Origin of the sequence: Paenibacillus sp. USHLN196, from assembly GCF_037144955.1 — a bacterium.
Taxonomy (GTDB): domain Bacteria; phylum Bacillota; class Bacilli; order Paenibacillales; family Paenibacillaceae; genus Paenibacillus; species Paenibacillus xylanexedens_C.
This window is the reverse complement of record NZ_JBBCYH010000008.1, coordinates 288,358-335,316: the sequence shown is the minus strand read 5'-3', so window position 1 is coordinate 335,316 and position 46,959 is coordinate 288,358. Positions and strand designations below refer to the sequence as shown.

Here is a 46,959-nt window from a genome sequence, read left to right as displayed (position 1 = left end):
GACCAGTCGCCCCTGTCTCACCAGTTACACCGGTTGTTCCTGTACTTCCGGTTACGCTGATTCCGGTAGCTCCCGTAACTCCAGTTGCCCCAGTCAAGCCCGTTACACCTGTCGCTCCTGTTTCTCCAGTTACACCAGTTGATCCCGTACTTCCAGTTACGCTGATTCCGGTAGCTCCTGTAACGCCAGTTGCCCCAGTCAGACCTGCAAGACCAGTCGCCCCTGTCTCACCAGTTACACCGGTTGTTCCTGTACTTCCGGTTACGCTGATTCCGGTAGCTCCCGTAACTCCAGTTGCCCCAGTCAAGCCCGTTACACCTGACGCTCCTGTTTCACCAGTGCTTCCTGTCACTCCTACTCCAGTTGCACCCGTGACACCTGTGGCTCCTGCTCCAGCAATTAACGTATAATCTGGAGATGTGCCCGGCGTCCCCGTTGGCGATGCTACATTAGCAATATACGTACTACCATTGAATGTAACGACCTGACCCGCTGGATACGTTGGAGCTACTGCGGGGTCAAATGGTACGATTCCACTCAAACCTACGCCTGTCGCTCCCGTTACACCAGATGAACCTGTACTTCCTGTCACGCCAACTCCTGTTGCCCCTGTGACTCCCGTGGTTCCCGCACCAGCAATTAATGTATAATCTGGCGATGTGCCCGGCGTCCCCGTTGGCGATGCTACATTAGCAATATACGTACTACCGTTGAATGTCACGACCTGACCTGCCGGATACGTTGGCGCTACCGCTGGATCGAAAGTTACAATTCCACTCAAACCTACGCCTGTTGCTCCTGTTACGCCAGATACACCTGTAACCCCTGTACTTCCCGTCGCTCCTACACCAGCAATTAACGTATAATCTGGCGATGTGCCCGGCGTCCCCGTTGGCGATGCTACATTGGCAATATACGTACTGCCATTGAACGTCACAACCTGACCCGCTGGATACGTTGGCGCTACCGCTGGATCGAAAGTTACAATTCCCGTCAGACCCGCACCCGTTACCCCCGTGGCTCCTGTTATGCCTGAAGCCCCTGTAACCCCAGTTTCTCCTGTTATTCCAACTCCGGTTACCCCTGTGACTCCCGTGGCTCCTGCACCAGCAAGCAATGTATAATCCGGCGATGTGCCCGGCGTTCCCGTTGGCGATGCTACATTAGCCACATAAGTACTGCCGTTAAACGTCACAACTTGACCGACTGGATACGTTGGGGATACTGCGGGGTCAAATGGTACAATTCCACTTAAACCTACGCCTGTCGCTCCCGTTACACCAGATGAACCTGTACTTCCTGTCACGCCAACTCCTGTTGCCCCTGTGACTCCCGTGGTTCCCGCACCAGCAATCAACGTGTAATCTGGCGATGTACCCGGCGTTCCCGTTGGCGATGCTATGTTCGCAATATACGTACTGCCGTTAAACGTTACGACCTGACCCGCTGGATACGTTGGAGCTACTGCGGGGTCAAATGGTACAATTCCACTCAAACCTGCGCCTGTCGCTCCTGTTACGCCAGATACACCTGTAACCCCTGTACTTCCCGTCGCTCCTACACCAGCAATTAACGTATAATCTGGAGATGTGCCCGGCGTCCCCGTTGGCGATGCTACATTGGCAATATACGTACTGCCATTGAACGTCACAACCTGACCCGCTGGATACGTTGGCGCTACCGCTGGATCGAAAGTTACAATTCCTGTCAGACCTGCACCCGTTACCCCCGTGGCTCCTGTTATGCCTGAAGCCCCTGTAACCCCAGTTTCTCCTGTTACTCCAACTCCGGTTGCCCCTGTGACCCCCGTCGCTCCTGCACCAGCAAGCAATGTATAATCCGGCGATGTGCCCGGCGTTCCCGTTGGCGATGCTACATTGGCGATATACGTACTACCATTAAATGTAACGACCTGACCCGCTGGATACGTTGGAGCTACTGCGGGGTCAAATGGTACAATTCCACTCAAACCTACGCCTGTTGCTCCTGTTACGCCAGATGCACCTGTAACACCTGTACTTCCCGTTACTCCGACGCCTGTCGTACCAGTAACACCAGTGGCTCCTGCACCGGCAAGCAGCGTAAAATCTGGTGACGTGCCTGGTGTTCCTGTCGGCGATGCTACATTCACAATATACGTACTACCATTAAACGTCACAACCTGACCAGCTGGATACGTTGGGGCTACTGCGGGGTCAAATGGTACAATTCCACTTAAACCTACGCCTGTCGCTCCTGTGACGCCAGATGCGCCTGTGATTCCTGTCACTCCTACTCCAGTTGCACCCGTGACACCTGTGGCTCCTACTCCAGCAATTAACGTATAATCTGGCGATGTGCCCGGCGTTCCTGTTGGTGATGCTACATTAGCCACATAAGTACTGCCGTTAAACGTCACAACTTGACCGACTGGATACGTTGGGGATACTGCGGGGTCAAATGGTACAATTCCACTTAAACCTACGCCTGTCGCTCCTGTTACTCCAGATACACCTGTAACACCTGTACTTCCTGTTACTCCAACTCCGGTTGCCCCTGTAACTCCCGTGGTTCCCGCACCAGCAATCAACGTGTAATCCGGCGATGTGCCTGGCGTTCCTGTTGGTGATGCTACATTTGTAATGTAGGTACTGCCTCCAAACGTGACGATCTGTCCAGCGGGATATGTTGGTGCCAATGCTGGATCGAACGGAACGATGCCACTTAAACCCACCCCTGTGGCTCCGGTCGCTCCAGTCGTTCCTGCGCCTGTCGCTCCTGCAGCAGCAATTAATGTATAATCCGAAGAAGTCCCCGGTGTTCCTATTGGACCAGCTACACTTGTAATGTAAGTGCTACCGTTATACGTAATTACTTGCCCTGCGGGATAACTCGGCGCGAGCGCTGGATCAAATGCTAAGGCTCCAGTCAAACCAATTCCGGTTGCCCCCGTTGCTCCATTCGTGCCACCAGACAATAAAAGAGTGTAACCTGGTGAGCTTCCGGGTGTGCCCATTGGGCCATTTACATTAACAACATAAAGACTTCCGTTAAAACTGACGACCTGACCTTGAGCATATGTCGACCCAAGCGCAGGGTCAAACGCCGTAATATTGTTCAAACCCACACCAGGTGCTCCTGCCGGACCTTGCGCTCCCTGTGGGCCAACTGGCCCCACTGGTCCTACCGGTCCAATTCCTCCTGCAGGTCCCGCAGGTCCTTTCACTCCAGGCACGCCTGGTACACCAGGTACTCCCGGAACCCCTGGTACCCCTGGAACTCCCGGTGGACCAGCCGGTCCGGTAATTCCTCCAGTTCCAAATGTCGTCGTTGCCCGACTTAAGGATACGGATATGGAACGTATTAATCCCACAAGGTTATCTTTAGCTGCAGGCGGAATTTCCAGAAGTAACGTTACACTTAATAAGTCATCCAGTAAGTTCTGCAAGTTACCTGCGAGATTAATGAGAGGGACAGGCACAATCTCTGAGCCTGCAATCGTCAATTCTAATACGGCTTGCAATTCTGCTTTTACACCGGCACGAAATCCGGAATTATTTACAAAAGTAAGCAACTGACGCAACCCGTTTTGTAACGCTAGTATATTGGATGAAGTTGGCTGACTGATCGCAGCAGGCACAGTCACAGCCAGAGAATCAAGAATAGAGTCGAACTGCTCCAGTTCACTTGATGTTATTGGAATAAACGGAGAACCTGCTCTGAAAGACCCGCCTTCCAGAAATGCTTTAATACTGACCCTTTTTCGATCATCGGACATGCTTAACTCAATCCTCCTCTAATCTGCTTGTTTTTCAAGCTTATGTAACATGAGAGGGGAATTTATCTTGGACACTCTTTATAGTCAAAATAAATACGATGATTCATGTTCCACGTTGAACAAGATTAAACGGTACTCTTCAACAAAAAAACACCCTCCACAAGAGGGTGTTTTCGCAATTTTTGTATGATATCAGGCTATTTCGATGAATCTACGGGAAATTGTAAAATAAACTCCGTACCTTCGCCTAATACACTATTCACATTAATGACGCCTTGGTGGGCGTCTACAATATTTTTCACAATGGCTAAACCGAGTCCAGTACCTCCACTTTCACCCCGAACACGCGCCTTGTCTGCTTTGTAGAATCGTTCGAAGATAAAAGGCAAGTCGGATGAAGGAATCCCTACACCCTGATCTTTCACAGATACTCTGACAAACGGAGCACGAAGATGCGTGACCAGCTCAGCAGAGATCATGACATCTTTGCCAGAAGGAGTATGCCTGAACGCATTGTCCAGCAAATTCGTGAATACTTGCTCCAGTCGATCCTCATCTGCCTGTTGAAGTTCAATAGTTGACTGTTTGCATTCAAACTGCAGTCGGATTCCCTGTTCTTTTGAACGCACCGAGAACTTCCGGTACATACGTTCCAACAGTTCTCCGAGGTCAACCTTCTTCATCACCATGTCCGTATGTCCAGCTTCCATTCGGGCAAGATCAAGCAAGTCTTTGACCAGTCGTCCCATCCGCAATGACTCATCATGAATGACCTGAATGAGTTCTTCATTCTCCTCGGGTGAGGTTGCCATACCGTCCAGAAGCGCTTCGCTGTAGCCTTGCATCATGGATAATGGGGTACGTATCTCATGAGATACGTTAGCCACGAAATCACGCCGCATCTTCTCCAGCCGCACTTCTTCTGTTACGTCTCTCAAGACGGCCACAGCACCTCTGACAACACTGTCAGCGTACAAAGGTGCCATCTGAACAGACCAGACACCTTGCTGTACATGAACATTGGAGTTCTGATCCCCACCTTGCTCCATCACCATTCTGAACAAAGGAAGGAGGGGCTCCGGTACATCACGTGAAGACTTGCCCGACTGCTCGGAATCTTGTCCTTCATCCATCTGTGCCCAATCCAGGTCATACCAAGCCTGCATAATCTTCTCTCCTGGCGGATTCGTCAGAATAACTTTACCTTCACCATCAAAAGTAACCACCGCATCAGTCATGCTTCGAAGCACACTCGCCAAATGCTCTTTCTCATGGTTAAGGTTTCGAATATTATCTTCAAGTTGTGCGGCCATATGATTAAACGTATTGGCAAGCTCACCAATCTCATCACTTGTTACCAGGGAGAGACGCGTTCCATAATTCCCTTTGCGAATCGCATTGGCTGCTTGAATCAACTGCTGCATAGGCTGCGTAATTTTGGTGAACAGAAACAATGCAAAGAACGTCGTTAAACTGAATCCAATGATACAGATGTAGGTGAACAGCCGCTTAATATCTCTGGATTCGGATTCTGCAAAGTTCGTATCAATGTAGGGCAGCAAAAAAAGACCCAGCGCTATAAGTACACAACCCACAAGGCAGATAATAGTGATCCATAACTTCCCGACCAGTGATCTCCAGAAACTAAAACTACTTCGGTACTTCCAGTTTATAACCCACACCCCACACCGTCGTAATCATGGCCGCCGATTCAGGCGATACCTTGTTAAGTTTCTCGCGAAGACGCTTCACGTGCGTATCCACGGTACGAAGATCGCCGAAGAATTCGTAATTCCATACATCTTTGAGCAATTCTTCTCTGGAGAAAACCTTGTCGGGAGATGTTGCCAGATAGTGCAGCAATTCATATTCTTTGGGCGTAAGACTGATTTCTTCGCCACCAGCCGTTACCCGGTGGGCATCATGCTCAATAACCAGGTGCGGGAATACAATGTTATTACTCGAATTGCTCTCCTTGGAGAGATAAGCTGTAGCGGAAGATCGACGCAAAATTGCTTTTACGCGATAAATCACTTCACGCGGGCTGAATGGTTTAACAACATAATCATCAGCGCCCACTTCGAAGCCCTGAACCCGGTTAATCTCTTCACCTTTTGCAGTGAGCATCAAAACCGGCGTTGATTTCACCTGACGAAGGCGGGTACACACTTCAACTCCATCCATACCCGGTAACATGACATCAAGCAAAATCAATCCGTAGTCCCCTGCTGTTGCTTTACGCAGCGCAGTTTCCCCATCCTCGGCCTCATCAATTTCATAACCTTCTTTTTCAAGATACATTTTCAAAAGTCTGCGGATTCTCTCTTCGTCATCCACAACCAGTATTCGATTCTCATGTTCAGCCATGTCTCTCCAGCCCCTTTGCAATAACTCCTCATCACTTCTATTATGTTCGATCTGGCGAACAATATTTGAATACCCTTCAATTAAAAGGTACGTTTGTGTTCCCGTTTCTAAACTCAACCTTTGCAATATGAGTCTACCCTAGTCCGCTCCAGCGTAAGAATGTAATCCCGCAATAACCAGATTCACCCCAACCAGCGTAAACATGACAACCAGGAAGCCAAGAACTGCAAGCCATGCAGACTTCTGACCTTGCCAACCTCTGGATAAACGCAAATGCAGATACACACTATAATATAGCCATGTAATCAATGCCCACACCTCTTTAGGGTCCCAACCCCAAAAGCGACTCCAGGCAATCTGAGCCCAGATCATGGCAAAAATTAATGCTCCCAGCGTAAATATCGGAAAACCAATGGCAATCGCGCGATAACTTATCTCATCCAGATCATCGGCATCGATTCCATCCATCATTGGCTGTAACGCTTGTCCAAGTGGTCTGCGCACAAGAAGTCGTACAACTCCATACAGGATCAGACCTACAATGAGTGACCAAACCACCGTATTCAGCTTGCGCCCGGCATTTACCCCGTTCATCCAGGAAGGCGTCTCAAGTAAAGGTTTTTTCATGCCAAGAAACGGTGTCATGCTCTCCACTTCGCTATTATATGGTGCAAAAATCGGAGGCATGCGATAAATCACTTTCTCTATTGTACTATTTTCCTGTACCTCTGTGTCAATGCTGACCGTTTTCTGTACAAAAACCGCCTCGTAACCAACTGTACGAAAGGCAAATACCGTTCCGATAAATCCGATGACTACAACGATCGTAACCAGTGTGAATTCAACCCATCCTCGTTGACGTCTTGAAGATTTGTCTTTACCACTGAAATCAACAGTACGGAGCAAGTACATGAACCCTGCGGCAAAACCCACGGCGAAGAATGCTTCACCAAGCGCGGCCAACGTCACGTGAATTTTCAGCCAGATGGACTGAAGTGCCGGGATTAATGGTTGTACCTCCTGAGGAAATACAGCGGCGTACGCCATAATAATAATGGTAAGTGGTAAGGCAAACAAACCCAGTAATGACTTGCGGTATATGGCATATACAACAATAAATGCAACCATGATCATCATGGACAGAAAAGACATGAACTCATACATGTTACTAACCGGGATATGACCTGCCCCAGCCCATCGGGTTACAAAAAATACGATATGCGCCGCCAAGGCGACAGTCGAAGCGATGAAAGCTCTTTTACCCCAGCGATTCATATGGTCCAGAGGATCACGATTACTCCATTTTTTGCCCATGACCGCGACAGCATATAACAAGAATGCAGCACAATAGAGAAAGAAAGATACGATAAATGCGTCGCTGCTGAAATCCAATAAACTCATGCTTGGTTCCCCCCGTTATCCAACGACTTCTCTTCCACTTCCAGATTCATCTGTTTCAAGACGGCCGCAACTTCACGCCTGAAGCCAAACCAGTTTTTGTTGGTATGTCCACCCAGCGTGAGCTGTTTATCATCAAAACGAATCCAGATACGGCGATGATGCCAATAAAAACCCATGATCAGACCCAACATAACAATGCCGGCTCCTACCCACACAAAAGGCATTGCCTTATCCACACGTATATTGAGATAACTTACGGACTGAATAATATCGACCTTGTCCATGCTGTCTACTTCCAGCTGTAAAGGAATATCTGTTCCAATCAGCTGTTGGTTAATTGCATCCTGTTGAAACCGTTGTTTATCAATCTGCTTCGCAAAATACAGATATTGTATCCCTTCTTGCGGCAGATCCGGACCTTTGATGAGAAAGAGAAAAGCAGGTGCATTAGGTGAAGGCGATTTTGATTTGGGCTCACCACTCTCATCCAATCCAAAGTCCATGAACTTTTCTTTAACAGTCAATTCATAAGGACCTGCTTCAAATGTTTTTTGGGTATCTACCATATCGATCTTAATTGCCCCGTATACTTCACCCGTCTTCGCATTGACCAGATCAGGCGTTACGGACCTAATAGTGGGTGTTAAATCATAGTCAAACTGATAGGCTTTCAGACCGTTATAATTCAATGGATGATTCACCCGCACATCATGTCTTGCCACTTCAGCCAATTGAGGTTTCTTTGAGAGATCCGAACAATCTGCTGTACATTCATACAAAACAACTTTCGTTTCGAACAGTTTCGGAACAGTTTTATTGAGGCTACGGAATTGCTCAGGTACTTCTTCCTCACTGTAGAATTCAACATTAAACTGTTCGTTCTGCAGATACATCGACGTATTCGGGATCTTTTTGATCTCACCTTCAGGAAAAGCGACATGCTCGTCCAGATTCAGACCAGGAAGTCCTCGTGCGAGCACCGCCAGCAGAAATATAATGAGTCCAATATGGATCACATATGGGCCCCATCGACTGAATCGCTGTTTCTCGGCGAGTAATGCATCACCCTGCGAGTGCACGCGGTATCCTTTCTTTTTCAACGGCGTAACCGCTTTCTTAATCCAGTCTTCTGGTGCCTCTTCGATGGAACCTTGGTACACCAGACGCTGTCTTGTCAAAAATTGCGTATGTTTACGTATTTTCTGTTTATTCAGTGCTTTGTAGAGCGGTAAGACGCGATCCAGACTGCATATCACCAATGATGCGCCAATCAGCACCAGCAGTAGAATAAACCACCAGGATTCGTATGTATGGGATAGACCCAACAGATAATAAATATGACCCAACTGGCCGTAGGTTTCTTTGTAATACACGGAAGGATCGATATTCAGAAACGTACTTTCTTGCGGATAGATCGTGCCAAGCATCGAGCCTACAAGCGTGAAGACAATCATATAGACGGCAATTTTGACGGATGAAAAAAAGTTCCATATGCGGTCAATGATATTGGGATTACTGCGCTGTGAACGGCGCGCCATGCCATCATAACGCATTTCCAGTACTTCATCCGATTTAGCTTCTGCCTCCAGCAACGGCTTGCCACATGCTTCACACAGCACAGTGCCGACTGGATTTTGGTGTCCGCACTCACATTTGGTATTTTGGAACACGAATAGACCTCCTGTCAGGGCTGCTTCGCCAGTTGCGAAATTTGAGCGTCAAGTGTGTCCAAATCAAGTTGCCCGATATGAATGGTAGAGATTTTGCCCGTGTCGGATACAAAAAATGTTGTTGGCATCGGAGAGATTCCGAAATCACGAACCGAGTTCTTCTCCCGGTCAAGCATAATTGGAAACGTAACCCCAACCTGCCGGACAAAATTATCCACGGTCATCTGGTCTTCCCCAACATTGATCCCGACAAATTGCACTCCTTGGTCCTTCCATTTGTCAGCTTGTGCCTGAAGTGCAGGCATTTCTTTAACACAAGGCTCACACCACGTGCCCCAGAAGTTGATCACCATTGCTTTTCCTTTGTACTCATCAGACGTATGAACTTGACCATCCAGGCCCAGCAGTTCAAAAGAAGGAGACTTGTCCCCTTCCTTTGGCTTGCCATTCGAGCCGGATACCGATGTGGTAATCGCATATCCGCCCAACACCAGGATCAATAACAAAATGACGATTTGCACCGTTCTTCTTGATTTCCCCATGTGCTGCTCCCCTTTTAAGTGACTGTAGCATTCGCATCTCATTGGTATAAGACAACTGTGAACATCCTATGAACAATTATAGCGAATTTCGTCACAAAACTGCGGCGGTTTTATGAAAATTATGTGTCCTCACATTACCTTTTTTTCATTTTTTTGGCTGGTTCTGATTGTGCGAGGGTAATCAGGTTGTTGACTTCCTCTTTGGTCAGATTGCGTGTCAAACCTCGTTTCAGGTTTTGTAGCAAAATCCCACCAAATGAAATCCGTTTCAGACGGGTTACCGGATGGTTGATTGCCTCGAACATACGTCTAACCTGACGGTTACGTCCTTCGTAGATCGTAATGGAAATGACCGACTCATTGGCCGCCGTATCCACATCTTTGTACTCCACCTCTGCAGGAGCAGTCATGCCGTCATCCAGCATAATGCCTGTCTTTAATTTCTCCAGAGCTGTACCATGCGGCACACCTTTAACCGTTGCATGATACGTTTTAGGTACGTGATGCTTCGGGTGCGTCAACAAGTGTGCAAACTCACCATCATTGGTCAGAATTAATAATCCCTCTGTGTCATAATCCAGACGACCCACAGGATATACGCGTTCTTTGACACCTTTCAGATAGTCGGATACAATTTTCCGACCTTCGGGGTCAGATGCACTTGTAATTACGCCTTTTGGCTTGTTCAACATCAAGTACACTTTTTTCTCACTGCGGATCGGTTTTCCATTAACCGTAATCATATCCTCTTCGGGGTTCGCTTTCGTACCCAGTTCGGTTACGACCTCCCCGTTAACTTCCACTTTGCCGGACAGGATCAGTTCCTCGCTCTTGCGGCGGGATGCAATGCCTGCCTGTGCGATAATTTTTTGTAATCTTTCCATGTTTGTCATGTCACCTCACACTAATGATACCCATCAAACAGGGAAATCACAAGGATAATCCAATGATTTTGTAAACTGGGGACACGAATATTCATTTTAGGGCATTTTCCTGCTCCAGATTAACGGAGAAAAAGCCTACCTGTACACAACCTGTTTCTCACAGATGGCGTAGAGATAAGCCTTTTCCTCAAATCATTTAATTGGAAACTTTACCAGCAACCGCAATCTGCTTTTTGGCAGGCGTGCTGCTGTCTTTAATGAAAGTCTGCAATGTTTTGGAAGTAATATAATAGGTGCGTCCACCGTACACAAATGTCATCATACCGATCACCCGGTTGTTCTGATCCAGAACGGGGCCACCTGAATTACCTTGTGCCATGGATTTCACAATACTGCCGATTCCCTTTTTGCCTGGAACATCCGTAGCCTGGGAGCTGAACACTCGGCTTTTGGCTATGGTGTTGTAGGTTGAAGGAAAATCCTCATCCAGGATGACAAGATCACCAGCGGGATTTTTGGGAAATCCAATCGTATAGACAACCTGATTATCCCTTGCATTCGTGAATGTGACCGGTTTGGCGTCTATTTCCTTGTCCAGCTTCAGCAGTGCCATGTCTGTCACTGGATCTGTCTTAATAATCTTCGCCTTTACAGGCTTACCCAAGGAGCCAGGACTCGCAACAGTCAGTGTACCTTCATCGCCATCAGACAATTCAGCATAACCCTGAACGACATGATAATTCGTGAGCACTTCATCCTTCGAGATCAGGATCGAGGTACCAACATCATAATATACCATATCCGGGTCATCCTGCTTGACCAACCGTACATTCACGACTGGAAAAGAATCCGCTGTGACTGCCATTTGTGCACGCAACTGTTTGTCGAAGTAACCTGTAAAATGTATCGTCTGAACGGCTTGAGCCGCCGCCATTCCCGTTGACCCTGCGAGCATTGCAATGGCAAGCACGCCTGACATTCCGAAACGGAGCATTCGTTTCCAACTCTTCTGCATGTCTCACTCTCCTCCGCTATCATTCTAGCATATCTAATATATCGGAAGGAGAGGAGATATCTTTTAACCGAAAACGAGTAAACAAATGGCTAGCGCAGCGATAAAACCAACGACATCGGAAAACAACCCCACTTTGAGTGCATATCGACCGTTACGAATACCCACAGCTCCAAAATAGACAGTCAACACGTATAACGTGGTATCCGTACTCCCCTGAATCGTTGATGCCATGCGTCCGATCATAGAATCAGGGCCATGGGTTTTGATCAGATCCGTCGTAAATGCAAGAGAGCCTGTCCCGGTCAACGGACGCAGAATCCCGAGTGGTAACACTTCTCCCGGCACACCCATCCATGACACAAGCGGTGCGAACAGGCTAATTACAAAATCCAATGCACCCGAGGCACGAAATACGCTGATTGCGACCATCATGCCCACGAGATGCGGAATAATGCTAATTGCAGTCGAGAATCCATCTTTGGCCCCATCAACAAAGGATTCGTATACCGGGACCTTTTTGGTAAACGCATATAATGGAACAAACGCGATAATAACCGGGATGGCCCAGACAGAGATCCAGTTGATGAAGGTTAACAAGGGTGCTCATCCTTTCATGCCGGGATTGCCACTTTTCTGTATACGCGGCGGTTTGTGTAATGCCCTGTTTCGATACCAGCGATCGGCGATTATAGCAGCAAGTGTAGCGATAATGGTAGCCATCAGTGTTGTGCCCACAATCTCTGTAGCATTTGCAGAATGATAGTTTAACCGGATGGCGATGAGAGTTGTAGGTATAATGGTAATGCTTGCCGTATTGAGAGCCAGTAAGGTGCACATGGCAGGAGAAGCTGTTTGTTTATCCGGATTAAGCTCCTGCAGCTGTTGCATGGCTTTGATTCCCATCGGCGTAGCCGCATTTCCAAGCCCCAGCAGATTGGCACTCATATTGGAGAGAATATAACCCATTGCCGGATGATTTTTGGGCACATCAGGGAACAGGAAACCAACAACCGGACCGAGCAGCTTGGCGATCCTCGCCAGAAGACCGGCATCTTCAGCCATTTTCATCATCCCCATCCAGAACACAAGCACACTAATCAGTCCAAAACAGACCGTGACTCCCGTTGCCGCTCCATCGAAAGCAGCTTGTGTGACCACTTCGATATTGCCGTTGACGGCTGCAAAAGCAAATCCGATTAAGATCATGAGCAGCCAAATTAGATTGATCATGGGTTATACCCTCCCCTCAATGTCAATTTAGCTAAGGTGATAACAGGTGACTTAATACAGCACGCCATGCTGCTGCCCAGGAAGAGAAATCGCCAATTCCGCCCAGCGTAGCATCTTCTGTCTTCGGTTCAGGAGGAATGTAACTACCTTTGCGGTACACCGGAATGGAGCCAACAAGTTTGCCATCAAGCTGCATATCAATCCGACCTGCCAATCCGAACGAAGGATCTGTTGATTGTTCATTGCCTTCCGTTTCAGACTGTCCTCGATTTTCGTGTAGGATCAACTTCTTGGTCAATGAGCCTTGTTCACTCTTAGCCAGTGGGTACCAAAATCCGCGGCCTGTAACGACATCTGTATTTTGAACAGGCTGTTCTTGCTTCGCGACCTCTACCAACGGGAAGTACTCAAACCCGAAATCAAGCATCCGAGCATGATCGTTCCAATCGTTTCCATCGTTCAACGTTACCGCGGCGAGCTGCTGACCATTACGTGTAGCGGAGCTGACCAAACATCTGAAAGCTTTCTTCGTGTAGCCGGTTTTCACTCCATCCGCACCTTCATACATCCGCAGCATTTTATTTTTGTTGTGCCAGGAGTATTCCCAGCTTTCATTGGGATTCGGCGCGGATTTGTCCTCCGTGGCTACGATACGTTTGAACACCGGGTTGTGTAGCGCATATGCCGTTAATCGGGCCAAATCATTAGCTGTAGAATAGTGACCTTCTGCATCCAGTCCATGAGGGTTCATAAAGTGGGAATGCGTCAGACCGATTTGCTCCGCCTTTTTGTTCATTAACAGGACAAAGCCTTCTTCCGAACCTCCCACATGTTCTGCGATCGCAGAGGCAGCGTCATTGCCTGAACGGAGCATTAGCCCGTACAACATGTTTTCAAGCGTCATCTCCTCACCTAACTTGAGATAGAGAGATGATCCTTCTTTGGCAAAAGCGGTGGGCGTCACTTTAACTTTTTCATCCAGCTTGCTGTGTTCAATCGCAACGATTGCCGTCATGATTTTGGTCAAACTGGCAATTCGCAGTTCCTTATCCCCATCTTTGCTGTATAAGATCCGGCCTGATGTGACATCAATGAGAGCAGCGCTTTGCGCATGTGTAGACGGACCTTGAATCGTCGCCTGGGCTTGAGTAACCCCAAATGAAGACAGCAAGAAGACAGGGATAAGCATGCATGCAATGACTTTCGTTATTTTTCGCATCAATTCATTCCTCCGGGTCACTTGGAATCTTGTACTATCTTATGTTCGGACAACTTGGAGTATGTCCCATAGGGGAAAACAACAAAAAATCCCTCTCGCATTGAGTGCGGAAGGGATCTTTGCGTATAGATCTTAGCTATAAGTTGATGGGTCTGGTGTAACGGGTACATCTGTTGTATTCGTTTGTGTTGTATTACGTTGGAACATGCCCTGGATTCGGTCAAGAACATAAGGCGTAGAGTCAATGAGCTTCTCAAACAAATGCGTGGAGTTATCGAGTGGTACAATGTGTACCCCTTGTTTGCCAACGACAAGAAATGCAATTGGGCGGATGGATACGCCACCACCACTACCTCCACCAAAAGGTGAAGATACAGAAGCATGCTCTGTTTTCGCTCCAGTCGTCGAACCCGTCTCCTTGTTCTTTTCATCATTTACACGAAAATCGCTACCACCTGCTGCAAATCCAAAACCCACTTTACTGATCGGCAGAATGACTGTACCATCAGGTGTTTCAACTGCATCGCCAACGATAGTATTGACATCCACCATGGCCTTGATATTTTCCATTGCAGTTTCCATTAAGCCTTGAATTGGATGATCTGACATCTGAATTCCCTCCAGTTTCAATGTAAGCTAGGTTTGATCTAACCATATGATCCCCAAACACCAGGGGACTTATGTAACAAATGCATTTTATCCATACCTGCGATTTCTCAGACTCATCTGGTAAAATGTGTATCGAGTGTCCTAGCATCACATGTATCCATCAGAAACCGCCATTCCAAATTGCGTAAACACGCACGAATAACACATCGCTGTCTTCAAAAGTTATGGCTTTGCCCCTTCGAGCTTTTGTTTCTCCTTGTGTTTACGACGCTGCTCCCGCAGAAGCTTGAACCACATCCGCCATCCGCCCTCGACTTGTAACACACGAGTTAATAACGTTATTCCCGCAAACAAAATGGCTGTAATCCGAATCTTCAATCGGAATTCAAGTTCCGTCCGAAACTCCATCTCATCTGACCATACCGGCATAACTTCAAGCATTGGCGTCTTTTCAAACTTAACCTGATAGGTCAGAAAACCAATGATAATCGACTTGATACCCCATACCCAGCCCGTAAGGACGGCCGTATACGCAGCATCACTTACCCCGATGTGAGTAGACCAGGATAATTGGGTCATATGTACACGAGTAAGGGTCTGCTTCAGCCAGAGCTTCAACGCATCGGTAGCCCTCAGCATGATTTTGACATCTTTAACCCACTTTTTAACTTTACGTTTGTTAACTCGCTCGCTTCCCTCGGTCCTCCCTCTGGAATGATTCATGGATTGTTCGGTCTTGACCAGAAAACCTTCCTTCATATTGCGAAAAACAATACTCGGGATCTCATAATTCATTCGAACAATCCCATAGAGAAAACGAACATTAATATTGGCGTAGTCATCACTTTTATGTTTGTTAAAAATAAAGTGAACATGAACATTCGAGATGAGGACTGCGGTAATCAGCAATGCGATCAACAACCCGATTCCTCCAAGCCAAATCCACACAGGCCTTACCTCCAAGCCCTCAATTCTTTTCTCGTCTAGTATGGCACTCTGGATAGGAAAAAATTCACGTTGGACCTAAAAATCCCATTTCGTATTTGTTTGGAACGGTCCGTTATACCTTTTATATACATGAATTGGACTACACTGGCACTCCGATGACAGAATAACCTTCCGATCGCTGTTATCTCCAGATTTTTTTGATTCCCTTCTCTAAAGGGTAAATCCGGGGATAAAGGCGAACACTCCGTTTCTTCAGCTTATTTCTGTCCTCTCCGTTTTGTGTAAATATTAAGTTCAATTCATCTAAAAATAATGCACAAAAAAACCGACTCCACTAACGGTGTCGGTTAATATGAACTTGCAAATTAAAGTGAAGAATCCGGATTATCATCTTCATTGTCGACATGAATTAGATCATCCGCCGAATCAGCACTGTCCGGTTCCAGTTGTTCCAAATCCAGTTTGTTGAATAACAATTGTGTCTCTTCCTCCAGGTTTTCCGAATCTTCGAACAAACCTGGTTCTGGCAGATCTTTAAGGGAAGCCAGTCCGAAGTAATCCAAAAATGACTTGGTCGTTCCATAGAGAATCGGTCGTCCAATCGCCTCGGCTCGTCCCACTTCTATAATCAGATCCTTATTCACAAGTGTATGAATAGCACGCTCCGATTTTACACCACGGATTTCCTCAATCTCAACCCGTGTAATCGGCTGCCGATATGCCACGATGGCCAGCGTCTCCAGAGCCGCCTGCGATAAGGAGGTACGAGCTGGAGAGTATGCAAGTTTCTCGAAATACACTGCATGCTCAGGCAAGGTGCCCAGCTGGACTACGCCAGCGATTTTGAGAATCTGTACACCTCGTCCCTGCTGTGTAAATTCACTGATCATCTCCTCAATCGCGTCCGTTACCAGCTCAACTCGCTGATCGACGATCTCGGCAATTTGTTTGATACTCAGACCTTCTTCTCCGGACAAAAACAGCAGGCCTTCAATAATCGATTTCAATTTCGGAAAATCCATGATTCTTTGTTTCCCCTCTCCACTCCATAACGATATCCTCAAACATCCTTTCCTGATAACAGACAATCTGCTTCATCTTCATCAGTTCCAGCACCGCCAGAAAAGTCACGACAATCTCATGGCGATAGATATGCTCATCCATTAACTTGGAGAATAAAAGTCTGCCTCCCGGCCCCATACTTTCCAAAGCGCCGATGACATCCCGTATCCGGTCCTTAACCGAAATTTCATCCCGTTTGATCCGGGTTACAGTTGTACGCTTCTCAGCCTTGCGTAGCGCCTTCTGAAATGCAGCAATCAGATCAGAGGTATGCAAACCCTCTACCGGGTTCGAAGGGGCTTCTACAGGCATATACGGGCGCAGATCCTCGGGCTCTTTGGAAAAAATAAGGCTCCGTTCCCACTCGCGTTCATGAAGATGACGCGCAATGCCCTTGTACTTGCGATATTCTATCAGACGTGCAATCAGCTCTGCACGTGGATCATAATCTTCTTCTTCCATATAATCATAATCCTCGAAATCCTCAATTACCGGTGGTTTGGGCAATAAAAGTTTGCTCTTGATCGACAGCAGTGTTGCTGCCATGACCAGAAATTCACTCGTAATATCCAGTTCCAGTTCCTGCATCGAATGCAGATACGCCATGTATTGATCGGTAATATCGCTGATGGGAATATCCTGGATATGAATTTCAGCCTTATCAATCAGATGAAGCAGCAGATCCAAAGGCCCTTCAAAAGTCTCCAGTTTGTATGTAACTACCGTCACTAGACGAATCCTCCCGCCAGAAAAATACAAAACCCTGCTAAGCCGTCCGAATCCGGTCTCCCGTTTTCGTCTGCGCAAAGCAGGGCACTACTATTAAATAAGCACTATTTTAGCTGTTTCGTCAAGTTTGCCATCTCAATTGCCGCCGTAGCTGCATCCCAACCTTTGTTACCAGCCTTGGTTCCGGCACGTTCAATCGCTTGTTCAATATTTTCTGTTGTAACCAGACCGAAGATTGTAGGCACGCCTGTTTTCAGGTTAATTGCCGCTACCCCTTTAGCCATCTCGTTACATACATAATCGTAATGTGTCGTTGATCCACGAATGACAGTTCCCAGCGTAATCACCGCATCATACTTGCCACTCTCCGCCATTTTCTGCGCTATTAAAGGGATTTCGAACGCACCTGGGACCCAGGCTACATCCACTTCCTCATCCTTCACGCCGTGACGTTTGAATGCATCGAGCGCTGCGCTAAGCAATTTGCTCGTGATGAATTCGTTGAAACGTCCAACAACAACTCCATATCTTAATCCTTCTGATACTAAATGTCCTTCAAAAAATTGTGGCATTCAAGTCATCTCCCTAACGGTATAATATAATGTAAGCACCGGATGTCTCTTAGTAACGACTTCCATAAATTACATATCAAAAGTTATTCATTTAAAATACATTTACTCTTCGTTCTGCTCGATATCATCGAACTTGAGCATATGACCCAATTTGGCTTGTTTCGTATGAAGATAGACGGTATTGTCCTCGTTCTCTTGCATCTGAATCGCAACCCGCTCCACCACTTCAAGTCCATATCCTTCCAGACCTTTGATCTTGCGAGGATTGTTGGTCAGCAGTCTGATCTGACGAACCCCAAGGTCTTTCAGAATTTGAGCGCCAATCCCGTAATCACGCAAGTCGGCAGCAAAGCCCAGCTTCAGGTTTGCATCCACGGTGTCCAGACCTTCTTCTTGGAGCTTGTAAGCTTTGAGTTTGTTGATCAGGCCAATTCCTCGACCTTCCTGTCTCATATAGAGCAGTACGCCATTGCCTTCCTCATGAATCTGTTTGAGTGCCGCATCAAACTGGGGACCACAATCACAACGATGAGAATGGAATACATCGCCTGTCAAACATTCAGAGTGCACACGCACCAGGACAGGTTTCGAACCATCAATCTCACCTTTGACCAGAGCCACATGCTCCTTGTTGTCTACAGCGTTCGTATAAGCCACCGCTTGAAACTCGCCAAAATCTGTTGGCATACGCACAGCCACTTCACGTTGAACCAGCTGCTCTTTTTCGTTACGGTAACGAATCATGTCTTGAATACTGATCAGCTTCAGTTCATGCTTGCGGGCAATCTCCTGCAGATCCGGAAGTCTGGCCATCGTACCATCTTCCTTGATTACTTCACAGATTACGCCCGCAGGGTAGGAACCGCACATGATAGCGAGATCTACAGCCGCTTCCGTATGTCCGGCACGGCGCAGTACACCACCATCTTTTGCAATCAATGGGAACATGTGACCAGGCTTGCGGAAGTCCCCAGCTTTCGCTTCAGGATCAATCAGACCCTTCACGGTGATGGAACGTTCATGTGCCGAGATACCCGTTGTAGTATCTTTGTGGTCCACAGAGACGGTGAAGGCCGTTCCATGGAAATCTGTATTTTGTTGAACCATGGGTTTCAGGTTGAGTTCGTCCGCACGTTGTTGTGTAATGGGAACACAGACCAGACCTCTGCCTTCAGTGATCATGAAATTAATCACTTCAGGTGTTGCCTTTTCGGCCAAAGCGATAAAATCGCCTTCGTTCTCCCGATCTTCATCATCCACAACAATGACGGGTTTGCCACGCATGAGATCGTATATGGCTTCTTCTACCGTGTCCAGAATGGATTGTTCTGACATTGGTCCACCTCCAGTATATTTCTGTTCTCTATGTTCTTGTATAGATATTATGCAAATCCGTGATTGGCGAGAAAATCTTCACTGATACTGCGCGGCTTGCCAGCACCTGTCTCCTGATGTCCTCTTCCATACTGAAGCAGATGATCCACATATTTGCCTAAAATATCGCATTCGATATTAATGGTATCCCCTGTCTTTTTCACATTTAGTACAGTCTCACCAATGGTGTGCGGGATAATGGAAACGGTGAATGCACTCTGTGACGTATGAACAACAGTCAAGCTAATACCGTCCAATGTAACGGACCCCTTAGGAATCAGGTATTTGAACAACTGGTGATCATCAGGTTTGATTTCAAACACAATCGCATTCTGATCACGTGTTATACTGCCAATCACTCCAGTACCATCCACATGGCCTTGAACGATATGTCCGCCAAAACGGCCACCTGATTGCATGGCTCGCTCCAGATTAACTTTACTGCCAGATTGCAACTGACTGAGATTGGTATGCCGAAACGTTTCAGGCATTACATCAGCGGTAAAACCTCCACCTTCCAGCGTTGTCGCAGTTAAGCACACTCCGTTCACTGCTACACTATCGCCAATCTTCAGATCGTCCATGATGGCGGAAGCTCCGATATTCAGGACCATCGCTTCGCCTTTCCGACCAATACGCCGAATCTGACCGACTTCTTCCACCAAACCGGTAAACATGCTGCCGCCTCCCTCGATCATTTCTAAGGACCCTAACTTACTACTTTAAGATCCATTTATTTATTCAGGCCATACCGGAATACCGCCAATGCTGATATTATCCCCAACTTGTTTGATTTCCAGCTGATTCAATTGAATCGCCTGATTCATGCGTTCCACACCCTCGAAGCGGAAACTTCCAGGTGTATCATAACCGCCTACAATCTTTGGGGCGATGAACATAAGTAGTCGATCGACCAATCTTGCCTCCAGCATGGCTCCATTCAGGGTGCCTCCACCTTCAAGCAAAATTGAACCAATCTCACGCTCACCCAGCTTGCTAAGTCCGCTTAACAGATCCACACGTGGCCCAGGACCACAGCGTATAATTTCGACACCATAGGCTTCCAAACGCTCAGCAGCTTCAGGACTGGCTTCGTCTGTTGTCAGTACCCATGTTGGGGCTAGACCATCTTTAACCATTTTGGCACCTAAAGGAAGACGTAACTTGGAATCCACCACAATGCGTACCGGACTGATGCCTTCCACTTGCAAACGGGTTGTAAGCTCCGGATTATCGGCAATCACTGTGTCTACGCCAACCATAATTCCCTGGTGACGATGACGAAGGGCGTGCACAATCTCACGAGCGGGCTCATTAGAAATCCACTTGCTGTCTCCGCTGCGAGTGGCAATCTTGCCATCCAACGTAGTAGCTGTCTTCAGCGTCACAAAAGGTAGGCCCGTTGTAATAAATTTAATGAATTTTTCATTCATCCGTCTTCCACGCTCACGCAATACGCCAACTTCAACTTCAATGCCTTGTTGACGGAGCATGCTAATGCCCCTGCCGGATACTTGCGGATTTGGATCTTCACAACATACCACGACACGTTTAACCTTTTCGTGAATCAGGCGTTCACTGCAAGGTGGCGTCTTGCCGTAATGACTACAGGGCTCAAGTGTAACGTATACCGTACTGCCTTCTGCGTCGCTGCCTGCCATGTTCAATGCATGTACCTCTGCATGACCGGTTCCACGTTTCAGATGACTTCCCAGGCCTACAATACGCCCTTCTTTCACAACTACACATCCAACGACCGGATTAATTCCCGTTTGTCCTTGTGCTCGTTCTGCCATATCAAGTGCCAGTGCCATATAAAATTCATCATTGATCATTTCCAAATCCGTTCACCCCGCGGTTTAAAGTCTTGATTATGAAAAAAATCCCCGTCGAACAATCAGTTCGATGGGGATGATGAGAGACAAATGTCAACAGCAGGAGTGAAATGGATACAGCACGCCAACACTTTGCCCAAAACTTCATTTCGGGCAAGTGAAAATAGACACATACCTTAATGAACATCAATCACAGGTAAAGAGCTTCTATAGTGTGGCACATGTATGGAACTGTCCGGCGTAACCGGATCTTCCCCGCACAGTGAATACATCACGAATAGTGACTGTGCAGCAATACTCCTGCTGAGTACAAACCTGTTAGGTCTGCACCTCTCCTTCTCCCATCCAGACTATACTGTCGGTTCTGGAATTACACCAGATCAGCCATCTGCCACAGGCAGACAGGTCACGGACTTTGCATCAAGTGCTGGACATGTGTCCTTACACTTCCTGCATCACCGCCGGTAGGGAATCGCACCCTGCCCTGAAGGATTGCTTTCGTTATTAATTGGATGTTAGCACTTTAATGCCAAAAAATCAATTGTTTTTTGTTCCTTTTTGTCACATACTAACTTTTAATAAGCTAAGAAACAACAAAAAACCGCTTCCTCCCATGGAGGTACGGTTTTTCTTTGAAAGCATTTCATATTCATCGTCTCATTCTACAATTCGGGAAAACACCAACTCGCCATATGCTTTAATTCTTTGGCATTATGAAATGGAATGCGGTCAGGTTCTTGCAAGGGCGAAGTCGGAAGCGGGAACTCTCTTGCCACCCTTCTGACCCAACTTGTGGAATCGATCGCTATAGCCGAGCATTTCCAGCGTCCATTCGTTCTCGGTCGAAATGTCTCATGCAAATCTGCTTTTCCCGGCATCTCTGGAAACACACCATCCAGATATTCGACGATGACGCGTTTGTCTCTGACTTCATGACAATACACCGTCACCCATACACCTTCCCTGACCCGAACAGCATACACATCTCCAGGCTGTACCTCCCCGGTACCTGCATCAGGAGATGCTTTTGGTACTTTCCCCCGGACACTTCTCTTCTTCTCCAATGCTCCTAAGATCGTGTCCTTTACAGGTGGGCTCTCTTCAGGCTTCTCTTCATGAGATGTACTACTCAGATCAAAACCATGGAATATCTTGTTCAGGTTGTTCTCATTAATTCCAATAGATGAGTCCCACCACGCCAAAGGCGCCTGTACTTCAACCCGTACATTGGGACGCTCGTCACGCTGTATGTAAGAAGTAAATTGAGTTATCATTCCGGGATGTTCCGGCGTATCCAGTATGCCAATCAGAGCTAACGTCTCGAGCAGGTCACGATAGGCATATTCCTTTTGTGTAGGCAAAAGCCGTTCCTTCTTGAGCGCTATTGCTGCCTTGCTGTAGCGTGTTTTGGGAGGTAATTCGCGAAGCACCGTTAACACCGCACGGAATGTCCAGCGGTCGTATTCATTTGGTATTGGAAGCTCCTGTGCGGCAGCCAGCTCTCGAAGTGCTAGCATTTGTCCAAAGGGATCACCGTCCAAAGGGGTTCCATTGGTCATCCTCCAATACCATTGCAACGTCGTGTCGGTTGCTTGATCTACGCTTAACCCGCAGATTTTACACGTACTCGAAGATGGATACGGCGTATGTTCATGGTCTGGCATACGACTTGCAATAAGCTTGCCCGTAAGCAACGAGCGCCAGATCATGGGTGCTGACCACAAAGAAGAGACAAAGGCCTGCGCTGCATCCTCTATCGTCCATTGATTCGCAAGTTTTTTCAGTTCAGTGATCGTTTCATCATGTTGCGGACGTACAAATTGATTCGGTTCATGCCCGGCTGCCTCAAGCGCTTCTCGATGCTGTACGGATATACTATTCGGAACGAGATGTCGCGATGCCTGCAGTTCTTCATCCCACAACGTACGCTCACTATACATTTGTTTTAACAAGCTTAGCTGAGTAACCATATCCAAGGTTCATTCATCCTTTCCAATCATCGATTTCGAATACGTGACATATGAAAAATAAAAAAAGTGCTTCTATAAAAGAAGCACTTCATGTTTGGATCCAGTTAAGCTGAAGGAATTAAGCTTCTACAACTTCAACAGTTTCCATTTTGTCTTTACCTTCTAAAGCGTCTACGAACTCCATACCTTTAGTTACTTTACCAAATACAGTATGTTGTCCATCCAAATGTGGTTGCGGTTGGTAGCAGATGTAGAACTGGCTTCCACCTGTGTTACGGCCAGCATGTGCCATAGCGAGTGTTCCGCGCTCATGTTTATTCGGGTTGATTTCACAGTTGATTGTGTAACCTGGGCCACCTGCACCGGAACCGTTAGGGCATCCGCCTTGAGCTACGAAGCCCGGGATAACGCGGTGGAATGTAAGACCATTGTAGAAACCGGAGTTCGCCAGTTTCTCAAAGTTTGCTACTGTGTTTGGAGCTTCTTGATCGAACAGATCGATCAAAACTTCTCCGCCGTTTGCCAATTTAATTTTCGCTTGTTTCGCCATATGTAAATGACTCCTTTCGTATTGACCATCGTTAATGGTGCCAGAACGCATGACCCTGGGCCAAGCATTACAGCACTTTTCTTAGTGTACACCGAAAATGTCTGGATCGCAAAAAAAACGGCAATTTTTTTCATAATTTAGTCTCAATACACAAAAAGCAGACGAAAAGGAAGTTCCCTTTTCATCTGCTTCAACTGTAAAACCCATATATCCTGAATAATGCAGAAACGCATTATCTTTGACGAATTAGCGAGTAACTGGCTGTTTGCCAATACGCGCAGGTACCAGGTCATTCTGGATGATATCCTGATACGTCTCACGACGTACCACTACATCTCCTTGACCGTCTTTGACAAATACTACTGCCGGACGACGAATCCGGTTGTAGTTGCTTGCCATGGAGTAGTTATATGCACCTGTACAAGCTACAGCGAGCAGATCGCCGCTTTCCACTTTTGGCAAGTCGAGATCCCAGATCAGCATATCACCACTCTCGCAGCATTTACCCGCAACAGACACCGTTTCCTGGGCTGCCTCATTCGCACGATTCGCAAGCACAGCTTCATACTTGGACTCATACAAAGCTGGACGCGGGTTATCGGTCATCCCCCCATCAACAGCAACATATTTACGCACACCTGGGATGTCTTTGCTCGTTCCAACGGTATACAGTGTTGTTCCCGCTTCACCTACGATGCTGCGGCCTGGTTCAACCCAGATCTCAGGCACGGCATAGCCGATTTGAGCAAAATGATTTTTAACGGCATCTGTAATAGCCTTCACGTATTGTGCAACTTCAAGTGGCGTATCTCCATCGATATAACGAATTCCGAATCCACCACCAAGGTTAACTACTTTGAAAGCAACGTTAAGACGCTCATATACGCTTGCTGCAAATTCAGCAACACGTTGAACAGCCATCTGGAATCCTTCAACTTCGAAGATCTGGGAACCGATGTGGGAATGAACACCCAACAGAACCAGGTTGGACTGCTTGGAAGCCAGTTCAATCGCTTCAAATGCAGTACCATTACCAATATCGAATCCGAATTTCGAATCCGTCTGACCTGTCGAAATATATTCATGCGTATGTGCCTCAACACCAGGCGTCACACGAAGCAAAATGTTTACTTTACGATTTTTGTCTGCTGCTACAGCCTGCAACAGATGCAATTCATTGAAGTTATCGACAACAAAGCATCCGATCTCTGCATCAAGAGCCATTTCGATTTCTTCCAGCGTTTTGTTGTTACCGTGGAAGTGGATGCGCTCAGCAGGGAATCCTGCTTGAAGTGCTGTGAATAGTTCACCATCAGATACGACATCCAGGGAAAGTCCTTCTTCTGCTGCAAGGGCACACATCGCCATTACACAGAAAGCTTTACTCGCGTAAGCAACCTGGAAGCCCAGTCCGGAAGCACGGAATGCTTCCATGTACTCTCTGCAACGCTCGCGAACCAGTTGCTCGTCCACAACGTACAGGGGAGTTCCAAATTGTTCTTTCAGATCAGTTGCATCGACTCCGCCAATCTCCAGATGTCCTTGCGCATTTATTTTACTTGTACCATGTAAATACATAATCTGCATTCCTCACTTTTTATATACTGGAACAGTTGCTATTCCAATGATTTTACACCAGTATACCAAATTAGGCAGCGAGATGAATGGATTTTTCGGCAGATCATTTGTGTTTTTTACTTTTTCGCAGTTCGCCGTCCGGATCATCGGACATTTTGGTGTTGTCACGTGTTTTGTTGAATGATGGACGTTTTTTATTTTCCAGCAACGGAAGCCGGAATAAAAAGTTGCCCAAGGCCTTTGCATTAAACGGTATAAAAGGCCAGAGATACGAAGAATTGTACGACCGGTGAACGGTGAGCGCCAATATGAGCAGAGTACTGCCCACGACCAATCCCGGAACCTTAAATATCGCTACAGCGATTAGCAGGACCAGCCTGACCAACCTGTTGGCGAGTCCCAGCTCGTAACTCGGCGTGGCAAACATACCGATGGCTGCGATGGCCATATAAAGTACAACCTCATTGACAAAGTATCCGGTTTTCACCGCGATATCCCCGACTAGTATGGCTGCGATTAAGCCCATTGCCGATGCCAGAGGTGTAGGCGTATGAACCGCTGCCATCCGTAATAAATCGACGCCAAGCTCGATCAGAAGAAACTGTAGGATTAGCGGAAGCTTTACATTTTCCTGTGGACCAATGAAGTCGAGTCCCATCGGTTTAATCGAAGGGTCAATGACCATAAGAAGCCACAGCGGTAGCAAAAACAGCGATATGAGAATCCCTGCAAAACGCACCCAACGTAAGTACGTTCCCATCAAAGCTGTCTGTCTGTTCTCCTCCGCATGCTCACACAGGTCGAAAAAGGTCGTCGGCAGAATCATCACACTGGGAGAAGTGTCTACGAAAATGACAACTCGTCCTTCAAGCAAATGGGAAGCCGTAACATCCGGTCGTTCCGAGTAACGAACGAGTGGAAACGGATTCCAACCCTTGTTGATAATCGCTTCCTCCAACTGTTTATCGGCGGCGGGAATACCATCGATATCCACTCGCTGTATTTTCTCACGGACCGAATCCACCTGCACTTTATCCACAATATCATCAATGTACACCACGCAGACATCGGTTTGTGTTCTCCGGCCCACCTGCATGATCTCGAACTTCAGTCCTGGGTCGCGTATTCTGCGGCGCACCAAGGTTACGTTGGTCAGGAGTGTTTCGGTAAAGCCGTCTCTGGAACCCCGGACGACCCTTTCCAATGAAGGCTCTTCGGGTGAACGTACCGGATAACTCCGGGTATCCATAATTAGGACCGAACGATCCCCTTCAACGAACATCGCACTCATGCCGGTAAGAACCTTGTTGATGACGGCACTCATCTTGTCCACTCTTTCTACCTGAATATGGGGAATGTAACATTCAAAATAGGATTTGAGTGCATGTCCTGACACTTCATCAGGCGTGAGATAGGTCAGTCTTTTTAATACTTCAAGCAATATCTCATCTTTCGCGAAGCCGGTGATCATCAGCAAGCCAACGTGTTTGCCACCCAGAACCATTTCCCTCAAATTAACATCAAAGGATTCTCCGAGCCCGAGCACCTGTTGCAGTGTATATTTATTCTCACTCATGCGTGGGGAAATATCATCGTTTTCCTGCCAATACTGCACCGATTCCTCAATGCTGTCGGACATTTCATTTTGTTTCTTCTTATTGTACGCTCTCTTCTCTTCTTCCTTTTGAATCTCATAAGCAGACTTGTGTAACATCTCTTCCGTTATACCTTCCCTATTTTCCTGGCCTCTATGATCCGAACGTTCATCCATTTTCCATCCTCCTATGGCCACGATCTACCTCTGATAAATAAAAAAATCAAACAGAGAACCTGTCATTTTGCCTAATATCATGGCGAGCAGTAACCCAAACAAATAAGGTTTCATGCCCAGCCGTTTGGCTAGCACGGGCAATACATTTAGCACCTCAGTGAGTGCCGCGGCCAGTAGACCGATGAACACGCCACAGAATAGACCAATGATCGGGCTTAGCAGCAGTACCCCATGCATCTTCCAGTGCCAAAAGTCCGCCACAGTCCCGAGCAGTGAACCCCCAATTAGCGCCCCTTCGTACCAGTGGGTTTTATCATACGAGTGCGTAAGTTGAGCCAATCTGGGAATCATATCGAGCACCAGAATGAGCGCAATTACGCCGCTTCCAACGGCAATCCCCCCTGCGATACCCAGTACAATGCTGATTGCTCCATTAAGAACGCTCATCCGCATTCATCTCCCCGCGTTCCTGCTCATGCATCCGTTCACTTTCTTCAATCACCACATATTTATCCACATTTTGCTGGTATAGGAACATCTCTACTTCCAGCGGGGTAGGCTCCTCATTCCACTTCTTCTTGAATAAATGATTGAAGAATACGGCCATTCCGAATCCAATGCCAATGGAATACGCCACTTGGAACAGATAGGGATGTTCGTCCCGATGCCCTGTAAGCATCTCCACAATTCGAATCTGTACTTCCTGCATGTTCACATCCGCATGAAAATTCATGATCGTTAAGGCCGATCCGAAGAACAACAGCAGCCAAACCAATATGAACAGAGACTTGGAAGGTTGACCATTTCCCGCAATGACTTCAACAAGCGTATGGCCTGATCCAATCAGTTCCACGCTTACCTCAGGCAAGATGTTCCGAATTCGGGGAATAATCTGCAATATATCAATGAGGATCAGATTGCCGTCCTCCGGTCCAGGATGCAGCAGTTCAAGCTCCAGTAACCTGTCCTCCTGATCTTCAGCAGAGGTCAGCACATGTGCAATGTCTCTAAGTTTGACTGCTCTGCCCCTCTGGATGCGAATACGGCTGCGTAGACGAACGTAGACCATTGGAGTGGGTGTCTGGGACATCCATAGCACTCCTTTACTGCGTAATTTAGGTTAGTATTTGAAGAATGTGCAAATTTATTACAAACTGGTTGGAAAAGATCGTGAGGTGGGTGCGGGCGCTGCGGGATGGATCGGTCATTGGTCGCTGTTATCCCCGGATTTCTTGAACTCTCCTTTTCAAGGAGGAAATCCGGTGCTAAAGGCGAACGCTTCGCTCCTTTTGACCGATTCCATCCCTCCGCTACCCATCGTCCTCCCGTTTCCAAACGTTTATAATAAATATGCTGGGGTGTGGGCAGGGGATTTAAAAGATAAGTTTTTTTTGGGGGATTTTCGGTCGTTATATCGCTAAATTGACATTTCACCGTGGTAATCTTCTCGAACAACAAAAAATAACCTTCCTCGCCATAAAGCGCGATAGAAGGTTGTTAGTTGTCGTATGTTGGTGTATAACCGCCAATATTGATGTTCAATCCACGAAATTACTGCGCGATCTGGTCGCGGATGGATTGCAGTATTTTTTTCTCCAGACGTGATACCTGCACCTGAGATATTCCCAGCCTGCTGGCAACCTCGGACTGGGTCTGATCTCGGTAATACCGAAGATAAACGATTAATCGCTCCCGCTCGCTGAGACCACCGATGGCTTCGTTCAGCGCCAGTTTGTCAAACCAACGTTCTTGAGACTCATCGGCAATCTGATCCATTAATGTAATGGGATCGCCGTCATTCTCGAATACCGTCTCATGGATAGAGGTCGGTGGTTTGTTTGCTTCCTGGGCAAATACGACTTCCTCCGGGGTTACCCCCAGCTCCGCAGCTACTTCCTTGATCGTTGGCAAACGATCCAAATGCTTGGACAGTTCGTCCCTTTTCTTGCGGACTTTATTCGCCATCTCTTTCAGTGAACGACTGACCTTCAGGGTACCGTCATCCCGCAGGAATCGCTGGATTTCTCCGATGATCATCGGCACCGCATAGGTTGAGAACTTCACGTCATAACTGAGATCGAATTTGTCAACTGACTTGAGCAGACCGATACAACCAATCTGGAACAGATCTTCCGGATCATATCCCCTGTTCATAAAACGCTGTACGACGGACCAGACGAGTCTGATGTTGCAGTTCACCAGCGTATCCCGTGAGACATGGTCACCCGACTGACTGAGCGCAATCAGCCGTTTGACCTCGGCATCGTCCAAATAGGTCTGTGAAGATGGTTTCACTTCAGCATCCATAAGAACACCAACCCCTAATTATACAATGCTTTCTTGGATTCAATCCTTTTCTTCATCTTGATGGAGGTGCCTCTGCCGGGCTCACTGCTGACTTCGAATTCATCCATAAAGTTTTCCATAATGGTGAAGCCCATGCCCGACCGCTCAAGTTCGGGTTTGGACGTATATAGCGGCTGCTTCGCCAGTTCAAGATCTTCGATTCCTTCACCGCGGTCTTCCACAATAATCGTGATCATGTCTTCCCGAATCTCGGCCTGGATGGACACAACACCCTCGGAGTTATTGTTGTATCCGTGGATGATGCTGTTGGTCACGGCTTCCGAAATGACCGTCTTCAGGTCACTGAGCTCGTCCATCGTTGGATCAAGCTGGGAGATAAATGCAGCAACGGTTACCCGTGCAAACGATTCATTCTCTGACTTGGCCGCGAATTGCAGATTCATGAAATTTGTCCCTGTTCCTTCATTCATGAGACGACCTCCAGACCTGAGAGAGCAGTTCCCTCATTTTCGTATATCGGCATAATCTTGAACAACCCCGACATCTCCAGCAAACGGTACACCGGCGAATTGACGTCACAGACAACCATCTTGCCGCCTTTATTCTTAATAAGCTTGTATCTTCCCAAAATGACACCCAGACCCGAACTGTCCATAAATTGCAGATCTTTCAGGCTGAGTACCAGATGCTCGCTTTGTCTCCGCTGGATAGCTTCATCCATTTGCATCCGTACCATGTCAGCTGTATGGTGATCCAGCTCCCCGGATAATCGTACAATCAGAATCCCGCGATGGTGTTCCATTTCCACATGCAAGTTCACGTTTGCCCACTCTCCTCCCTGTCTTGAACAAGGATTTCTACGTTTCCGAAGGCTTTTCCTGCCCCCCGACAAAACTAGAAGAAAACCCCTATTTAACTACAAAATATGTTCGAAGGATGCGTGGAACTCGCGTAATTCGCCGTTTAATCAAACAGGTTGGACGTCGTCCGCTTAAACAGCTTCCACCAGCCAGCTTTATTCACGTCCTGTGGAGCCTGAATGTCGAATTCCTTAATGACGTCGTTGCCCTGGTAAACCACCAGTTTACCTATACTTTGCCCAGCCTTAATCGGAGCTTTCAATTCTTTGGCAACCAACAATTCATGCCGGATGTCATTGGATTTGGCTCCTTTGCGCATCAGCACACTATAATTTTGCGTGGCATTCAGAGGCAACTCGGCAACTTCACCTTTTTCAATTTTCAGACTACCCAGCAGATCCCCTGCCTTGTAGAGCGCCTTCATCGTATATTGACTAAAGGCATAGTCAAACATCGAAGACACTTCACTGTTCCGTGTTTTGGTATTCGGTTCACCGAGTACCACGGAAACGACACGCAGTCCGTCCTTGGACGCTGTAGCGGACAGGCAGAACTTCGCTTCGGACGTGTAACCTGTTTTCAAACCATCGGCCCCTTGATAAAAGCGAACCAGCTTGTTCGTGTTCACCAGCCAGAATGGCTTTTCTGAATCTTTGCGAAGGTAATCCTGATATGCACCGGTGTACTTCGTAATCCCGGAATGTTTCAGTAGTTCACGGCTCATGACGGCAATGTCATGGGCGGAAGAATAATGATTATCGACCGGAAGGCCGTTACAGTTGGCAAAATGAGTATCCTTCATGCCAAGCTCCTTCGCACGCTCATTCATCAGCTGCACAAAGGCTTCTTCCGAGCCAGCAATCTTCTCAGCCATCGCTACCGAGGCATCATTACCTGATGCCATGGCAATCCCTTTTAACATATCATCGACCGTCATTTCTTCCCCGGGCTCCAGAAAGATCTGCGAACCGCCCATGGATGCTGCGTATTCGCTCGTTCTTACCTTATCCGTCAGCTTCAACTTGCCCGAGTCGATCGCTTCGATCGTGAGCAACATCGTCATAATCTTCGTAATGCTTGCCGGAGGCAGCTGATCATGACTGTTTTTCTCATAAATAACGGTTCCTGTATCTGCATCCATTAAGATCGCAGAACGCGCCGACGGGGCTAAATCAGCGGCTCCCGCTGCCTTTGGTGTTTCTTCAGCCAATGCCGTTGATGCCATAAGGGACAGCAGGATACAAAGGGTCATGAACGATGCCATTATTCTTTTCTTCACTAGGTTACCTCCTCAAATGACTTGCTTACTGCATGTTCCATGCATGTACTGCTAATCATTGTCGGCGCGTTTGCAGTAAATTATTCCATCTTACCTATGATTTCCCGAACTTTTTGTGGAAAAGGGGCTCAAAGCAAAAAAACGCACTGCACTCCACTCATGAGCAACCGTACGTTCAACATAACAAGAAAAGGTTACCCCCGATGATTTCTCATTCGAAGAGGTAACCTTCTCTACTCAAATCTTGCTTACATTTGTGGAATAACTGCCACTACCAACGCCAGGAAAGACTCACGCACACGTTCAGTGGTTTCCATAACCTCATCGTGCGACAGCGGCTGGTCGAGAATTCCGGCTGCCATGTTGCTGATACAGGAAATGCCGAGCACTTCCAGACCTGCATGGCGTGCCACAATCACTTCAGATACAGTGGACATGCCCACTGCGTCTGCGCCTAATGTGCGCAGCATTTTGATCTCTGCTGGTGTCTCGTAGTTCGGACCAAGCATACCTGCGTATACCCCTTCACGTACGTTAAAACCTTGTGATGCGGCCGTATCCTTCGCAAGTGCACGCAAGCGGCGGCTATAAGCTTCCGACAGATCCGGGAAACGTACACCCAGTGCAGCGTCATTCGGTCCGATCAGTGGATTTTTGCCTGTAAGATTCAAGTGATCAGAGATCAACATCAAATCTCCAGCTTCGTACGACGTATTCACGCCACCCGCTGCATTCGTTACAAGCAGGCTACTTACACCCAGTTCTTTCATAACACGTACCGGGAAGGCTGTCAGTTCGGGGCCATATCCTTCGTACATGTGGAAGCGACCTTTCATCATCACGACCGGACGACCTTTGATGGTTCCGACCAATAGTTCACCTTCATGTCCTTCTACTGTGGACACCGGAAAATGCGGAATATCCTGATAAGCGATACTTACGCCATCTTCAATCAATTCTGCAAGTACGCCAAGACCCGAACCCAAAATCAAACCGACTTCCGGCTTGATGGAGCTTTTGCTTTGAATATAAGATGCTGCTTCCGAAATCATTTGTTGGTTTAATGCTGTCATACGATGTATGTTCCTCCTTGAGTTGAAACGATCCGTCTTTATGTATAACGGCGTTTAGATGTATTCAATTTATTTTATCCTAAATCGGCACCATGTTCCGCATTTATTTGTGAATGCCATGCGTCAAAATCTATCTTGCCCTCGGATGATGGGTTTCATAGATTTCTTTCATGGTTCTGCGACCATGATTGCCATACTGTTGTCCCGGCTGCTCGACATGGCCGAGCATGTCCTGAACGGCACGTGTGTCCGCCCCATTGGCAATCAGATGTGCTGCAAACGAATGACGCAGCGTATGCGGCGTAATTTCTTCCGAGATTCCCGCATCCACTGCCGCTTTTTTAAGCAGCTTCCAGAATCCCTGCCGGGTTAAACGTCTGCCAGACACATTCACGAATAGTGCCTGCACGTCCGAATCGGTTTTGAGCAACTGATTGCGGAATTCCCCCACATATACACTTGCCCAATGTGCGGCTGGCGCACCAATGGGAAGAATGCGTTCCTTGCCTGCCCCACCGCATCGTATAAAGCGCATGTCCGGCTGTACATCCTGAATGTCCAGCGCAATCAGTTCCGAGACGCGAATGCCTGTAGCATACAATAGCTCAAGCATCGCTCGGTCTCGCACACCCTGCGGTGAACGAATATCAGGCGCTGTCAGCAGCTGTTCGATCTCCGGGATGGTTAACACCTGTGGAGGCGTCTTATCCGCCTTGGGAGCTTCCACATCGAACGTAGGGTCCTGTATGATATCACCCCGCCGCATCAAAAAATGAAAGTAGGAGCGCAGAGATACGATGTTGCGGGCAATCGTTGCGTTGGCACGTCCTGCCTGTTTGAGCTGACCTGCAAACAGGACGACATGTGTGCGTCTGACCTGATCGGCTTCGCGTATGCCATATTCCTTATCTGCAAATTCAATGAACTTGTCCACGTCTCGGAGATACGATTCAAGTGTGCTGCTTGACATCCCTTTATCATCTTCCAAGTATAAGGCATAGGCGTGTATCGTCTGTTTCATGTACAACGCTCCTCAACTGACAGATCTGCCGCTCCGGCAGACTGCTCCCGTATTTGCATCCCTGGCTGTTCGAAGCTACTCCCCGTACCAATAGAACAAACGGAGACGCTCTGCCATCGTAGGACGTCCTTCTCCATTACCCGGCCAATCCGTTTCCTGAAATACTTTGATGGCATTTCCAGTCGGCATCTGATACTGATCCACAGGTGAGATCCAGCCATTAAACAGGTCCAGAACATGATAGAATAGATAAACTAATGCAGCAAAAACTATGATAAATCGAATAAAACGGAGCCCTCTCCGCACTGATATAATCATGGGTGTGTCCCCCTCCTGATTCGAATCCGGTTTTGTCCTTGAATCAGGGTATGTCCATAAACACAGGTTTATGCCACTTGAGGTAACTCAGATCATGACCGGTGCCAAAAAAGCTCTCCCGTCAAAACCGCCGGTGAGAGCTTGAAGATATGCTATGTTATTCTTCATCTTTGGGCTTCTGTTCATTTTTAGCTTTGCAACGATAACAAATTCCATGAAAGTCCAATCGGTGATCTACTACCGAAAAGTTAAATTCCCGCTCCAAACGCTCTTCAAGCGGTCCAAGCCAGTCTTCACGTATTTCATCCATACTTCCGCATTGAACACAGATTAAGTGATGATGGTGATGCTTGGATGTATCTCCGCGCAGATCATAACGCGCTACACCGTCGCCGAAGTTGATTTTCTCTACAACATGCAGCTCACTCAGCAGTTCGAGGGTACGGTACACGGTTGCCAGACCGATTTCGGGAGCCTTTTCTTTAACGAGCATGAATACGTCTTCTGCGCTCAGATGATCTTCTTCATTCTCAAGAAGTACTCTTACGGTGGCTTCCCGCTGGGGCGTTAATTTATATCCTTGGGACTGTAGTTGCTGCTTAATTTTATCGATCCGTGCTTCCATTTTCTCCCTCCCCCTAGGAAATCACTGCACACTGCAACTTAACCCACTCTTTTCATTATAGGGGGAGTGCGTAATTAAAGTCAACATTTTACACTATACGGTACACGCTAGGCCGGTAGTAACATTGGCGTGACCCAACGCATCATCGCAGGTGTAACCCATGTTTCAAAAGATGCCACGCCGAGCAGCAGTGCAGCCATGACCAAAGTTAACACTATATATGAAGCAAAAGGTCTTTGTCGACCCGGTGTTCGCTGCATCAAAACACGATTGCGAATGATGTATAACGAGAACGTCATGGCCGCCACACTGCAGACCAGCAGGATCGGTATGACGAACAAATTATGCGGTGCCACGGACACCAGTGCAAACAGCAATCCTTTCCAGGAATACTGCCCAACAAGATACCCCACTGTGAATCCAATGAGCACACCTTTTAGAAAATCCAGAACCAGTATACCGGGCAGTCCGACGACGGATAAACCCAGAATAAAGATCAGACCTACCCATTTTAGATGAAGCATGGCAATGTCCCAATATGCCCCGGTCTCCGTCACTTGTGCGCTGTGCTGCACTGTCATGAAGAAGTTCCCAAGATAGCCCTCCAGATCCTGACGTTGCTCAAGAGACAATGCATTGACCATAAGCGCCCCAAAAATGACGCCGACCAGAAACAAGACAGCCACGAATACATATAACGAAGTCTGACCTTTAAATGTAAAGTAGGAAGAGCGCATACAGGTACAAGTCCCCTTTCCGGTTGTCATGCTGCAAGGATGCTCAATCATATCCTCATAGTCATTCTTATGAACCGAAACGCACCTGTATGACTTCTTGTCCAGATTGGCTCTACGTGAAGTGGAGCTATATCAGTTGAAATAAAGAATATTTACACTGGTCACTCCGATGACAGAACTACCTATCGATCACTGTTATCCCCAGATTTTTTTATTCCTTTTTTAAAGGGAAAATCCCGGGTTAAAGGCGAAGCATATGCTTCCGATGCAGCTTTCTTTCAGAAAGCTTTTAGGCGAACGCTCCGCTTCTTCAGGTTCTTTCTGTCCTCTCCGTTTTGTGTAAATGTTTAGTTCAATTTATCTAATCTGAAGATTTCACCTGAACTGCAACCTTCCCGTACGTACCTCCACCTCCGGAAGACAGCTCCAGTTGTCCGTTCCGTGCAGCCACTATCAGGCCTGCCAGCACAGGTCCAACCACCTCAGCAAGCTCTTCCTCACGGGTACGGTGAAGTACATTCATTTCCGTACCAAAATGGTCCAGTAGCTGGCGCAGTTTGGCTTTGCCAAGTCCTGGGATGAACTCCAGTGGTACCTGATAATGATAGGCCGGTCTGTTTGCAGGAACCTGAGGACTCTCCCGATCAGAGATCGCCAGAATGCGGTCCAGCACCCCCTGCACCAGCTTCTGACTGCCACAGTGAGGACAACGCTCTGCTGACATCGCCTTCTCGTCCATAATGCTGCCACATGCTGCACAGTAGGTACGATGATACTTGCCCAGCCTTGGATTCAGACCATAATTGGCAGTAATCCTTCTGCCTGCTTCTCCCTGGAGTGCCATACGGAATTCATCAAAAGAAGGTGCAGCCAATTGCAGTTCATTATACTCCCGTCCAATCTTGCCGAGGGAATGTGCATCCGAATTAGTCAGGAACGGTACAAGATCCAATTCCCGAATATAACTGGCCATCGATGAATCGGAGCTTAACCCCAGTTCGACGGCATCCACCAGACGAGTATCCAGTACATCGCCCATACGGGGCGCCGTGCTGCCATAGATGCCTTTATGCGGAGTAAAGACATGTGCAGGCACAATAAGTCCACCACGGGCTTTAATCTCGGCCTGCATCTCAAGAGCAGGAACATATACCCGCTGAGAGCTGAGGTTCACATTCTTCATATAACGCTTCATCCAGTCCGTGAAGGACTTCATCGTTCTCAGATCACGAAAGTACGCCAGCATATGGAACTCACGCATTCCAGGTTCTCGGAGCTCAATCTCTGTACCCAGTAGAATAGTTGTGTCCTGGTAGGCAATGCCGCCTCCCTCAATCTCGGACATCGTGCCATCCTCCAGTAATTGCTCAATATCCATCTGCACCACTGGGGAATGACAATCAATGACACCGAGCAAATGGATCCCTTTTCGTTCCGAAGCTTCCCGAGCAATGTTCTCAAATGTCAGATCCCGACTTCCGCTGATTTTAACCGCCTCTCCGCGGGTCGTACGCCCGATGTGGATATGCAGGTCCGTATAACAGGGCTCCCACAAAGTGGACGTTGCCAATTGATCTTCCATCCTTAAAACCGTCCTGTCGTTCTGTAGAGGTCCCACGCATACACAGCCATCATCGTTTTCGCATCGCTAATCCGGTTCTCATCCATGAGCGCATAGGCTTCCTCCAGTGTGATCTCGGATACTTCAAGGAATTCATCCTCGTCGAGCTCCATATCTCCAGCTTCCAGCTCTTCAGCGATGTAGAGATGAATGATCTCATCTGCGAACCCTGGTGAGGTGTAGAACGAACGCAAATGACGCAGTGACTTGGCTACATACCCCGTCTCTTCTCGTAATTCACGCGCTGCTGCAACCTCTGGTTCTTCACCCGGATCCAGTTTCCCCGCAGGAATCTCCACTTCGGTGCGTCCCATTGCCTGACGGTACTGATCCACAACAAGCATGCGATCCCCGTTCAGGGCAAGTACAGCTACTGCGCCAGGATGCCGGATAATCTCACGTGTAGCCGTTTGACCGTTCGGTAGCTTAACGGTATCGACCTGAAGTGAAATCACTTTCCCCTCGAAGATGGGTTTGGTGGACACGGTCACTTCATCCAACTTCGGATTGGCAGGTTGTGTTGCATGGATGGATTGGGCAGATTGGTTTGGTTTCATTTGTTCTTCAACTCCATATCGTTGGATTATATTCGGTTAATGTATATATCTCTGATTTTGGGCATATGGTGAGCGTATAGAACTCTCACAGCAAATATAACCGAATCAGGGGGACTTTCGATGAACAGTTATTTGACGCCTCAATCCGTACACGTGGTAGGACAAGCCCGGCAAGTACAGCTCATACTCAAGCAATGGTTGCGCGAGTGGGGCCCTGATGCCAAGTTAATCGATCTGCTCGCTGGACGCAAATGAACGGGTCATTAATCCATTCACCCATTGACTCAATTTGACCCTAAATTAACGAGTCTTCTCCCTTGAAATATAACATGAATTCGCAAAAAGTCCGAATCCGTACAAACCGGGTTCGGACTTTTGTCTAAGAAGTACACGTTATTTCTTGTCAGCTGCTGTTTCCTGAATTATAGCTACAACCACCTGGGACAACTTCACAATGTCCTCGGCACGAATGCGTTCTTTGGTTGTATGAATATCCTCATACCCTACAGCCAGATTCACTGTCGGAATCTCAAATCCGTTAAAGATGTTGGCATCACTTCCACCGCCGGAAGCAAACGTGCTTGTCTCCAGCCCCAGACTTCGAATAGCTCGCTGTGCAAGCTGTACAACTTCATGTTCATCATGGAAACCAAATGCGGGATACAGGATCTCACTTCTGAATTCGGCCGTAGCACCGTATTTGCGACAAGTGGTTTCCAAGGCTTCACGCATCTGTGCAACCTGCAATTCCACTTTTTCCTGCACAATACTGCGAGCTTCCGCTTCAATCTGTACAAAGTCACATACCACGTTGAGTGCTGATCCACCTTGGAATTTACCGATGTTCGCTGTCGTCTCATCATCAATTCTGCCCAGTGTCATCGCAGCAATCGCTTTGGCTGCCACCTGAATGGCGCTGATCCCGTCTTCCGGATTCACGCCCGCATGGGCAGACTTACCATAGATGCTCATCTGAATTTCAGCTCTGGCTGGTGCAGCTACACAGATCGTGCCTACAGCTCCGTTGGAGTCCAGCGCATAACCGAACTCGGCATCGATATCCTTTGGATTCATCGCACGTGCACCCACCAGACCAGACTCTTCGCCCACCGTAATGACGAATTGAATTTTACCATGCGGAATGTTATTTTCCTGAATCACACGGATTGCTTCGAACAACGCTGCAATTCCGGCTTTGTCATCTGCTCCCAGGATCGTTGTTCCGTCACTGCGAATCCAGCCGTCTTCACCCAGTTCAGGTTTGATTCCCTGTCCCGGCGTTACGGTGTCCATGTGACATGTGAAAAAGATCGGTGCAACCCCTTCTGTTCCTTCGGCTTCCCAGGTAATGACGAGGTTTCCGGCGCCATGTCCGGTTTGCTCCATGGTGTCATCCTCATAGACATGAAGACCAAGGTCTGCAAACTGTTCTTTTAACACCTTGGAGATATTCTGTTCGTTTTTCGTTTCACTATCAATCTGCACCAGTTCCATGAACTGATCAATAACACGTTGGTGTTTAATCATAGGACTTTCCTCCCTCTCGTGGATGCGGTACAATACAATTACTATGGCTTGTTTATTTTATGAGGTTGTTCAAAAAGTCTGCTTTTGATTACGAAGGATGCCTGGCGGCATCATCAGCATCGAATATGGAATTCAGCCGAAATATCCGTTGCTCACGTAGTTCTCCCTACGCTCCGCTACTCCATTTCTAGCTTCATCCCATCTTCTTGGTACTGAAAACCAGTCTTTTTGAACACACACTTTATGTTGAAAGGAGTTCTCTCATCATGCAAAAAAAGAAATGGTTCAAAATCATCATCTATCTCATGCTGATCGCCATGATCGGGTCCACCCTTTTCATAGCTCTCGAACCGTTACTGTTCGGATAGCAACCCCTGAAGCCTTTTGACGATCTGTTTACAGACGTTGAAGGGCTTCTTTTTCGGTGACCCAATTAATCTCATAAGGGAAAATGCGATTAAAGTACGGCACAATCTCCTGCGCTACCTGCTCTACTGCATAGGACTTGCCCGTTATATCCTCCAGTGAGGTCACGCCATACTGCTCAATCCCACAAGGAACAATGCCCTGAAAACCAGCATGTTGAATGCCTGAGGTGATGTTAAAAGCAAACCCGTGACTTGTCACAAAACCACGGCGGTGTTTGCAACGATTAAACTTGATGCCAATTGCAGCAATCTTCATATCGCCAATCCACACACCGGTGTAACCTTCTTTGCGTCCGGCTTCGATGCCCTGGTCTGCCAGATAATCCATGAGGACCTGCTCAAGTTTCCGTAAATATCCGTGTAGATCCAAGTCTTCATCCCGACCAAGTACCAATAACGGGTAGCCTACCAACTGGCCCGGGCCATGATAAGTAATATCACCGCCACGGTCAATTTGAAACAAGGAAATCCCTTGCTCCCGCAACTCTTCCGGACTAAGAAGCAGATGCTCCGGATGATTCTGTGAGCCGATCGTATACGTTGGGGGATGCTGTAAAAGAAGCATCTGCTCCGCTCCCTCGCCCTCGTCCAATCGCTGCACAATCGCTTTCTGGCGGTTCCAAGCCTCTTCATAATCAAGCATCGGTATGTATGCAACATCCAGCGGCTTGCTCATGATTTCCCCACACCCTTCTGCTTCATGTTCAATGTACAATTGAGCACCTGTCCGTAGACAGCCGGAAAAGTGCACGGCCTGTGGCACATACACTTTCCCGTCCTTCAACTATTGAACATTTTGCATCATTCATTTTCAAACGCTCCCGGGTACAAGTTCTAGACGAATAGAACCATTTCGATCTATAACTTGATGATTGGAAACTGCTCTTTGGATTGATGCAAAATGCCTACTTAATACACCTTGCTCTCCATCGTGTATCCTTCAAGATTCTCTTTGACACGTTGCAAGAACCGTCCGCTGATTACGCCATCCAGGATTCGGTGATCCAGCGACAGACACAGGTTCGCCATTGAACGAACGGCGATCATATCATTAATGACCACTGGCTTCTTGACAATCGACTCAAAAGTAAGAATCGCTGCCTGCGGGTAGTTAATGATTGGCTGGGACAGGATTGAACCGAATGACCCCGTATTGTTCACCGTGAACGTACCACCCTGCATATGGTCCAGCTTCAATGTACCCTCGCGCGTTTTGCGAGCCAGCTCATCCACTTCACGAGCCAGACCTGCGATATTTCGCTGATCGGCATGTTTGATTACCGGTGTAAGTACGGAATCTTCGGTTCCTACTGCCATGGACAGGTTAATGTCCCGTTTAACGATAATTTTGTCAACTGCCCACACCGAGTTCATGATCGGGAAGTCTTTGATCGCATTAACGACTCCCTTCATCATGAAGGACAGGTATGTCAGGTTGATGCCTTCCTTGCGCTTGAACTCATCCTTGAGTTTATTGCGCAGCATCACAAGATTCGTTACATCTACTTCGATCATCGTCCATGCATGCGGGATCTCTGATACGCTCTGACGCATGTTTCGCGCAATGGCATTACGCACAGGGGTCACATCGATGAAATACTCCGATCTTCCCTGGCCGCCCCCTTCCACTTCGATCTGTGGAATTTTCGGACTTTCGGTCAGATGAATGCCAGAATGTCTCACAGGAACACCCGCATCGGATGCTGATATCGCTTCTCTGGCCGTTAAACCCATTTCGCCATTTCCACGATTTACTCCGCTGAATGGAGAAGCAGACGGCACACCAGAAGGTGCATGCTGTACTGCTGCAGATGATGCTTGTGCAGACGATCCAGCCGCGTTACCTCCTTGTGCAACAAATGTCAGCACATCTTTGCGGGTAATGCGGCCACCGGCACCGGTGCCTTGGATGCTTTGCAAGTTCAAGCCATGCTCTGCTGCCAAGGATTGCACTGCCGGGGAATACCGATTGCGCATCGGCTGGTTAGGGTCATGTGCTACTGTATTTGAGGCAGGAACAGGAGTGTGGCTAGCATTATGTTGCACTTGCTCCTGTTGCTGCGATACTTGTGTTACTTGCTCAGTCGCTTCTTCGTCGGAAGCAACGACCTGCATGCGGCAGATTGCTTCACCAACAGCAATCGTTGTGCCCTCTTCCACCAAAAGGTCACCCATAATTCCATCCACAGTGGATGGAATCTCGGCATTGACTTTATCGGTAATTACTTCACAGATCGGCTCGTACTGTTCCACACGGTCGCCCGGTTTTTTCAACCATTTGCCTATGGTAGCCGAGACCAGCGATTCCGCCAATTGCGGCATAATGACCTCGATCCATTTCATACGTTCAGCCATTTGATTATCACTCCAAACTTTACTTTTAAACGATCCAAAAAACGAAATTAAAACTCGGCCAGTGTCCGCATTGCTGCTTTGGCTTTGTCCTTGCTCAGCATGTAGAATTTCTCCAATGTTGGGCTAATTGGCATGGCCGGCACGTCAGGTCCGCAGAGACGCTGAATTGGTGCATCCAGTTCAAACAGACATTCCTCACTAATAATAGCGGCAACCTCGGCACCTACACCACCGGTTTTGTTATCTTCGTGTACAATCAGCACCTTGCCTGTCAGACGAGCGGAAGCAATAATCGCATCGCGATCCAACGGTTGCAATGTGCGCAAATCCAAAACGTGGGCTGTAATGCCCTCTTCCCGTTCGAGTTCCTCAGCAGCCTGCATCACAAAATGCAATGGCTGGCTGTAGCCGATCACGGTAATATCGGCACCTTCACGAAGTACGTTGGCTTTGCCAATCGGAACGATGTAATCATCTTCAGGCACATCTTCCTTGATCAGCTTGTAGCATTTTTTATTCTCAAAAAAGAGTACCGGGTCCGGGTCGCGAATGGCCGCTTTGAGTAATCCCTTGGCATCGTATGCCGAGTAGGGAGCTATAATTTTCAGACCAGGCGTACCAAAGAAGATCGATTCCGGACATTGGGAGTGGTACAACCCACCGAAGATCCCGCCACCAATCGGCGCGCGGATGACAATCGGACAACTCCAGTCATTGTTGGAACGATAGCGAATTTTCGCTGCTTCACTAATGATCTGGTTCGTTGCTGGCAGCATAAAGTCCGAATATTGCATTTCGGCAATCGGCTTCATGCCATACATCGCAGCACCAATGGCAACACCTGCAATAGCGGATTCAGACAAAGGTGTGTCCATCACCCGCATTTCGCCAAATTGATCTTGCAACCCTTTGGTTGTGGTAAACACACCACCTTTGAGACCTACGTCTTCACCAAGGATAAAAACATTCTCATCCCGTTCCATCTCTTCTTTCATCGCGAGACGGATTGCATCAATATATTCCATCACTGCCATCCTTACCGTCCCCCTTCTTCGCTGTCCGCATAAACGTGCGTCAGAGTGTCCTCAGGTTTCGGATATGGCGCGTTGTCTGCATATTCAGTTGCTTCTTTCATTTCCAGCGCAAGCTGGGAAGCCAGATCCGCATCCCGGGCTTCATCCCAGATGCCGCAATCGATCAAATAGTTTTTCATGCGAGGAACGCCATCTTTCTTCCAGTTCTCCTCCACTTCCTCTTTGGTCCGGTAAGCCAGATCATTGTCGGAGGTGGAATGAGGAGACAACCGATACATCATCGCTTCAATAAGTGTCGGGCCTTCTCCGGCAATGGCACGGCGACGTGCTTCCTTCACTGCAGCGTATACTTCCAATGCATCGTTACCATCTACACGCAGTCCAGGGAACCCGTATCCTTGTGCTCGATCGGATATTTTGCCGCTAAGCTGTTTGTGAATCGGTACCGAAATTGCATACTGATTGTTCTCACACATAATAATGACAGGCAATTTGTGCACACCTGCAAAGTTGGCTCCTTCGTGGAAGTCCCCCTGATTGCTTGATCCTTCACCAAATGTAACAAAAGAAACAAATTCTTGCTTCTTCATCTTGGCAGCGAGCGCAAAACCTACAGCGTGTGGAACCTGTGTTGTAACCGGGCTGGAACCCGTCACAATCCGCAGCTTTTTGTGACCGAAGTGACCCGGCATTTGCCGACCGCCACTATTCGGATCTTCTGCCTTCGCAAAAGCAGACAACATCAACTCACGCGGAGTCATGCCTACCGCCAGTACAAAGCCGTAATCGCGGTAATAAGGTAAGTAATAATCGTGATCCCGATCCAGACCAAAAGCAGCACCTACTTGCGCAGCTTCCTGTCCTACACCGGATACGTGAAAGTTAATTTTGCCGGCACGCTGCAAGAGCAAGCAACGCTCGTCAAACTTGCGTGCGAGCAGCATGTATTTGTACATATCCAATACTTCACCATCGCTAAGTCCCAGCTGTTGATGTCTGTGGACCGTGTCTGCAGTACCTTTTGAACTCATATGAGGTACCTCCTTTTAATCAGAGCCTGTGCCATTCTTACTACCCGATCTTATAACCTGGTACTAAGACTTGGCTTAACCTTATTATAATCCCTTTTGCCCAAAAAAGGAAAGGACCTTTCTCATAAGCCTGTTTGACTTATATTCCAATGGCCTTTCCATCGACCGCCAACATGGCTTCACCCATGATTTCCGACAGAGAAGGGTGTGGATGGATGGTTTGTCCGACTTCCCAAGGTGTGGCATCCAGCATCTGAGCCAGTGAAGCTTCAGCGATCAATTCCGTCACATGGGTTCCAATCATATGTACTCCCAATATATCATTCGTCTTGGCATCTGCGATCACCTTCACGAATCCATCACGACTTCCGTGAATGAGCGATTTACCAATGGCCTGGAACGGGAATTTGCCTGTTTTAATATCATGGCCCCGTTCTTTGGCTTCTCGCTCGGTGAATCCGATGCTGGCTGCTTCCGGACGTGTATACACGCAGCGCGGAATACGATGGGATTCTACCGCATGTACCGCTTCGCCCGCCAGATGATTGACAGCGAGAATACCTTCATGACTTGCGGCATGCGCAAGCTGTAGACCTCCAATGCAATCACCAATGGCATAGATGTGACCTTCACCCGTTTGTAGCTGTTTGTTCACAGCGATGTAGCCGCGTTCCAATTTAATATCTGTATTTTCAAGTCCGATATTTTCGACATTGGCCTGGCGTCCAACCGACACAAGCATTTTCTCCGCTCTCAACGTTTCCTGCTTTTCTTCTCCAAGCTGCACGTCAATCTGGATACCCTCTTGATCCGTGCTATATGTCTCCGTTAGAACGGTGGCACCTGTCAGGAAACGAACACCTCGTTTGCCGAGCAATCGCTGCATTTCTCTGGCAACATCCTCATCCTCGGCAGGCAACACGTGAGCAGCTGCTTCTACCACTGTGATTTCTACGCCAAAGTCATTCAGCATGGATGCCCACTCCAATCCAATCACACCACCTCCAACAATGAGGAGTGATGCTGGAAGCTCATCCATTCGCAGTGCTTCGTCACTACTCATAATGAACTTGCCGTCCGGTTCCAGGCCCGGCAGCACACGTGGACGTGAACCGGTCGCAATGATGAGATTGGTTGGCACAACCGTATCCATCTCTCCATCTTCAAACTCCACTGCGACTGCTCCGCTCTGCGGTGAGAAGATGGATGGTCCGATGACGCGACCTTTCGCGTGTACAACCTGGATCTTATTTTTTTTCATCAAATATTGAACGCCCTGATGGAGCTGCTCCACAATCGCATCCTTGCGTGCCTGTACTTTGGGAAATACAAGTGTGGCCCCAGCTGTCTCGATACCATACGTCTCGCTCTCCTGAATCTCGGCGTACACTTCCGCGCTTTTCAGCAAAGCCTTACTCGGAATACAGCCACGGTGCAGGCAGGTTCCACCAAGTTTGTCCTTCTCAATAATAACAACCTGTTTTCCGAGTTGTGCTGCCCGGATCGCGGCAACGTACCCTCCAGTACCTCCTCCAAGAATTGCAACATCACATGTAATTGGCATCTCTCATGCTCTCCTCTATGAATCAAATTTCAATATAAATGTATTAATTGATAATAGGTTAACTCATGGTTTTGCATATAATTTCTATATACCATTGTACTCTCCTTGAGCGGTCAACTCAAAGTTTGAACCAATCACACATGGACAGCCCATGCATTCCAAGCTATGATGGAATCAGGCATGATCTGTAAGCGCAACCTTTATTTTATGTCGACTCTGGCAGAAAGGGTATAATGCTCATGAATACAAGATTGGTCTTTGCGCGATTCTTGGCGATTATTGTTTTGGTCATTCCCGGTTTAATGGCAATGAAGGGTTTTCTAATGATGAAAGATGCCCTGTTCCTATATTATGCCGAGCACGGGAACGAACTGATTTCACCAGGTTTCCAGTGGCTTTCCTTTGGCGGTGGACTTGTCCTTTTCGCGGCAGGCATGAGTTTTCTAGGAGGCTGGATCCTATTCCGTGACCGCAAGCGTAATTATGTAGGTCCCCGTTTCCGATCCAAAAGTGTACCCGAAAAAGCAGAGACGCCCGGAAGGACTCCATGAGTCCGGGCTTTTTGTGTGTTTTCTGCAACACACCGACAATTATACATAGACAGGATGGATCTTCATGGTATCGTTTTTAATCACATTACAACGATTGCTCAAAGGCATTTTTCATGCGTTCAAGGACCCCAAGTTTCTGGCTTTGTTCGTATTAACTGCAGCTACTCTGCTGTCAGGCACTTTGTTTTACACGCGCGTTGAAGGCCTGCACTGGATCGATGCGCTTTATTTCTGTGCGGTTACTTTAACTACGGTGGGACATCCTGATATTGTGCCCGCCACCGGATTCGGCAAAGCCTTTACCGTGATTTACATGTTTGCCGGTATTGGGCTTACCTTTGCCATGATTGCCAGAATTACAGCAGGTATTCTATTCCCTCGCAAATTAAAGACAGAAGAGGACCCGGAGTAATCTCCGAGTCATTCGTATAATGCATCCCGCAGTTTGGTAGACATACGTGATTCTTTGGAAGAGGACTTCAATATCGTTCTGCGCAAGGTAAGGTTACTTGCCTGCAGTCTCTCCGCTTCTGCGAACAATTCTGCAAATAATGCTTGCGTCGCTTCATCCAGAGACCCCTGTTCTTTCAGGCTTTCATATTGCGCTTGCAGTGATGTTAATGCTTCACTCATCGTAAACACCTCTTTTCCATAACTCCTGTTAAATAGCTGCCGGAACCAACGGCTTAACATTCCATATAGTAACACAAAGCTGCACAGATTAGTTCTGGCTCTTACTAAAGATTTTGTGGTACTCTGTAATGGTCGCTTTTTTTGTTGAATCCCGTATGTGAGAGGAGTAGCAGCACCGTGCAAACAGGACGTATTACCGTAATTACTGGACCCATGTTCAGTGAAAAATCCGGTGAACTCATTCGCCGTTGTCAGAAATTAATTCAATTTGGTCGTAAAAAGGTTGTGGCCTACAAACCAGCCGAGGATGATCGATTTGCCCAGGATGAGATCGTGAGCCGCATTGGTTATCGAT

At 47.6% G+C, this 46,959-nt stretch carries 48 protein-coding genes and 1 riboswitch (1 of these 49 only partly in view); of the genes, 5 read left to right on the top strand and 43 right to left on the bottom strand.

The features are described from left to right. The 36 genes from WFI24_RS20860 to WFI24_RS20685 form a co-directional block, all read right to left on the bottom strand. Positions 1-3,757, bottom strand: a 3,757-nt coding sequence (locus WFI24_RS20860; protein WP_336763849.1) for a collagen-like repeat preface domain-containing protein, incomplete at its 3' end; no start/stop codon positions are given. Positions 3,758-3,954: 197 nt separating this feature from the next. Further along, positions 3,955-5,352 carry an ATP-binding protein gene (locus WFI24_RS20855; RefSeq protein WP_336763881.1) on the bottom strand — a complete coding sequence of 466 codons (1,398 nt, stop codon included), beginning with the start codon at positions 5,350-5,352 and terminating at the stop codon, positions 3,955-3,957. A gap of 55 nt (positions 5,353-5,407) precedes the next feature. Continuing rightward, entirely contained in the window at positions 5,408-6,124 is a 717-nt protein-coding gene (locus tag WFI24_RS20850) for a response regulator transcription factor (protein ID WP_017687664.1), read from the bottom strand. 138 nt (positions 6,125-6,262) lie between these two features. After that, positions 6,263-7,525, bottom strand: coding sequence for a cytochrome c biogenesis protein CcsA (gene ccsA, locus WFI24_RS20845; protein ID WP_336763845.1), 1,263 nt, complete (start codon positions 7,523-7,525; stop codon positions 6,263-6,265). Beyond that, entirely contained in the window at positions 7,522-9,195 is a 1,674-nt protein-coding gene (gene resB / locus WFI24_RS20840) for a cytochrome c biogenesis protein ResB (protein WP_336763843.1), read from the bottom strand. Before resB ends, ccsA begins: the two co-directional genes overlap by 4 nt. 14 nt (positions 9,196-9,209) lie before the next feature. Beyond that, entirely contained in the window at positions 9,210-9,737 is a 528-nt protein-coding gene (locus WFI24_RS20835) for a redoxin family protein (protein ID WP_017687661.1), read from the bottom strand. A gap of 134 nt (positions 9,738-9,871) precedes the next feature. After that, complete coding sequence (locus tag WFI24_RS20830) at positions 9,872-10,621, bottom strand: pseudouridine synthase (RefSeq protein WP_062835222.1); 750 nt, start codon at positions 10,619-10,621, stop codon at positions 9,872-9,874. Between the two features lie 196 nt (positions 10,622-10,817). Continuing rightward, complete coding sequence (locus tag WFI24_RS20825; protein ID WP_336763839.1) at positions 10,818-11,636, bottom strand: S1 family peptidase; 819 nt, start codon at positions 11,634-11,636, stop codon at positions 10,818-10,820. 63 nt (positions 11,637-11,699) lie between these two features. Continuing rightward, positions 11,700-12,233 carry a spore maturation protein gene (locus WFI24_RS20820; protein WP_017687658.1) on the bottom strand — a complete coding sequence of 178 codons (534 nt, stop codon included), beginning with the start codon at positions 12,231-12,233 and terminating at the stop codon, positions 11,700-11,702. 6 nt (positions 12,234-12,239) lie between these two features. Then, positions 12,240-12,866 carry a nucleoside recognition domain-containing protein gene (locus WFI24_RS20815; RefSeq protein ID WP_036672256.1) on the bottom strand — a complete coding sequence of 209 codons (627 nt, stop codon included), beginning with the start codon at positions 12,864-12,866 and terminating at the stop codon, positions 12,240-12,242. Positions 12,867-12,897: 31 nt separating this feature from the next. Next, the gene (locus WFI24_RS20810; RefSeq protein ID WP_336763836.1) at positions 12,898-14,085 is read right to left on the bottom strand and encodes a D-alanyl-D-alanine carboxypeptidase family protein; all 1,188 of its coding nucleotides are present in this window, start codon (positions 14,083-14,085) and stop codon (positions 12,898-12,900) included. Positions 14,086-14,217: 132 nt separating this feature from the next. Then, entirely contained in the window at positions 14,218-14,694 is a 477-nt protein-coding gene (gene ytfJ / locus WFI24_RS20805; protein ID WP_336763834.1) for a GerW family sporulation protein, read from the bottom strand. Positions 14,695-14,916: 222 nt separating this feature from the next. Then, a complete protein-coding gene (locus tag WFI24_RS20800) occupies positions 14,917-15,642 on the bottom strand; it encodes a DUF2953 domain-containing protein (RefSeq protein ID WP_336763832.1) in 726 nt (241 codons plus the stop codon). Positions 15,643-16,007: 365 nt separating this feature from the next. Continuing rightward, a complete protein-coding gene (scpB, locus tag WFI24_RS20795) occupies positions 16,008-16,664 on the bottom strand; it encodes an SMC-Scp complex subunit ScpB (protein WP_336763830.1) in 657 nt (218 codons plus the stop codon). Continuing rightward, positions 16,633-17,433: a segregation and condensation protein A gene (locus WFI24_RS20790; protein ID WP_017687652.1), complete on the bottom strand. Its 801-nt coding sequence runs from the start codon at positions 17,431-17,433 to the stop codon at positions 16,633-16,635. Before WFI24_RS20790 ends, scpB begins: the two co-directional genes overlap by 32 nt. A gap of 104 nt (positions 17,434-17,537) precedes the next feature. Further along, positions 17,538-18,005, bottom strand: coding sequence for a 6,7-dimethyl-8-ribityllumazine synthase (gene ribH, locus WFI24_RS20785; RefSeq protein ID WP_145322559.1), 468 nt, complete (start codon positions 18,003-18,005; stop codon positions 17,538-17,540). 102 nt (positions 18,006-18,107) lie between these two features. Beyond that, positions 18,108-19,340, bottom strand: a complete 1,233-nt coding sequence (locus tag WFI24_RS20780) for a bifunctional 3,4-dihydroxy-2-butanone-4-phosphate synthase/GTP cyclohydrolase II (RefSeq protein ID WP_336763827.1) — start codon at positions 19,338-19,340, stop codon at positions 18,108-18,110. Positions 19,341-19,387: 47 nt separating this feature from the next. Beyond that, the gene (ribE, locus tag WFI24_RS20775) at positions 19,388-20,056 is read right to left on the bottom strand and encodes a riboflavin synthase (RefSeq protein WP_336763824.1); all 669 of its coding nucleotides are present in this window, start codon (positions 20,054-20,056) and stop codon (positions 19,388-19,390) included. Positions 20,057-20,116: 60 nt separating this feature from the next. After that, the gene (gene ribD / locus WFI24_RS20770; protein ID WP_336763822.1) at positions 20,117-21,220 is read right to left on the bottom strand and encodes a bifunctional diaminohydroxyphosphoribosylaminopyrimidine deaminase/5-amino-6-(5-phosphoribosylamino)uracil reductase RibD; all 1,104 of its coding nucleotides are present in this window, start codon (positions 21,218-21,220) and stop codon (positions 20,117-20,119) included. Positions 21,221-21,543: 323 nt separating this feature from the next. Further along, positions 21,544-21,710, bottom strand: a riboswitch (FMN riboswitch). Positions 21,711-21,876: 166 nt separating this feature from the next. Continuing rightward, a complete protein-coding gene (locus WFI24_RS20765; protein WP_336763879.1) occupies positions 21,877-23,184 on the bottom strand; it encodes a hypothetical protein in 1,308 nt (435 codons plus the stop codon). A gap of 118 nt (positions 23,185-23,302) precedes the next feature. After that, a complete protein-coding gene (locus WFI24_RS20760) occupies positions 23,303-23,734 on the bottom strand; it encodes a peptidylprolyl isomerase (protein WP_017687646.1) in 432 nt (143 codons plus the stop codon). A 246-nt stretch (positions 23,735-23,980) separates the two neighbouring features. Beyond that, positions 23,981-25,312: a diaminopimelate decarboxylase gene (lysA, locus tag WFI24_RS20755; RefSeq protein ID WP_145148860.1), complete on the bottom strand. Its 1,332-nt coding sequence runs from the start codon at positions 25,310-25,312 to the stop codon at positions 23,981-23,983. A gap of 103 nt (positions 25,313-25,415) precedes the next feature. Then, positions 25,416-27,083 (bottom strand): spore germination protein, encoded by a 1,668-nt coding sequence (locus tag WFI24_RS20750; protein WP_145322566.1) that lies wholly within the window; start codon positions 27,081-27,083, stop codon positions 25,416-25,418. Between the two features lie 24 nt (positions 27,084-27,107). After that, positions 27,108-27,536 carry a stage V sporulation protein AB gene (locus WFI24_RS20745; RefSeq protein WP_336763817.1) on the bottom strand — a complete coding sequence of 143 codons (429 nt, stop codon included), beginning with the start codon at positions 27,534-27,536 and terminating at the stop codon, positions 27,108-27,110. Further along, positions 27,517-28,173: a stage V sporulation protein AA gene (locus tag WFI24_RS20740; protein ID WP_145322568.1), complete on the bottom strand. Its 657-nt coding sequence runs from the start codon at positions 28,171-28,173 to the stop codon at positions 27,517-27,519. Before WFI24_RS20740 ends, WFI24_RS20745 begins: the two co-directional genes overlap by 20 nt. Positions 28,174-28,634: 461 nt before the next feature. Then, on the bottom strand, positions 28,635-29,390 hold the full coding sequence (gene sigF, locus WFI24_RS20735) for an RNA polymerase sporulation sigma factor SigF (protein ID WP_036607856.1): 756 nt from the start codon (positions 29,388-29,390) through the stop codon (positions 28,635-28,637). 14 nt (positions 29,391-29,404) lie between these two features. Next, entirely contained in the window at positions 29,405-29,860 is a 456-nt protein-coding gene (gene spoIIAB / locus WFI24_RS20730; RefSeq protein ID WP_036672324.1) for an anti-sigma F factor, read from the bottom strand. Further along, complete coding sequence (spoIIAA, locus tag WFI24_RS20725; RefSeq protein ID WP_017687636.1) at positions 29,857-30,210, bottom strand: anti-sigma F factor antagonist; 354 nt, start codon at positions 30,208-30,210, stop codon at positions 29,857-29,859. The genes spoIIAB and spoIIAA overlap by 4 nt, the downstream gene beginning before the upstream one ends. A gap of 143 nt (positions 30,211-30,353) precedes the next feature. Further along, positions 30,354-31,475 carry a D-alanyl-D-alanine carboxypeptidase family protein gene (locus tag WFI24_RS20720; RefSeq protein ID WP_336763877.1) on the bottom strand — a complete coding sequence of 374 codons (1,122 nt, stop codon included), beginning with the start codon at positions 31,473-31,475 and terminating at the stop codon, positions 30,354-30,356. Positions 31,476-31,777: 302 nt separating this feature from the next. After that, positions 31,778-32,602, bottom strand: coding sequence for a purine-nucleoside phosphorylase (locus WFI24_RS20715; protein WP_336763812.1), 825 nt, complete (start codon positions 32,600-32,602; stop codon positions 31,778-31,780). 130 nt (positions 32,603-32,732) lie between these two features. Next, positions 32,733-33,623, bottom strand: a complete 891-nt coding sequence (locus WFI24_RS20710; protein WP_336763811.1) for a tyrosine recombinase — start codon at positions 33,621-33,623, stop codon at positions 32,733-32,735. Between the two features lie 75 nt (positions 33,624-33,698). Then, positions 33,699-33,941 carry a DUF4227 family protein gene (locus WFI24_RS20705; protein ID WP_076215836.1) on the bottom strand — a complete coding sequence of 81 codons (243 nt, stop codon included), beginning with the start codon at positions 33,939-33,941 and terminating at the stop codon, positions 33,699-33,701. A 157-nt stretch (positions 33,942-34,098) separates the two neighbouring features. Beyond that, positions 34,099-34,566 (bottom strand): ferric iron uptake transcriptional regulator, encoded by a 468-nt coding sequence (gene fur / locus WFI24_RS20700; RefSeq protein ID WP_090922447.1) that lies wholly within the window; start codon positions 34,564-34,566, stop codon positions 34,099-34,101. 107 nt (positions 34,567-34,673) lie between these two features. After that, positions 34,674-35,303 (bottom strand): stage II sporulation protein M, encoded by a 630-nt coding sequence (gene spoIIM / locus WFI24_RS20695; RefSeq protein ID WP_124116446.1) that lies wholly within the window; start codon positions 35,301-35,303, stop codon positions 34,674-34,676. 361 nt (positions 35,304-35,664) lie between these two features. Beyond that, positions 35,665-36,885 (bottom strand): endonuclease Q family protein, encoded by a 1,221-nt coding sequence (locus WFI24_RS20690; RefSeq protein WP_336763804.1) that lies wholly within the window; start codon positions 36,883-36,885, stop codon positions 35,665-35,667. Between the two features lie 2 nt (positions 36,886-36,887). Continuing rightward, positions 36,888-37,481, bottom strand: coding sequence for an NUDIX hydrolase (locus tag WFI24_RS20685; protein WP_336763803.1), 594 nt, complete (start codon positions 37,479-37,481; stop codon positions 36,888-36,890). 120 nt (positions 37,482-37,601) lie between these two features. Between WFI24_RS20685 and WFI24_RS20680 the strand changes: the two genes are divergently transcribed. Then, positions 37,602-37,736 carry a Z-ring formation inhibitor MciZ gene (locus tag WFI24_RS20680; RefSeq protein WP_336763802.1) on the top strand — a complete coding sequence of 45 codons (135 nt, stop codon included), beginning with the start codon at positions 37,602-37,604 and terminating at the stop codon, positions 37,734-37,736. Positions 37,737-37,874: 138 nt separating this feature from the next. Here the strand turns inward: WFI24_RS20680 and WFI24_RS20675 are convergent, their stop codons facing one another. After that, positions 37,875-39,008, bottom strand: coding sequence for a M20/M25/M40 family metallo-hydrolase (locus WFI24_RS20675; RefSeq protein ID WP_336763801.1), 1,134 nt, complete (start codon positions 39,006-39,008; stop codon positions 37,875-37,877). Positions 39,009-39,274: 266 nt separating this feature from the next. Between WFI24_RS20675 and prli42 the strand changes: the two genes are divergently transcribed. Then, positions 39,275-39,376: a stressosome-associated protein Prli42 gene (prli42, locus tag WFI24_RS20670; protein WP_017687624.1), complete on the top strand. Its 102-nt coding sequence runs from the start codon at positions 39,275-39,277 to the stop codon at positions 39,374-39,376. A 28-nt stretch (positions 39,377-39,404) separates the two neighbouring features. On the opposite strand, the gene lipB is transcribed toward prli42, so the two are convergent. From lipB to lpdA, 5 genes are all read right to left on the bottom strand, one after another. Next, entirely contained in the window at positions 39,405-40,112 is a 708-nt protein-coding gene (gene lipB, locus WFI24_RS20665; RefSeq protein ID WP_145324144.1) for a lipoyl(octanoyl) transferase LipB, read from the bottom strand. Positions 40,113-40,345: 233 nt separating this feature from the next. Next, a complete protein-coding gene (locus WFI24_RS20660; protein WP_336763799.1) occupies positions 40,346-41,791 on the bottom strand; it encodes a dihydrolipoamide acetyltransferase family protein in 1,446 nt (481 codons plus the stop codon). A gap of 47 nt (positions 41,792-41,838) precedes the next feature. Continuing rightward, positions 41,839-42,825 carry an alpha-ketoacid dehydrogenase subunit beta gene (locus WFI24_RS20655; protein ID WP_336763797.1) on the bottom strand — a complete coding sequence of 329 codons (987 nt, stop codon included), beginning with the start codon at positions 42,823-42,825 and terminating at the stop codon, positions 41,839-41,841. Between the two features lie 2 nt (positions 42,826-42,827). After that, positions 42,828-43,856 carry a thiamine pyrophosphate-dependent dehydrogenase E1 component subunit alpha gene (locus WFI24_RS20650; RefSeq protein WP_336763795.1) on the bottom strand — a complete coding sequence of 343 codons (1,029 nt, stop codon included), beginning with the start codon at positions 43,854-43,856 and terminating at the stop codon, positions 42,828-42,830. Between the two features lie 139 nt (positions 43,857-43,995). After that, positions 43,996-45,420, bottom strand: a complete 1,425-nt coding sequence (lpdA, locus tag WFI24_RS20645) for a dihydrolipoyl dehydrogenase (RefSeq protein WP_336763793.1) — start codon at positions 45,418-45,420, stop codon at positions 43,996-43,998. Between the two features lie 233 nt (positions 45,421-45,653). On the opposite strand from lpdA, the gene WFI24_RS20640 reads away from it, so the two are divergent. Both WFI24_RS20640 and WFI24_RS20635 read left to right on the top strand, forming a co-directional pair. Then, positions 45,654-45,971, top strand: coding sequence for a DUF2627 domain-containing protein (locus tag WFI24_RS20640; protein ID WP_145322597.1), 318 nt, complete (start codon positions 45,654-45,656; stop codon positions 45,969-45,971). A 64-nt stretch (positions 45,972-46,035) separates the two neighbouring features. Next, the gene (locus WFI24_RS20635; protein ID WP_336763792.1) at positions 46,036-46,383 is read left to right on the top strand and encodes a potassium channel family protein; all 348 of its coding nucleotides are present in this window, start codon (positions 46,036-46,038) and stop codon (positions 46,381-46,383) included. An 8-nt stretch (positions 46,384-46,391) separates the two neighbouring features. Here WFI24_RS20635 and WFI24_RS20630 read toward each other — a convergent pair whose 3' ends face one another. After that, on the bottom strand, positions 46,392-46,604 hold the full coding sequence (locus tag WFI24_RS20630) for a hypothetical protein (RefSeq protein ID WP_062835250.1): 213 nt from the start codon (positions 46,602-46,604) through the stop codon (positions 46,392-46,394). Between the two features lie 177 nt (positions 46,605-46,781). Here WFI24_RS20630 and WFI24_RS20625 point away from each other — a divergent pair, with 177 nt between their 5' ends. Beyond that, positions 46,782-46,959: the 5' portion of a thymidine kinase gene (locus tag WFI24_RS20625; RefSeq protein ID WP_062835251.1), read on the top strand. Its footprint extends 422 nt past the window's final position; only the first 178 of its 600 coding nucleotides appear in the window; its start codon is at positions 46,782-46,784; the stop codon falls past the right edge of the window.

Excerpts from the sequence above, each read along its gene's own strand:
- ribE (WP_336763824.1), bottom strand. The coding sequence starts at position 20,056 with ATGTTTACCGGTTTGGTGGAAGAAGTCGGTCAGATTCGGCGTATTGGT.
- WFI24_RS20635 (WP_336763792.1), top strand. The coding sequence starts at position 46,036 with ATGGTATCGTTTTTAATCACATTACAACGATTGCTCAAAGGCATTTTT.
- fur (WP_090922447.1), bottom strand. The coding sequence starts at position 34,566 with ATGGAAGCACGGATCGATAAAATTAAGCAGCAACTACAGTCCCAAGGA.
- lipB (WP_145324144.1), bottom strand. The coding sequence starts at position 40,112 with ATGAGCAAGCCGCTGGATGTTGCATACATACCGATGCTTGATTATGAA.
- lysA (WP_145148860.1), bottom strand. The coding sequence starts at position 25,312 with ATGTATTTACATGGTACAAGTAAAATAAATGCGCAAGGACATCTGGAG.
- WFI24_RS20760 (WP_017687646.1), bottom strand. The coding sequence starts at position 23,734 with ATGGCGAAACAAGCGAAAATTAAATTGGCAAACGGCGGAGAAGTTTTG.
- ytfJ (WP_336763834.1), bottom strand. The coding sequence starts at position 14,694 with ATGTCAGATCATCCAATTCAAGGCTTAATGGAAACTGCAATGGAAAAT.
- WFI24_RS20710 (WP_336763811.1), bottom strand. The coding sequence starts at position 33,623 with ATGAAACAGACGATACACGCCTATGCCTTATACTTGGAAGATGATAAA.
- WFI24_RS20745 (WP_336763817.1), bottom strand. The coding sequence starts at position 27,536 with ATGCGGATGAGCGTTCTTAATGGAGCAATCAGCATTGTACTGGGTATC.
- WFI24_RS20835 (WP_017687661.1), bottom strand. The coding sequence starts at position 9,737 with ATGGGGAAATCAAGAAGAACGGTGCAAATCGTCATTTTGTTATTGATC.
- WFI24_RS20655 (WP_336763797.1), bottom strand. The coding sequence starts at position 42,825 with ATGGCAGTGATGGAATATATTGATGCAATCCGTCTCGCGATGAAAGAA.
- WFI24_RS20810 (WP_336763836.1), bottom strand. The coding sequence starts at position 14,085 with ATGCGAAAAATAACGAAAGTCATTGCATGCATGCTTATCCCTGTCTTC.
- sigF (WP_036607856.1), bottom strand. The coding sequence starts at position 29,390 with ATGGATGCTGAAGTGAAACCATCTTCACAGACCTATTTGGACGATGCC.
- WFI24_RS20640 (WP_145322597.1), top strand. The coding sequence starts at position 45,654 with ATGCTCATGAATACAAGATTGGTCTTTGCGCGATTCTTGGCGATTATT.
- WFI24_RS20650 (WP_336763795.1), bottom strand. The coding sequence starts at position 43,856 with ATGAGTTCAAAAGGTACTGCAGACACGGTCCACAGACATCAACAGCTG.
- WFI24_RS20830 (WP_062835222.1), bottom strand. The coding sequence starts at position 10,621 with ATGGAAAGATTACAAAAAATTATCGCACAGGCAGGCATTGCATCCCGC.
- scpB (WP_336763830.1), bottom strand. The coding sequence starts at position 16,664 with ATGGATTTTCCGAAATTGAAATCGATTATTGAAGGCCTGCTGTTTTTG.
- WFI24_RS20660 (WP_336763799.1), bottom strand. The coding sequence starts at position 41,791 with ATGGCTGAACGTATGAAATGGATCGAGGTCATTATGCCGCAATTGGCG.
- WFI24_RS20765 (WP_336763879.1), bottom strand. The coding sequence starts at position 23,184 with ATGGTTACTCAGCTAAGCTTGTTAAAACAAATGTATAGTGAGCGTACG.
- WFI24_RS20850 (WP_017687664.1), bottom strand. The coding sequence starts at position 6,124 with ATGGCTGAACATGAGAATCGAATACTGGTTGTGGATGACGAAGAGAGA.
- spoIIAB (WP_036672324.1), bottom strand. The coding sequence starts at position 29,860 with ATGAATGAAGGAACAGGGACAAATTTCATGAATCTGCAATTCGCGGCC.
- WFI24_RS20825 (WP_336763839.1), bottom strand. The coding sequence starts at position 11,636 with ATGCAGAAGAGTTGGAAACGAATGCTCCGTTTCGGAATGTCAGGCGTG.
- WFI24_RS20630 (WP_062835250.1), bottom strand. The coding sequence starts at position 46,604 with ATGAGTGAAGCATTAACATCACTGCAAGCGCAATATGAAAGCCTGAAA.
- WFI24_RS20690 (WP_336763804.1), bottom strand. The coding sequence starts at position 36,885 with ATGGAAGATCAATTGGCAACGTCCACTTTGTGGGAGCCCTGTTATACG.
- WFI24_RS20715 (WP_336763812.1), bottom strand. The coding sequence starts at position 32,602 with ATGACAGCATTAAACCAACAAATGATTTCGGAAGCAGCATCTTATATT.
- lpdA (WP_336763793.1), bottom strand. The coding sequence starts at position 45,420 with ATGCCAATTACATGTGATGTTGCAATTCTTGGAGGAGGTACTGGAGGG.
- ribH (WP_145322559.1), bottom strand. The coding sequence starts at position 18,005 with ATGCCACAATTTTTTGAAGGACATTTAGTATCAGAAGGATTAAGATAT.
- WFI24_RS20680 (WP_336763802.1), top strand. The coding sequence starts at position 37,602 with ATGAACAGTTATTTGACGCCTCAATCCGTACACGTGGTAGGACAAGCC.
- WFI24_RS20815 (WP_036672256.1), bottom strand. The coding sequence starts at position 12,866 with ATGATCAATCTAATTTGGCTGCTCATGATCTTAATCGGATTTGCTTTT.
- WFI24_RS20720 (WP_336763877.1), bottom strand. The coding sequence starts at position 31,475 with ATGGCATCAACGGCATTGGCTGAAGAAACACCAAAGGCAGCGGGAGCC.
- WFI24_RS20750 (WP_145322566.1), bottom strand. The coding sequence starts at position 27,083 with ATGGATGAACGTTCGGATCATAGAGGCCAGGAAAATAGGGAAGGTATA.
- ccsA (WP_336763845.1), bottom strand. The coding sequence starts at position 7,525 with ATGAGTTTATTGGATTTCAGCAGCGACGCATTTATCGTATCTTTCTTT.
- WFI24_RS20740 (WP_145322568.1), bottom strand. The coding sequence starts at position 28,173 with ATGTCCCAGACACCCACTCCAATGGTCTACGTTCGTCTACGCAGCCGT.
- WFI24_RS20705 (WP_076215836.1), bottom strand. The coding sequence starts at position 33,941 with ATGATTATATCAGTGCGGAGAGGGCTCCGTTTTATTCGATTTATCATA.
- WFI24_RS20675 (WP_336763801.1), bottom strand. The coding sequence starts at position 39,008 with ATGATTAAACACCAACGTGTTATTGATCAGTTCATGGAACTGGTGCAG.
- spoIIM (WP_124116446.1), bottom strand. The coding sequence starts at position 35,303 with ATGCGCTCTTCCTACTTTACATTTAAAGGTCAGACTTCGTTATATGTA.
- WFI24_RS20780 (WP_336763827.1), bottom strand. The coding sequence starts at position 19,340 with ATGTCAGAACAATCCATTCTGGACACGGTAGAAGAAGCCATATACGAT.
- prli42 (WP_017687624.1), top strand. The coding sequence starts at position 39,275 with ATGCAAAAAAAGAAATGGTTCAAAATCATCATCTATCTCATGCTGATC.
- WFI24_RS20685 (WP_336763803.1), bottom strand. The coding sequence starts at position 37,481 with ATGAAACCAAACCAATCTGCCCAATCCATCCATGCAACACAACCTGCC.